The 56717-nt window shown below is 59.3% G+C and carries 52 protein-coding genes and 4 tRNA genes (2 of these 56 only partly in view); 28 read left to right on the top strand and 28 right to left on the bottom strand.

Going from position 1 to position 56717, the window contains the following annotated elements:
- From KUV52_RS03010 to amrB, 5 genes are all read right to left on the bottom strand, one after another.
- Nucleotides 1-3007, bottom strand: partial view of a PAS domain S-box protein gene (locus tag KUV52_RS03010; protein ID WP_222524436.1) — the 5' portion only. It extends 2279 nt beyond the left edge of the window; the window shows 3007 of its 5286 coding nt (coding positions 1-3007); the start codon lies at nucleotides 3005-3007; its stop codon lies off the left edge, out of view.
- Between the two features lie 97 nt (nucleotides 3008-3104).
- Nucleotides 3105-3623, bottom strand: coding sequence for a phosphatase PAP2 family protein (locus KUV52_RS03005; protein WP_222524435.1), 519 nt, complete (start codon nucleotides 3621-3623; stop codon nucleotides 3105-3107).
- Between the two features lie 61 nt (nucleotides 3624-3684).
- Complete coding sequence (locus KUV52_RS03000; RefSeq protein ID WP_222524434.1) at nucleotides 3685-5613, bottom strand: DEAD/DEAH box helicase; 1929 nt, start codon at nucleotides 5611-5613, stop codon at nucleotides 3685-3687.
- A 233-nt stretch (nucleotides 5614-5846) separates the two neighbouring features.
- The gene (amrA, locus tag KUV52_RS02995) at nucleotides 5847-6398 is read right to left on the bottom strand and encodes an AmmeMemoRadiSam system protein A (protein WP_222524433.1); all 552 of its coding nucleotides are present in this window, start codon (nucleotides 6396-6398) and stop codon (nucleotides 5847-5849) included.
- The gene (gene amrB / locus KUV52_RS02990; RefSeq protein ID WP_222524432.1) at nucleotides 6376-7149 is read right to left on the bottom strand and encodes an AmmeMemoRadiSam system protein B; all 774 of its coding nucleotides are present in this window, start codon (nucleotides 7147-7149) and stop codon (nucleotides 6376-6378) included. The genes amrA and amrB overlap by 23 nt, the downstream gene beginning before the upstream one ends.
- Nucleotides 7150-7222: 73 nt before the next feature.
- Between amrB and amrS the strand changes: the two genes are divergently transcribed.
- A complete protein-coding gene (gene amrS, locus KUV52_RS02985; protein ID WP_222524431.1) occupies nucleotides 7223-8311 on the top strand; it encodes an AmmeMemoRadiSam system radical SAM enzyme in 1089 nt (362 codons plus the stop codon).
- Here the strand turns inward: amrS and KUV52_RS02980 are convergent.
- Nucleotides 8308-8937, bottom strand: coding sequence for a glutathione S-transferase family protein (locus tag KUV52_RS02980; protein WP_222524430.1), 630 nt, complete (start codon nucleotides 8935-8937; stop codon nucleotides 8308-8310). The two genes, amrS and KUV52_RS02980, sit on opposite strands and share 4 nt — an antisense overlap.
- A 112-nt stretch (nucleotides 8938-9049) precedes the next feature.
- Here KUV52_RS02980 and KUV52_RS02975 point away from each other — a divergent pair, with 112 nt between their 5' ends.
- On the top strand, nucleotides 9050-9547 hold the full coding sequence (locus KUV52_RS02975; protein ID WP_222524429.1) for a prolyl-tRNA synthetase associated domain-containing protein: 498 nt from the start codon (nucleotides 9050-9052) through the stop codon (nucleotides 9545-9547).
- Nucleotides 9548-9678: 131 nt separating this feature from the next.
- Here KUV52_RS02975 and KUV52_RS02970 read toward each other — a convergent pair whose 3' ends face one another.
- The 5 genes from KUV52_RS02970 to KUV52_RS02950 all read right to left on the bottom strand — a co-directional run bounded on the left by KUV52_RS02970 (nucleotide 9679) and on the right by KUV52_RS02950 (nucleotide 13579).
- Nucleotides 9679-11592 carry a hypothetical protein gene (locus tag KUV52_RS02970; protein ID WP_222524428.1) on the bottom strand — a complete coding sequence of 638 codons (1914 nt, stop codon included), beginning with the start codon at nucleotides 11590-11592 and terminating at the stop codon, nucleotides 9679-9681.
- A gap of 932 nt (nucleotides 11593-12524) precedes the next feature.
- Nucleotides 12525-12600: transfer RNA gene (locus tag KUV52_RS02965), tRNA-Phe, on the bottom strand.
- A 738-nt stretch (nucleotides 12601-13338) separates the two neighbouring features.
- A tRNA-Phe gene (locus KUV52_RS02960) sits at nucleotides 13339-13414 on the bottom strand.
- Nucleotides 13415-13422: 8 nt separating this feature from the next.
- Nucleotides 13423-13498: transfer RNA gene (locus KUV52_RS02955), tRNA-Asn, on the bottom strand.
- A 5-nt stretch (nucleotides 13499-13503) separates the two neighbouring features.
- Nucleotides 13504-13579 (bottom strand) — tRNA-Phe (locus tag KUV52_RS02950).
- A gap of 254 nt (nucleotides 13580-13833) precedes the next feature.
- Between KUV52_RS02950 and KUV52_RS02945 the strand changes: the two genes are divergently transcribed.
- Entirely contained in the window at nucleotides 13834-14433 is a 600-nt protein-coding gene (locus tag KUV52_RS02945; RefSeq protein WP_222524427.1) for a GDSL-type esterase/lipase family protein, read from the top strand.
- Between the two features lie 53 nt (nucleotides 14434-14486).
- Here the strand turns inward: KUV52_RS02945 and KUV52_RS02940 are convergent, their stop codons facing one another.
- Both KUV52_RS02940 and mutY read right to left on the bottom strand, forming a co-directional pair.
- The gene (locus tag KUV52_RS02940) at nucleotides 14487-14759 is read right to left on the bottom strand and encodes an oxidative damage protection protein (protein WP_013346465.1); all 273 of its coding nucleotides are present in this window, start codon (nucleotides 14757-14759) and stop codon (nucleotides 14487-14489) included.
- A gap of 57 nt (nucleotides 14760-14816) precedes the next feature.
- Nucleotides 14817-15878: an A/G-specific adenine glycosylase gene (gene mutY / locus KUV52_RS02935; protein ID WP_222524426.1), complete on the bottom strand. Its 1062-nt coding sequence runs from the start codon at nucleotides 15876-15878 to the stop codon at nucleotides 14817-14819.
- Between the two features lie 80 nt (nucleotides 15879-15958).
- Between mutY and trmB the strand changes: the two genes are divergently transcribed.
- The 5 genes from trmB (at nucleotide 15959) to KUV52_RS02910 (ending at nucleotide 19955) form a co-directional block, all read left to right on the top strand.
- Nucleotides 15959-16675, top strand: coding sequence for a tRNA (guanosine(46)-N7)-methyltransferase TrmB (gene trmB / locus KUV52_RS02930; RefSeq protein WP_222524425.1), 717 nt, complete (start codon nucleotides 15959-15961; stop codon nucleotides 16673-16675).
- 10 nt (nucleotides 16676-16685) lie between these two features.
- Nucleotides 16686-17024, top strand: coding sequence for a YggL family protein (locus KUV52_RS02925; protein ID WP_222524424.1), 339 nt, complete (start codon nucleotides 16686-16688; stop codon nucleotides 17022-17024).
- 9 nt (nucleotides 17025-17033) lie between these two features.
- Nucleotides 17034-17948 (top strand): glutaminase B, encoded by a 915-nt coding sequence (gene glsB / locus KUV52_RS02920; protein WP_222524765.1) that lies wholly within the window; start codon nucleotides 17034-17036, stop codon nucleotides 17946-17948.
- 166 nt (nucleotides 17949-18114) lie between these two features.
- A complete protein-coding gene (locus KUV52_RS02915; protein WP_222524423.1) occupies nucleotides 18115-18927 on the top strand; it encodes a YggN family protein in 813 nt (270 codons plus the stop codon).
- An 86-nt stretch (nucleotides 18928-19013) separates the two neighbouring features.
- A complete protein-coding gene (locus KUV52_RS02910) occupies nucleotides 19014-19955 on the top strand; it encodes a LysR family transcriptional regulator (protein WP_222524422.1) in 942 nt (313 codons plus the stop codon).
- A gap of 497 nt (nucleotides 19956-20452) precedes the next feature.
- On the opposite strand, the gene KUV52_RS02905 is transcribed toward KUV52_RS02910, so the two are convergent.
- The 8 genes from KUV52_RS02905 to KUV52_RS02870 form a co-directional block, all read right to left on the bottom strand.
- Nucleotides 20453-22291 carry a DUF885 domain-containing protein gene (locus tag KUV52_RS02905; protein ID WP_222524421.1) on the bottom strand — a complete coding sequence of 613 codons (1839 nt, stop codon included), beginning with the start codon at nucleotides 22289-22291 and terminating at the stop codon, nucleotides 20453-20455.
- Nucleotides 22292-22384: 93 nt separating this feature from the next.
- Nucleotides 22385-23524 (bottom strand): radical SAM family heme chaperone HemW, encoded by a 1140-nt coding sequence (gene hemW, locus KUV52_RS02900; protein WP_222524420.1) that lies wholly within the window; start codon nucleotides 23522-23524, stop codon nucleotides 22385-22387.
- Nucleotides 23525-24130, bottom strand: a complete 606-nt coding sequence (gene rdgB / locus KUV52_RS02895) for an RdgB/HAM1 family non-canonical purine NTP pyrophosphatase (RefSeq protein ID WP_222524419.1) — start codon at nucleotides 24128-24130, stop codon at nucleotides 23525-23527.
- A gap of 97 nt (nucleotides 24131-24227) precedes the next feature.
- A complete protein-coding gene (locus KUV52_RS02890) occupies nucleotides 24228-24665 on the bottom strand; it encodes a DUF4426 domain-containing protein (RefSeq protein WP_222524418.1) in 438 nt (145 codons plus the stop codon).
- A 36-nt stretch (nucleotides 24666-24701) separates the two neighbouring features.
- A complete protein-coding gene (gene yggU / locus KUV52_RS02885; RefSeq protein ID WP_222524417.1) occupies nucleotides 24702-24992 on the bottom strand; it encodes a DUF167 family protein YggU in 291 nt (96 codons plus the stop codon).
- A 3-nt stretch (nucleotides 24993-24995) separates the two neighbouring features.
- Entirely contained in the window at nucleotides 24996-25544 is a 549-nt protein-coding gene (locus tag KUV52_RS02880) for a YggT family protein (protein WP_222524416.1), read from the bottom strand.
- A gap of 18 nt (nucleotides 25545-25562) precedes the next feature.
- Nucleotides 25563-26387 (bottom strand): pyrroline-5-carboxylate reductase, encoded by an 825-nt coding sequence (gene proC, locus KUV52_RS02875; RefSeq protein ID WP_222524415.1) that lies wholly within the window; start codon nucleotides 26385-26387, stop codon nucleotides 25563-25565.
- 5 nt (nucleotides 26388-26392) lie between these two features.
- Nucleotides 26393-27076 (bottom strand): YggS family pyridoxal phosphate-dependent enzyme, encoded by a 684-nt coding sequence (locus KUV52_RS02870; RefSeq protein ID WP_222524414.1) that lies wholly within the window; start codon nucleotides 27074-27076, stop codon nucleotides 26393-26395.
- A gap of 27 nt (nucleotides 27077-27103) precedes the next feature.
- On the opposite strand from KUV52_RS02870, the gene KUV52_RS02865 reads away from it, so the two are divergent.
- The 8 genes from KUV52_RS02865 to yciA all read left to right on the top strand — a co-directional run bounded on the left by KUV52_RS02865 (nucleotide 27104) and on the right by yciA (nucleotide 33701).
- Nucleotides 27104-28138, top strand: coding sequence for a type IV pilus twitching motility protein PilT (locus tag KUV52_RS02865; protein ID WP_222524413.1), 1035 nt, complete (start codon nucleotides 27104-27106; stop codon nucleotides 28136-28138).
- Between the two features lie 9 nt (nucleotides 28139-28147).
- Nucleotides 28148-29263: a PilT/PilU family type 4a pilus ATPase gene (locus tag KUV52_RS02860; protein ID WP_222524412.1), complete on the top strand. Its 1116-nt coding sequence runs from the start codon at nucleotides 28148-28150 to the stop codon at nucleotides 29261-29263.
- A 9-nt stretch (nucleotides 29264-29272) separates the two neighbouring features.
- The gene (locus KUV52_RS02855; RefSeq protein WP_222524411.1) at nucleotides 29273-29881 is read left to right on the top strand and encodes a DUF924 family protein; all 609 of its coding nucleotides are present in this window, start codon (nucleotides 29273-29275) and stop codon (nucleotides 29879-29881) included.
- Nucleotides 29882-29921: 40 nt separating this feature from the next.
- Nucleotides 29922-30518 carry an SOS response-associated peptidase gene (locus KUV52_RS02850; protein ID WP_222524410.1) on the top strand — a complete coding sequence of 199 codons (597 nt, stop codon included), beginning with the start codon at nucleotides 29922-29924 and terminating at the stop codon, nucleotides 30516-30518.
- Between the two features lie 41 nt (nucleotides 30519-30559).
- Complete coding sequence (locus KUV52_RS02845; RefSeq protein ID WP_222524409.1) at nucleotides 30560-31060, top strand: OmpA family protein; 501 nt, start codon at nucleotides 30560-30562, stop codon at nucleotides 31058-31060.
- Entirely contained in the window at nucleotides 31060-31890 is an 831-nt protein-coding gene (locus KUV52_RS02840; RefSeq protein ID WP_222524408.1) for a mechanosensitive ion channel family protein, read from the top strand. The genes KUV52_RS02845 and KUV52_RS02840 overlap by 1 nt, the downstream gene beginning before the upstream one ends.
- Before the next feature lie 408 nt (nucleotides 31891-32298).
- Entirely contained in the window at nucleotides 32299-33309 is a 1011-nt protein-coding gene (ltaE, locus tag KUV52_RS02835) for a low-specificity L-threonine aldolase (protein WP_222524407.1), read from the top strand.
- Complete coding sequence (yciA, locus tag KUV52_RS02830) at nucleotides 33309-33701, top strand: acyl-CoA thioester hydrolase YciA (RefSeq protein ID WP_222524406.1); 393 nt, start codon at nucleotides 33309-33311, stop codon at nucleotides 33699-33701. Before ltaE ends, yciA begins: the two co-directional genes overlap by 1 nt.
- A 46-nt stretch (nucleotides 33702-33747) precedes the next feature.
- Here yciA and KUV52_RS02825 read toward each other — a convergent pair whose 3' ends face one another.
- Together KUV52_RS02825 and KUV52_RS02820 are read right to left on the bottom strand one after the other, a co-directional pair.
- Nucleotides 33748-34317 carry a DUF4136 domain-containing protein gene (locus tag KUV52_RS02825; protein WP_222524405.1) on the bottom strand — a complete coding sequence of 190 codons (570 nt, stop codon included), beginning with the start codon at nucleotides 34315-34317 and terminating at the stop codon, nucleotides 33748-33750.
- A gap of 109 nt (nucleotides 34318-34426) precedes the next feature.
- Nucleotides 34427-35146, bottom strand: a complete 720-nt coding sequence (locus KUV52_RS02820) for a sporulation protein (RefSeq protein WP_222524404.1) — start codon at nucleotides 35144-35146, stop codon at nucleotides 34427-34429.
- Between the two features lie 70 nt (nucleotides 35147-35216).
- Between KUV52_RS02820 and yciH the strand changes: the two genes are divergently transcribed.
- Genes yciH through ruvX form a run of 3 tightly spaced genes read left to right on the top strand, consistent with a single transcriptional unit; the run spans nucleotide 35217 to nucleotide 36522 of the window.
- On the top strand, nucleotides 35217-35546 hold the full coding sequence (yciH, locus tag KUV52_RS02815) for a stress response translation initiation inhibitor YciH (protein WP_222524403.1): 330 nt from the start codon (nucleotides 35217-35219) through the stop codon (nucleotides 35544-35546).
- Between the two features lie 2 nt (nucleotides 35547-35548).
- On the top strand, nucleotides 35549-36112 hold the full coding sequence (locus KUV52_RS02810; RefSeq protein ID WP_222524402.1) for a YqgE/AlgH family protein: 564 nt from the start codon (nucleotides 35549-35551) through the stop codon (nucleotides 36110-36112).
- Complete coding sequence (ruvX, locus tag KUV52_RS02805) at nucleotides 36109-36522, top strand: Holliday junction resolvase RuvX (RefSeq protein WP_222524401.1); 414 nt, start codon at nucleotides 36109-36111, stop codon at nucleotides 36520-36522. Before KUV52_RS02810 ends, ruvX begins: the two co-directional genes overlap by 4 nt.
- A 68-nt stretch (nucleotides 36523-36590) precedes the next feature.
- Here ruvX and KUV52_RS02800 read toward each other — a convergent pair whose 3' ends face one another.
- Entirely contained in the window at nucleotides 36591-37880 is a 1290-nt protein-coding gene (locus KUV52_RS02800) for an NAD(P)/FAD-dependent oxidoreductase (RefSeq protein WP_222524400.1), read from the bottom strand.
- Between the two features lie 661 nt (nucleotides 37881-38541).
- On the opposite strand from KUV52_RS02800, the gene KUV52_RS02795 reads away from it, so the two are divergent.
- The 3 genes from KUV52_RS02795 (at nucleotide 38542) to KUV52_RS02785 (ending at nucleotide 43538) form a co-directional block, all read left to right on the top strand.
- Entirely contained in the window at nucleotides 38542-41166 is a 2625-nt protein-coding gene (locus KUV52_RS02795; RefSeq protein WP_222524399.1) for a TonB-dependent receptor, read from the top strand.
- Between the two features lie 111 nt (nucleotides 41167-41277).
- Nucleotides 41278-41976 (top strand): SapC family protein, encoded by a 699-nt coding sequence (locus KUV52_RS02790; protein WP_222524398.1) that lies wholly within the window; start codon nucleotides 41278-41280, stop codon nucleotides 41974-41976.
- Nucleotides 41977-41990: 14 nt separating this feature from the next.
- Nucleotides 41991-43538 (top strand): tryptophan halogenase family protein, encoded by a 1548-nt coding sequence (locus KUV52_RS02785; protein WP_222524397.1) that lies wholly within the window; start codon nucleotides 41991-41993, stop codon nucleotides 43536-43538.
- Between the two features lie 38 nt (nucleotides 43539-43576).
- Here KUV52_RS02785 and KUV52_RS02780 read toward each other — a convergent pair whose 3' ends face one another.
- A complete protein-coding gene (locus tag KUV52_RS02780; RefSeq protein ID WP_222524396.1) occupies nucleotides 43577-45085 on the bottom strand; it encodes a tryptophan halogenase family protein in 1509 nt (502 codons plus the stop codon).
- A gap of 23 nt (nucleotides 45086-45108) precedes the next feature.
- A complete protein-coding gene (locus KUV52_RS02775) occupies nucleotides 45109-45978 on the bottom strand; it encodes a sulfite exporter TauE/SafE family protein (RefSeq protein WP_222524395.1) in 870 nt (289 codons plus the stop codon).
- A gap of 360 nt (nucleotides 45979-46338) precedes the next feature.
- Here KUV52_RS02775 and KUV52_RS02770 point away from each other — a divergent pair, with 360 nt between their 5' ends.
- The 6 genes from KUV52_RS02770 (at nucleotide 46339) to nagX (ending at nucleotide 54617) form a co-directional block, all read left to right on the top strand.
- Nucleotides 46339-48936: a family 20 glycosylhydrolase gene (locus KUV52_RS02770; RefSeq protein ID WP_222524394.1), complete on the top strand. Its 2598-nt coding sequence runs from the start codon at nucleotides 46339-46341 to the stop codon at nucleotides 48934-48936.
- 62 nt (nucleotides 48937-48998) lie between these two features.
- The gene (gene nagK / locus KUV52_RS02765; RefSeq protein WP_222524393.1) at nucleotides 48999-49907 is read left to right on the top strand and encodes an N-acetylglucosamine kinase; all 909 of its coding nucleotides are present in this window, start codon (nucleotides 48999-49001) and stop codon (nucleotides 49905-49907) included.
- Nucleotides 49904-50899: a glucosamine-6-phosphate deaminase NagB-II gene (nagB-II, locus tag KUV52_RS02760; protein ID WP_222524764.1), complete on the top strand. Its 996-nt coding sequence runs from the start codon at nucleotides 49904-49906 to the stop codon at nucleotides 50897-50899. The genes nagK and nagB-II overlap by 4 nt, the downstream gene beginning before the upstream one ends.
- Before the next feature lie 7 nt (nucleotides 50900-50906).
- Nucleotides 50907-52037, top strand: coding sequence for an N-acetylglucosamine-6-phosphate deacetylase (gene nagA, locus KUV52_RS02755; RefSeq protein ID WP_222524392.1), 1131 nt, complete (start codon nucleotides 50907-50909; stop codon nucleotides 52035-52037).
- A gap of 120 nt (nucleotides 52038-52157) precedes the next feature.
- On the top strand, nucleotides 52158-53471 hold the full coding sequence (locus KUV52_RS02750) for a sugar MFS transporter (protein ID WP_222524391.1): 1314 nt from the start codon (nucleotides 52158-52160) through the stop codon (nucleotides 53469-53471).
- A 45-nt stretch (nucleotides 53472-53516) separates the two neighbouring features.
- Nucleotides 53517-54617 carry a transmembrane glucosamine N-acetyltransferase NagX gene (gene nagX, locus KUV52_RS02745; RefSeq protein ID WP_222524390.1) on the top strand — a complete coding sequence of 367 codons (1101 nt, stop codon included), beginning with the start codon at nucleotides 53517-53519 and terminating at the stop codon, nucleotides 54615-54617.
- A 1-nt stretch (nucleotide 54618) separates the two neighbouring features.
- Here the strand turns inward: nagX and KUV52_RS02740 are convergent, their stop codons facing one another.
- Both KUV52_RS02740 and KUV52_RS02735 read right to left on the bottom strand, forming a co-directional pair.
- Complete coding sequence (locus tag KUV52_RS02740; RefSeq protein ID WP_222524389.1) at nucleotides 54619-55635, bottom strand: LacI family DNA-binding transcriptional regulator; 1017 nt, start codon at nucleotides 55633-55635, stop codon at nucleotides 54619-54621.
- 63 nt (nucleotides 55636-55698) lie between these two features.
- Nucleotides 55699-56717 carry the 3' portion of a putative bifunctional diguanylate cyclase/phosphodiesterase gene (locus KUV52_RS02735; protein ID WP_222524388.1) on the bottom strand. Its footprint extends 1294 nt past the window's final position, so only the last 1019 of its 2313 coding nucleotides appear in the window; the start codon falls outside the window, past its right edge; the stop codon is at nucleotides 55699-55701.

Raw genomic sequence — 56717 nt, 5'->3', positions numbered from 1 at the left:
TGTCCACCAGCACCACCGCACGGAGGTCGGCCCAGCGCAGCTCCCCATCCGGTTTGCGATAGCGCATCTCCTGAGCGAGATGGCGTTGCTGGCCTGCCAGCAGAGGAGCGATCGCCTTGTTGAAGGCGTCCCGATCCTCCGCAGGCAGCAACTGACTGATGTGCTGCCCCAGCAGTTGGTCGCGCTCCAGTTCAGCAAACTGCTGGAACCGCTCGTTGGCTTCGCCGATCACCCCCTGCTTATTCAGGGTGACGATGGCGATCCCGGCGTTATCGAACAGGGCACGGAAGTGGGCTTCGGAGGCGGACAGTTGCTCCTCCATCGTTTTCCGTTCGCTGATGTTGAGCAGGAACCCGTTCCACCAGAGGGCACCAGATTCGTCGCGGCTGACTTTGGCGCCGATGGAGAACCACTTTGGTACGCCACCGATGATAAATCGAAGCTCCTTGCTCCAGTCCTCGCCCGCCAGAACCGCGTGTTTCAGGGTGCGATCCAGTGCTTTTCGGTCGTCCGGATGGACCAGTTCCAGGACGGCATTAAGGCTTTCCAGAACCCGGCTCTTACTGACCCCCAAAGCCTGACGGATCCCGCCGCTGACAAAACTGCACCCTATCCCCAGTGGCGAGTCTTCCTGTTGCAGCTGGAACACCACACCGGGGATCGATTCAGTAATGGTTTCCAACTGCGCTTTGGCCGCCACCATCTGCTCATGGTTACGGCGGGCCTCGGTGACATCGTGGATGGAACCATCCAGCCACATCGGCTTGCCTTCGTCATCGTAGTGAGCCCGCCCCTTTTCGTAGACCCAGCGAACACGGCCCTGCCGGTTGAGGATGCGGTACTCCAGCGCCCAGCTTTCACCGTTGGCCACGGCGGTGTGCACCACCTCCGACAGACGCGCGTTGTCATCGGGGTGAACCAGGCTGGCGAAGCTGCGTTTGGCGTTGTTGAGAAAATCCTTGGCGGGATAGCCTGATAGCTCCTTGATGTAGTCGGAGATAAAGGCCATGGTCCAGTCTTTATCAAGCGCACAGCGATAGACCACGCCGGGGATGTTGCCCACCAGGGTTCGGAATCGCTCTTCGGACTCCCGCAATTTGCGGTCCATGGCCCGGCGTTCACTGATGTCCCGGATGATGGCGGCGATGCGCTGTTGCTGGCCAGCACTGGCCGGCAGTTCGCTGAGGCTGATCTCCACCGCCAGCAGCGAGCCATCGGCGCGACAGAGAGTCAGGTCCAGCCCCGTGCCCATGGGGCGGGCCTGGGGATCCGTAAGAAACGCTTCCCGTAATCCGGGGTGGTTGGCGCGGCTTTCCGGAGGCACCAGACGCTCAACGGTCTGACCGATCAGCTCATCGCGGGCGTAGCCGGTCAGGGCTTCGGCCTGCTGGTTGAGGTAAACGATGGTGCCATCGGGCTCGGCCAGCAGGATTGCATCGGGAGCGGCGTCCAGCACAGACTGGTACCAGCGTCCCGCCTCCAGCTCTTCGGTCATGTCGGTCAGCAGGGCCTCAATGCCGATCAGGTTGCCCTGCACATCGGTCACCGGCTGCATGTAGGCGCTGAACTGGCGGACACTGCCGTTCTCATGACGCAGGGCCAGCGGATGGGGAGGTACCGCCTGACCGCGCAGCAACTGCTCCTGGTACTGCCAGCTGGTGTCGTTGATCTCCCCCTCAATAAAGAGTCGGGGATAGCGTCGGGCGAAGGTTTCCGGTGCATAGCCCAGTACCGCTTTGACGCTGTCGCTGGCGTGGAGCACCTTGCCTTCCGGATCCATCGCAAAGTAGAAGGCGGTGTCTCCCATCCCCTCCAGCAGTTTGGCCAGGCGACTGCCGTGGGCATCCTGCAAACGCTGTTCCCGCTCTTTCAGGGCCTCTGCCATGCTGAGTAGCCCCTGATCCAGCGCCTGGATCTCTTCGGTGCCCGGCACTTTCAGGGCGGTCAGAGTGCGGCTGCCATGCTGCAGAGCGATAACCCGGTGACGCAGTTGCTCCAGCGGCCGGGCCAGACGACGAGTGAGCCACCAGGCGATCAGGGAGAACAGCAGAGTAAAGAGCAGCAGTTGCAGAATGCTGTTGCGGATCTTGGCGAGAATGGGGGCATCCACCACGCTTGCCGGGCGGGCAATGGCCAGAAGCCAGTCGGTGCTGGGCAGCCTCTGGTAGGCCACCACAAACTCCTCCTCATCCGCCATCACAATGCGAAGAATCCCCTTGTCGGTGTCTCTCAGCACCAACAGCAGTTCGTCATTCTCATCGGTGGGGGCCAGCAGTTGGGACAGGTTGCGGTTGAGAATGAAGTCGGGGTTGGAGTGGGCAAGAAGATAACCGTCCCGGTCCAGGATCAGCAGTTCCTCCATCCCAACATCCAGCAGATCGTGCAGCCGCTCCAGCGCCAGGTCGCCGGTGACGACCCCCTGGAAACGCCCCTGGTAGAAAAACGGGGCGCTGTAGGTGGTCATCAGAATGTTGCCGGCGCTGTCATCAAAGTAGGCCGGGGTCCAGTAACTGCTGTTCTTCTTGGCGGGCACTTCCCACCAGGCCCACTCCCCGTCGGTGTAGTCATAGGCGTTGGCGGCGATGTCCATGCTCTGGGTGCCGCTGTTGTCGCGCCAGGAGTAGGGGCTGAAGGGTTTGCCCAGCAGGTTGGGGTCGAGCGCGATGGCGCTGCCGTAGAGGTAGGGGTTGTTTTGAAGGTGGAGGCGGGTGAGTCGGTAGAGCTGGGTTTCGTCGAGTTCTGGCTCCTCGCTCAGCAGGATGACGGAGCTGGTGACGGTGGTTACCACGCCGGTGAGGATCCCATCCAGACGTTCCGCCACCAGTGTGACTTCATTATCCAGATGGTGGCGGATCTCTTTTTGCCACTCACGCTGCTCAATGTAGAGGTTGAACCCCATGATGGCGATAAGCAGCAATACCATCGGCAACAGCAACTGCCAGAGAAGATGTTGGCGCAACGGCGGCGGTTTGGAAGTGGCCGCCGTGCTGGGAGAAACGTCGTTCATGTCCAGGCCGGTCCCGTCTCTAGGTTAGGAGACAGTGTAGCCCGAAACCTCTTAGGACTTTGATAAATATGTCAATTTATTGATCTTAATGAATCAATTAGAAAGTGACTACGCCGCTGATCATCAGGCCGTCGTCCAGTACCACCGGGGCGACCTGCAGTGGAGAGTGGGGGTCCACCAGCCACTGGTTGAAGGCGATGCCGATGGCGGCGCCAGCGAGGACATCGGCCCAGTGGTGATCGCCTGTGTTGACCCGGCTTACGGCGGTCCAGGAGGCGAGGGCGTAGGCGGGGGCGCCGTAGGCCCAGCCATAACGTCGCTGCATATAGGCGGCGGCAGAGAAGGCGTTGGTGGCGTGGCCACTGGGGAAACTGTCGTTGTCACTGCCATCGGGACGCTCGGCATCCACGGCGGACTTCAGAGCCAGGGTGGTGGCGCTGCTGGCGGCAAAGCTCAGGCCAAACTGCCACAGACCCTCGTAATCGGATTTCCACAGGCTGGTGCCTGCCGCTGCCACCGGCAGCGCGATGCGAAGGGCGGAAGCCAGCTCTTCGCTGTCGGCTTTAGCCGGGCTGGCGATTAGGAAAATCAGGGGGAGTAAGCGTTTAAACCACATAAAAAAAGCTGCCGTGAAAAAATCACGGCAGCTTATCAGATCCGGTGCAGTTCGCTAAGTCTTAGCGGTTACCGAAGCTGTCACCATCGCGGCGACGGCCACGGTGGCCTTCACCATCGCGGTCGCGGCGACCACGGAAGCTGTTGTCACCATCACGGTCACGACGGCCACGGAAGTTGCTGTCGCCATCACGACGGCCACGGAAGTTGCTGTCACCATCACGACGGCCACGGAAGTTGCTCTCGCCATCACGACGACGACCTTCACCGCGGAAACCACCACGACGGTCATCACGGCCACCGTCACGACCACCTTCACGGCGCGGACGCGGCTCGATCACTTCGTTGGTGCGCTCGGCAGACAGCGGACGGCTGCGAACCGTTACGCTCTTCAGCTTGGTCAGCACGTCGGCAGGCATGGCAGCCGGCAGCTGTACCAGAGAGTGTGCATCGTGCAGACGGATCTGACCGATGTAGTTGCTCTCCAGCTGGATTTCGTTAGCGATGGCGCCAACGATGTCCTTCACCTGGGTACCGTGCTCACGGCCCACTTCCAGACGGTAGGTATCCCACTGGATGTCCGGACGCGGCTTGCGCTCGCGACGCTCACCACGCTCACCACGTTCACCACGGTCACCACGCTCGCCGCGCTCGCGCTCGAAACGGGGGGCCGGATCGGCTTTCGGCTTCAGCGGTTTGCTGCGCTGACGCTGGAACAGCAGAGCGGCAGCCAGTTGCTCCATAGACAGCTCGTTCTGTTCAGCCATCTCCTGCAGCATGCCGGTCATTTCAGCCAGATCGGTCTGGGCAACGCATTCGGCCAGCTCGATGCTCAGCTTGGCAACACGGTGTTTGCCCAGCTCTTCCGCAGTCGGCATATCCATCATTTCGATGGTGCCGCCGGTGGAGCGCTCGTAGAAGCGCAGCTGACGCAGTTCACGCGGACGGGCGAACAGGATCGCTTCACCGCTGCGGCCAGCACGGCCGGTACGACCGATACGGTGTACGTAGGACTCGGAGTCCATCGGCAGATCGAAGTTCAGCACGTGAGTGATGCGCGGAACGTCCAGACCACGGGCCACAACGTCAGTGGCGATCAGGATGTTGATCTTGCCTTTGTGCAGCTGGGCAACGGTGTGCTCACGCTGCTGCTGGCTCATGTCGCCGTTCAGAGCGGCGGCCTTGAAGCCCATGTTGTTCAGGTGGTTGGCCAGCTCCATGGTGTCGTTACGGGTACGAACGAACACGATCATGGCGTCGTAGTCCAGGGTTTCGGACAGACGCTCAAGGGCGGTCAACTTGTTCAGGCCGGATACTTTCCAGGCCTTCTGCACGATGTTGGATTTCTGAGTCCGGTCGGACGCGATCTTCACGTGCTTGGGATCTTTCAGGAAACGCTCGGCAATGCGGCGGATCTGAGTCGGCATGGTCGCGGAGAACAGCGCCATTTGAGTTTGATCCGGCAGGTGCTCCAGGATCCACTCGATGTCTTCGAGGAAGCCCATGTTGAGCATCTCGTCCGCTTCGTCCAATACACAGCACTGAATGCTATCCAGCTCGATGCTGCCGCGACGGATGTGATCCATCAGACGGCCAGGGGTAGCAACAACTACCTGAGTGCCACGCTCGAGATCGCGCAGCTGAGGGCCGTAGGGCTGGCCACCGTACAGGGTGGTCACGCGCAGGCCTTTCATATTGACGGCAAACTCTTCCAGGGCAGTGGCCACCTGGATAGCCAGTTCGCGGGTCGGGGCCAGTACCAGCATCTGTGCGGCACGTTGGCGGGGGTCGATGCCAGCCAGAGCAGGCAGACCGAAGGCAGCGGTTTTACCGGTACCAGTAGCGGCTTCACCCAGGATATCGTGGCCATCCAGCATAAAGGGGATAGCTTGAGCCTGAATCGGGGTGGGGGAAGTGAAGCCCATAGCGGCAAGGGCGCTCAGCAGCGACTCGGGCAGACCGAGGCTGGAAAATTCAACACTGTTAGACATTAGGTGCTCTGTATTGGGGCAGGGGAGGGCCCTGCAAAAATAGTGAGAGGTGAGAGCCCAGAGACGGTCCCAAAATTAATGAAGTCGTCTGGCGCTGGTCACCCCCGATTCTCAAGCCCGACAGGCATGTGCGATTAGAGGTCGAACTTGAAGGCGCGCATTATACGGGGTCAGGCGTAAATCGCAAGCAGTTTGGTGGAAAATCGACCATTTGTTTTCACGAGCGGGGTCAATCAGGGTTCCAGCCCCTCCTGAACCACCAAACAATCAAAGGTCTGGGCCTGCATCCCGGGCGACCAATGGTGCCATCCGCCCTTTCGCATCAGGGCGTCCACAAACGCCGTTTTACTGCGGACCCCTTCCCACACTTGAGGCAGGAAAATCGCCTGTCGCCCGCCCTGTTTCAGGATCAGCCCCTCTCCGGGGCAAAGATCGGCTTCCAGCGCGGCTCGGTCACTGGCCGGGAGCGGCCGTTTCGGGCCCAGCGCACTGATGCTGATGTGGCTGCGTGCCAGCTCCGCTTCGGTCAGCGGCGGGAAGCGGGGATCGGCAAAGGCGCACTGACGGGCCAGGTAAGCGATGCTCTCTGCCAGTGGACGGTCGTTATTGGTGGCGCCGATGCATCCTCGTAGCTCGCCATCGGTATGGAGGGTGACGAACAGGTCCACGATCTGGTCTCCCAGCATCAACTCAGGCAAAGGTTCGGGATGCCAGACGGAGGCGATGCTGGCTCGTGCCAGAGCCAACCAGCGACGTTGCTCTTCAGCAGAGGGCGAAAGCGGCATAACCCACCACCCTGTTGTGATCACCACTGACCTGCGCCGAGTTGCCCCGAGCGACCAGATGAGGACGGATGCCGGTTCGTTTTGCCCAGCACAGCGCACCGTTGAGAGGGTAGGCGCCACAGGCTTCCTCCCCAAGAAGGTCGTCACTGAGGGAGAGGATGCGGGCGATGGTGTGCTGATCCCGCTGTTCTGCTTCGCTTTCAGTCAGGAAGTGGCTCATGTCGGTACTGACGATCAGCAGGTCGTCCGGCTGCATCAGTGCGCTCAGGCAGTCAGCCAGGGTTTCCGAACGGATCGCACCCACCACCATCGGCAGCAACAGGCACCCGGACAGACGCACCTGAATAAAGGGCAGCTGCACCTCCAGTGCGTGCTCCCGGGCGTGCGCCAGGTTGTCGATACGGGTCTCATACCGACCATCCAGCTCGCTAAGTGCGTCGGTATCCAGCGCCACTCGGCCAAGTGGGGTCTGATAGTGGGTCCAGTCGGGCAGCGCAATGCCCCTGACGGCTTTGGTATGGGCGGGTCCCATCAGAATCACCCGGCGGAACCCTTGTTCCGGCAGGGTCAGGTAGGCTCTGGCGGCGATGGCGCCCGAGTAGAGATAACCGGCATGAGGGACGATAAGGCCCCTGGGCGGGGCGGGCAGAGCCGGTTTGGGTTGGCTCAACAGCAGGTCAACTTCCCGGGCCAGTTCGCTGGCTTCCCCGGGATAGAAGTAACCGGCCACGGCAGCGGGACGGATCCTCATGGTGATGCTCCCCATCGGGCTCGTTGGCAGGCCCGACACTATGATTATAGGGTGAGCATCGAGGAGAGTCGGCATGTCAGGCAGTACGGTTTCCACCCGGTATTGGGAGGCGCTGGAGGACGGTAGAGTTCGCTGCACCCTGTGTCCCAGATTGTGCACGGTCAGAGAGGGCCATCGGGGGGTCTGTTTTGTCCGAAAAGCGGAGCAGGGCCAAATAGTGATGACCAGCTATGGTCGCTCCTCCGGCTTCTGTATCGACCCCATCGAGAAGAAACCCCTGAATCACTTTCTGCCGGGCACGCCGGTGCTGTCGTTCGGCACCGCAGGCTGCAATCTTACCTGCCAGTTCTGCCAGAACTGGGACATCAGCAAATCCCGGGAGATGGATACGCTGGCGGGCCAGGCAACCCCGCAACAGCTGGCACAGGCCGCAGAGCGGATGGGGTGTCGCAGCATCGCCTTTACCTACAACGATCCAGTGATCTTTATGGAGTACGCCCTGGATGTGGCGGAAGTCTGCCGCGACAAGGGGATAGAGAGTGTTGCCGTTACTGCCGGTTACATCAATCCGGAGCCCCGGAGCGAGTTCTTTGCCGGAATGGACGCGGCCAATGTGGATCTGAAAGGGTTCACCGAGGGATTCTATAAGCGCGTCTGCGGCGGGCACCTGGAGCCGGTCCTGGATACGCTGCGTTTCCTCCGTCGTGAAACGGAGGTCTGGTTTGAGATCACCACCTTGCTGATTCCCGACTTGAATGACTCCGACAGCGAACTTCATCAGATGGCGGCCTGGATCCGGGACGAACTCGGGCCGGATGTGCCCTTGCACTTCTCCGCCTTTCATCCCGATTTCAAGATGCTGGACCGGCCAGCCACGCCTCCGGCCACACTGACACGGGCTAGGAGCATCGCCATGGAAGAGGGGTTGCACTATGTCTACACCGGCAATGTGCATGACCCCAAGGGGGGAAGCACCTGGTGTCCGGGGTGTGGTGCGTTGGTAATAGAGCGGGACTGGTATCAGCTGGGGCAGTGGGGCGTAAAAGTCGACGCCACCGGTGCCGGCCAATGTGCCAAATGTGGCGAAGCAATACCGGGCCGGTTTGAGGCCGAACCCGGTCGCTGGGGGCGTCGTCGTGTTCCGATCAGAATGGGCGACTAGTCTGTCGGCAGAGCGGCACTCTCGATCTCCAATGCTCTTGCACGGGCGGGACGATCGGTCAGTCTGGCCCTGAACGCTTCGGCTCTGGGGCTGAGTGGCTGCTTGAAAGCGGTGGCCCAGCTCAGCGTGTGGGCCAGTAAAATATCGGCAACCGTAGGCTCATCACCCAGCAGAAAGCCCTGTTCAGGAATGCGCGCCTCGACCTCTTGTAATGCCTTGGCAAACTCCCATTGGGCGGTGGCCAGAACCGCCTCCACCCGCTGTGACGGTGGCAGGGCGAACTTGTGTTTGCCCATGGTCCAGAGCGGCTGCTCCAGTTCGGTCAGGATATAGCAGAGCCAGAAATCGTGCTGCGCGTCTTCATTGCTGCCCGGGGCCGGTAGGAAGCGGCCGTTGCCGTAGCGCTTGGCCAGGTAGAGAGCAATGGCACCGGATTCGATCAGGGTGAGATCACCATCGGTGAGCGCCGGGATTTTGCCTGCCGGATTGATGGCCAGGTATTCCGGGCTGCGATGTTCCCGTTGGTTGAAGTTCACCAGATGGTACTGCCAGGGGATGGCCAACTCCTCCAGTAACCAGCTGATCCGAAGCGAGCGAGACTTGGGAAATCCGTACAGGGTGATCATATCCATCTCCTTATGGGGTACTGCTCAGAACCTAGCAGTTTCCCGGCGGCAGCACCATTGAGCGACCGGATGAGGCGGGGTATGGTGGCGCAAACGTGAAAACCGAATTGCTATGAGCCTCGAATCCCTGCTTGCCTCTCTGGGCATTGATTACCACGAATATCACCATCCGCCCCTGCATGACTGCAGCGAGGCCGACCGCCTGGCGCTGGACCGGGATGGCCAGCGCACCAAAAACCTGTTTCTCAGAGACAACTATGGTCGCCGCCACTTCGTGCTGGTGACCCGGCATGATAAGCAGGTGGACCTGAAGGCACTGTCACGCCAGATGCAGCTGTCGCGCCTTGGCTTTGCTTCCCCTGAGCGGTTGCTGCGTTACCTTGGCATTGCCCCGGGGCGAGTGTCGCTGCTGGCGTTGATTAATGATCCGGAGCAGCAGGTAGAGCTGTGGATCGATCAGGAGATTTGGCAGGGTGAGGGATTGCATTGTCATCCGATGGACAACACCAAAACCTGGGTGTTGATGCCGGAAGCGATTGAAACCCTGCTGGCTCATTGGGGGCGGCCGCTGACGCTGTTGAGCGTGCCTGAACAGCCCTGCGACTCGTGATTCGTCGCACACTACAGTAGATACCGGTCAGAGCTATCGAAAGAGAGCCATGAATGAACCGGACACAAAAAAGCCCCGACCTTTTGATCGGGGCTTTTTGCTCTCTTCAGCTTAGAGCCGCGATGCCGGAATCAATCGGTCTGATACTCCAACTGGCTCTGGTGAGACTGGCTGAGTTGAGGCGCATCGGTGGGGGCAGCTTGAGGGGCTGCCCGGGTCTGTTCATTGACCTGGTAGATCTTGGATGCCGCTTCCAGGTCTTTCTCATTGCTGATGCTCGCAATGGTTTCGCGGTTCTTCAGGAACTGGCGAAGGTCGCCGACAATGCCCTGAAGCTCCGCATCGTCTGAGCGCATCTCCAGAATATGGCGGGCGTACTCAAGATTGCGGCTGCCGATGCCGGCAAAGGTGGAGGTAACCAGACGGGTAACGATGACCCAGGGGGTCATGGAGGAACGCACCACGGTGTTTTCCGATTGAGTTGAGTCATATACGCCGGTACCGGTAGAAACCCGGGATTCGGTAAATGTCCCCTCGCACTTGAAGTACACCAGCAGTGACTCGAACTGAATCTCTCCCCAGAACACATGGGCAAAGTTGGCCAGCAGTCGACCGAAGGCGGCAAACAGCATCAGCCCCATCAGCAGGTTGACCGCGCTGCCCAGATAGGACGCCATCAGCACGGCGTGGTCCAGGTTCGCGCCGGTTTGAGACGCTTCGCCCACGACGTCGATAAGAGCGGTAACCGGCTCAATCACCATATACAGAACGAGTGCCGCAGCAAGAAGCAGCAGTTGACCCAGCGCGGTGCTGGCTATGCGAAGCGCTTTGGCCGGTCCGGTAAGCGGTTTGGCCATGGCCACCGGTTGGGTTTCCTGAATCATCTCGCCAAAGAAGGAGCCCTTACCGTCGGCCTGCTCCTGCAGGTGCGGTTGCAGAGCCCGGTATACCCGGTTTGGCACCTCTTTGTGACGGCGATTGGCCATCACCATGGAATCGATATTGATGAAGATCTCTCGGGGGTGAACCGATTCCTGCCAGTTATCCCGCAGCTCTGCCACTTCGGTAATCGGCTTGGCCTCACCACTTCGCAGATAGGTCAGGGCAACCAGTAAGCCGCAGCTGATCAGGGCCAGCACCACCAAAACGCCCAGCCACAAACCATTGCTGTATTCGGTGCTGTAGCTCTGCCAGACGGAGTAGCCCTCCAGCGCCTTCCGGCCCATCTCCTCAACAGGACCCTGCAATTGGGCCACGGTGCGAGCAAAGCTGGAGTTGTTGTTCAGTACCTGTTGCAGGAGCCAGGAGATGCCCACTGGAGCAAGAATGGCCAGAGCCAGGGTGCGGGCCAGTTTGCCGGAACCTTCGGACTCCATGGTACGTGCCACGTTGCGGCTGATCGGGCGTCCGGCGCGGTACCACACAACGACCAGATAAAGCAGCAGTAAGGTGGTGAATACCGGCAGCATCAGCGGCCCGGTTTGGCCTGCCAGACCGGTGCTGGTGGTAAACCAAGCCAGCGCATAGCAGGCCAGGGCAAGCAAAGTCTGGGTCAGGGCGCCAGCCAGTCGCTGGGCCAGGTTACGAATCGGGTAGGGAACAAAAGTGAGACGGGGAAACAGGGTGTGAAGCAGGCGTGCTACCAGACCCAGAGGTTCTGCAAAGGTCAGGTTCTTGCGTCCCACCATCATCTGTTCGATCTGGTCGGCATCATAGGCGACATCGTGCTGTTCACGGGCAGCACTGTCGGATTCTGACTTAGCATGGTTGTATGCCAGCGAGGTGGGCACGGAGCGGCCGACAAAAAAGCGCAGGACTTGCATCATGCCACTGCCACAGGTCCAAAGCCCCATGACCAGCAGAATAAAGCCGATGGCCGCATAGGCCCAACCGGTAACCGGATCATGCTTTACCGCGTCCGCTACCTGAAGGAGCAGCACCAGGCCAAGCAGAGTCACGATAATGCCACGGGTGGTGCGGAGGGCACCCTCCAGTTTAAACGGATTGCGGATCCCGAGATCCAGCGAGCCGTGTTCGTAAGCCATGAAAAGTCCTTTCTACATGGTTGCCGACGAAGCGGTTTCGTTTCAGGTTTTCTGACTGCAACACTGCCAAGTGAATGGTTGGAAAACCCCGAATCTCCGCATGCCGAAACTATTTTTTAAGCGGCAGCATCACTGTTGCAAGAGGCGGATTCTACACAAGCCGAACAGGGTTTTTTAGGTAAATGTTTCTTTTTTGTCGATTTGTTTGGGGTGGATCGAGGATTGGAAATCGGTATGGCCGCCGAGGGAAGACAACCAGATCGGTTGGCAGCCGTAGCGAGGGCTTACAGCCCACGAAGCGATGGGGATTGGGGCAGGATGCCGTGGGCTAAAAGCCCACGCTACAAGAGGTGGAGCCCCCGATGGCGTCATAAACGAAAAAGCCCCGAACCGAAGTTCAGGGCTTGTCTGTATGGTGCCTCGTCCCGGCAATGGTAGGCAGGATGCCGGACATGACGCCGCTTGCGGCGGCCCGAAGGGTGGATGACAGGGATGTCATCCACAATCGAACCAGGGACAAGCCGTTGGAACAACGGCTTAGTCAGAAACGAAAAAGCCCCGACCTTTCGGTCAGGGCTTCGTAAGTTGGTGCCTCGTCCCGGCAATGGTAGGCAGGATGCCGGACATGACGCCGCTTGCGGCGGCCCGAAGGGTGGATGACAGGGATGTCATCCACAATCGAACCAGGGACAAGCCGTTGGAACAACGGCTTAGTCAGAAACGAAAAAGCCCCGACCTTTCGGTCAGGGCTTCGTAAGTTGGTGCCTCGTCCCGGCAATGGTAGGCAGGATGCCGGACATGACGCCGCTTGCGGCGGCCCGAAGGGTGGATGACAGGGATGTCATCCACAATCGAACCAGGGACAAGCCGTTGGAACAACGGCTTAGTCAGAAACGAAAAAGCCCCGACCTTTCGGTCAGGGCTTCGTAAGTTGGTGCCTCGTCCCGGAGTCGAACCAGGGACACGCGGATTTTCAATCCGCTGCTCTACCAACTGAGCTAACGAGGCAGCGGGCGCCATTAAACGGTCTTTGCTGAATCGAGTCAATCAATTCTAGCCTGAGTCTGTTCAACTGCTGGATATTGCGCCAATGGTGGTGTGTTAACTGCTCCGCGCGCTGCGGACTGAAACGAAAAAGGGTTGGTGGCCGTAGCGTGGGCTTACAGCCCACGGAGCGATGGGGATTGGGGCGCGATGCCGTGGGCTGTAAGCCCACGCTACAAGAGGTGGTGCCTCGTCCCGGCAATGGTAGGCAGGATGCCGGACATGACGCCGCTTGCGGCGGCCCGGAGGGTGGATGACAGGGATGTCATCCACAATCGAACCAGGGACAAGCCGTTGGAACAACGGCTTAGTCAGAAACAAAAAAGCCCCGACCTTTCGGTCAGGGCTTGTCTGTATGGTGCCTCGTCCCGGCAATGGTAGGCAGGATGCCGGACATGACGCCGCTTGCGGCGGCCCGAAGGGTGGATGACAGGGATGTCATCCACAATCGAACCAGGGACAAGCCGTTGGAACAACGGCTTAGTCAGAAACAAAAAAGCCCCGACCTTTCGGTCAGGGCTTGTCTGTATGGTGCCTCGTCCCGGCAATGGTAGGCAGGATGCCGGACATGACGCCGCTTGCGGCGGCCCGGAGGGTGGATGACAGGGATGTCATCCACAATCGAACCAGGGACAAGCCGTTGGAACAACGGCTTAGTCAGAAACAAAAAAGCCCCGAACCGAAGTTCAGGGCTTGTCTGTATGGTGCCTCGTCCCGGAGTCGAACCAGGGACACGCGGATTTTCAATCCGCTGCTCTACCAACTGAGCTAACGAGGCTAAGAAAGTGGCTCCCCCTGCTGGACTTGAACCAGCGACATACGGATTAACAGTCCGCCGTTCTACCGACTGAACTAAGGGGGAAAAGGTGGTGCCTCGTCCCGGAGTCGAACCAGGGACACGCGGATTTTCAATCCGCTGCTCTACCAACTGAGCTAACGAGGCATCTTGGTTGTCGCTTGCTTGGCGACGGAGCGCTATTAAACGGATTTTGCCGGAGCAAGTCAACTCGATTTTTATCGTTTGCTTGAAAGATGCACAGAAGTGCAATAACCAGACAGCTTTGGTGTTCTTCTTGACCAAATTGGTAGGGTTTTGGTGAGCGGGGAGCCGCTGTCGGGGAGTCATGAGGGAGGAAAACGGGGACGCGCTTCGGTAACTTAGGGGGACCTAATGGATTGGGAAAAGCCAAAAGTGTGATGAAGAAAGGGTTATGGGTCTTTGCTCTGCTGCTGGGTTTGGTGGGCTGTGGTGGACCGAGTCTGGCTCCGCTGCCATACGATGGGGTCATTCTGGCATTTGGCGACAGCCTCACTCAGGGCGTTGGGGCTGGTAAGGGTGAGGATTACCCCGCGGTGCTGGCTCAATTGTCCGGGCTGCGGGTTACCAATGCGGGGCGTTCCGGTGAGCAGACGCCTGAGGGGAGAGAGCGGTTGCCAGGGGTTCTGGCGAATGAACAGCCCGATCTGCTGCTTCTGCTGCTTGGCGGTAACGATGTGCTTCGTAATCGGCCAGCGGCCAGCATCAAATCGAATCTGGACGCGATGATCGATCTGGCCCGGGGCCAGGGAATTCAGGTGGTTTTGATTGCGGTACCGGAGAAGAAGCTGTTTTCCAGCGCAGCGCCCCTTTATCGGGAGTTGGCGGAGGAGCATGAGATTATGCTGGTGGAGGAGTTGGTGGGGGACCTGCTGCGTACACCCTCCTACAAATCCGACCCTATCCACCTCAATGCGGAAGGTTACCGGACATTGGCGATGGAGCTGGATAAGCGGCTGCGAGCGGCCGGAGCCTACTGACAGAAACAATAACGCCCCGTAAATACGGGGCGTCATGGTATCCGGACGGGCGCTCAGGCTTCCGGCGGCTTATAGCCTTCGATGTGGATCTCTTCCCCTTCGAACAGGAACTTCACCATGTTCTCTTCCAGCATCTTGCGGTGCTCGGCGTTCATCATGTTGAGCTTGTGCTCGTTGATCAGCATGGTTTGCTTCTTCTGCCACAGACCGAAGGCTTCCTTGGAGATGTTGTCAAACACCCGCTTGCCCAGTTCCCCTGGGATCAGCTGAAAATCCAGGCCCTCGGCCTCTTTGTTCAGGTATTGGCAGAATACGGTACGTGCCATGGTTTGAAATCCTCACTTGGGTGATAGCGCAGTTATACCAGAACTGACCCGCACCATCTATGCAGGGTCAGTGTGGGTATTGCGCAGTTCCGTCAACAATCGCTCAGTGGGTGCCGCCAGTCCGATGCGATTCTCCTCCTCCAGCGAGAACCACTGGCCAGGGTGTTCGGCGACCTGGCTAAGCGGACGGGCCAGCTCCACCACAACCGGCTGGATATCCAGGTGATAGTGGCTGAAGGTGTGGCGGAACGGCGTCAGCATCTGCGGCGCGGTTCGGGCTTTCAGTGGTGACAGGGCGACATCCAGTGCGGCTTTATCCTGGTACTGCGGCGGGCACCATAGCCCACCCCAGATCCCGGCACCGGGCCGCTTCTCCAGGTAGACCTCACCCTGATGGCGAAGCAGCAGCAAAAAGCAGCGTTTTACCGGCTTTTCCTTCTTGGGCTTTTTGCCGGGGAACTCGCTCTGGCGTCCCATGGCGAAGGCTTTACAGTCATCGCTAACCGGACAGCTCGGGCAGTTGGGTTTACTGCGACTGCAGTGGCTGGCACCCAGATCCATCATCGCCTGATTGTAAGGCTGGACCTGCTCCGATGGGGTCAGCCGGTGGGTAAGATCCCAAAGCCGGTTTTCTACCGCTTTATTGCCTGGCCACCCTTCAATCGCCTGATGGCGGGCCAGCACCCGTTTGACGTTGCCGTCCAGGATGGGGTGGGGCTGATCCAGAGAAAGGCTCAGGATGGCGCCAGCGGTAGAGCGACCAATCCCCGGCAGCGCCATCACCTGTTCGATGTCGGTGGGGAACTCGCCGCCAAACTGGTCTCGAACGGTACGGGCCGCTTTCAGAAGATTGCGGGCCCGGGCGTAGTAGCCCAATCCGGTCCACAGGTGCATCACCTCGTCATCTTCGGCGTTGGCCAGATCAACCAGAGTGGGGAAACGCTCGGTAAATTTGAGGTAGTAGGGGATCACCGTGGTGACCTGAGTTTGCTGCAGCATGATCTCAGACAGCCATACTCGATAGGGGGTACGGTTTTGCTGCCAGGGCAGGTCCTTGCGTCCGTGCTGGTGATACCAATCCAGCATCCGCTTAGCAAAGCTTCCGGTGTTCGCTTCCATCAGTGAGCAACCTAAAATACAATCACGCGTTTTTCGGGGCGCCCAGTGTAGCGTCCGGTCCACAGAGCGAGAAGATCCAGATGAGTGACGAGCAAAAGCCGACGCAGCCGGTCGAGGAGCTGCGCCAGCGCAAGATCCGCTCCTTCGTCAAGCGCGAAGGGCGCATGACCAAAGGCCAGACACGCGCTATGGAGCTGTTTTGGCCCACCATGGGACTGACCCACGAACGCGGCCTCATCGATCTGGCCGAAGTGTTTGGCCGGGAAGCCCCGGTGGTACTCGAAATCGGTTTTGGCATGGGCAAATCCCTGGTGGAGATGGCCAAGGCGGAGCCGGAGAAGAACTTTATCGGTATTGAAGTACACGGCCCGGGCGTTGGCGCCTGCCTGATGTACGCCGAAGAGCTGGGTGTGACCAACCTGCGCCTGTATCAGCATGATGCGGTGGAGATCCTGGCTGACTGCATCCCGGATGAAAGCCTGGATCGCGTCCAGCTCTACTTCCCGGATCCGTGGCACAAGAAGCGTCACCACAAGCGTCGCATCGTGAAGGAGGAGTTCATCGCCTCCGTTCGCCAGAAACTTAAGATCGGCGGCCTGTACCATATGGCCACCGATTGGGAGCACTATGCCGAGCATATGGTGGAAGAGATGAGCGCCGCACCGGGCTTTGAAAACACCGCCACCGAGGGACAATTTGTTCCCCGGCCCGATTTCCGTCCCCTGACCAAGTTCGAGGCCCGCGGTCACCGCCTGGGCCACGGGGTTTGGGACATGATTTACCGTCGTGTGAACTAAGGAGTGCCTGATGGCCATTAAGCTTGAAGCCAAACGCAATACCCGTCTGCGCAAGAAGCTGCGTACTGGTGAGTTCCAGGAGCTGGGTTTTGATGTGGCTTGGGTATTCAACCCGGAAGTGAGCGAAGAGCAGATCGACGCCATTGTTGACCAGTTCATCAATGACGTGATCGAGCCGAATAAGCTGGGTTTTTCCGGTGAAGGTCACAAGGCCTGGGAAGGTCTGGTGTGCACCCAGCAGCTGGGTAAGTGCACTGACGAGCATCGCGAAGCGGTTCAGACCTTCTTTGCCAAGCAGCCGGTTTCCGATCTGCAGGTCAGCGAGCTGTTCGACCTCTGGTGGGGCTGATCCCGCGTGTTGCCGGATAAAGCGCTTCTGGAGAGTGTGCTGGCTGAGGTTCAGCCGCTGCTCGGAGAGGGCAAGGTGGCCGATTACATCCCCGCGCTTGCTCAGGTGCCCAGCGATAAGCTGGGCATCGCCGTTTGCAGTGCTGAAACGGGAGTGATCGGCGCCGGTGACTGGCACGAGCCCTTCTCCATCCAGAGCATCACCAAGGTGTTTGCCCTGGTGCAGGCGATGATGCTGTACAGTGAGGAGGAGCTGTGGGAGCGGGTGGGCAAAGAGCCTTCCGGCAACCCCTTCAACTCTCTGGTGCAGTTGGAGTTTGAGAAAGGGGTGCCGAGAAACCCCTTTATCAACGCCGGTGCCCTGGTGATCACCGATATGCTCGAAAGCCGGCTCAGCGCCCCCCGTCAGCGCCTGTTGGAACTGATGCGGGACCTTTCAGGCAACGCCCATCTTATTTCCGATAAGGTGGTGGCGGCATCGGAGTACCAGCACTCCGCCCGCAATGCGGCAATCGCCTATCTGATGAAGTCGTTTGGCAACTTCCACAATGATGTGGATGAGGTGCTGCAGACCTATTTCGCGCACTGTGCCATCCGTATGAGCTGCGCCGATTTGGCGAAGGCGGCGTTCTTCCTGTCGAACCAGGGAGTGACTCTGGGCGGGCGCCGTCTGGTGTCCGAGCGACAGACCCGACAGATCAATGCGCTGCTGGCGACTTCTGGCCTCTACGATGGGGCGGGTGAGTTTGCCTACCGGGTTGGTATGCCGGGCAAGTCCGGTGTCGGTGGCGGTATTATTGCTGTGGTTCCAGGCGAGATGAGTGTCTGTGTCTGGTCGCCTGCGCTGGATGAGAGTGGCAACTCCTGTGCGGGAACCGCCGCACTGGAGTTACTGGCCAAACGATTGGGTCGCTCCATTTTTTAGTGAATTTCACTAACTTTAATCCGCATGCAAAAAAGCCAGCCATTGAGCTGGCTTTTTTATTGTCTTTAATTTCATTGACTTATGAATTGCCCTTTCCTTGTGTTTGGGATTGGCCCAATCTTGGCATAAGCAAAACGGACAAAGTGATTGGATAAGGACACCAAAGATGATTGCACGTTGGCTTATGTTGGGCGCGGCCCTGTTCAGCTTTGCGGTATCGGCTGAGAACTCCCACTACCAGTTTGGTGATGAGTGTGAGCTCTCCCTGAACTACGACGTTGAACTGGAGCGTAATCTGTTGCGGGTCAGTGATGAGGGCGAACTGCTCTATCGCATCGAGGGAGACCGCCTCTGGGTACGAGGCAAAGAGGTTGAACTCAACCGTGAACAGCAGGCGATGGTGCAGGATTACTATGCCGAAATGGAGCGCCAGCTTCCCAAGGTGGTTGATCTGGCCAATGACGCCCTGAAGCTGGCTGGCAGTGCTCTGGACGCGGTGTTTAACGAGCTGTCCGAATTTGGTGTCAGCCCGGATCAAGGCAGCGACATCATGGGCACCATTCAGGACAAAGTGAATGCCAGCATGCGCACCGATAACGGTGGCTACCGTTTGGGTGCCAACTCTCTGGACTCCCTGAGTGATGAGCTGGACCAGGCGCTGGAGAGTGAGATTGAAGAGGTGGTGTCCAAGTCCGTAGGCGGCATTCTGATGGCACTTGGTCAGGCGATGAGCGAAGGGGAGAACGGCGACTTCGAGCAGCGTATGGAGGACTTTGGCCAGCGTATGGAGCGCATGGGTGAGCGCATCGAAGCGGAGATGGAGGTTCAGGCCGAGGCGTTGGAACAGCAGGCCAACGCGTTGTGCGAAGAGTGGCTGGTTCTGGATGAGATGGAGCAGCAGCTGCAGCGCAATATCCCGGAGATGGCCGAGTTTGACCTGGTGGTTCACGGCGATCCGGACCTGGCTATGTTGCGCTGAACCAAGGCAAAAGCGCTACAATAGCGACGATGGCGACATCGTCGCTTTTTTTGTGTTCTGAACACGCCGCTGTAAGGAGAGCGCGAATGCGCGAACTGCTCGAACCTATCGTGATTTTCACCCATGTGGTGCGGGCTCAGGGCTTCTCAGCCGCCGCTCGAAAGCTTGGGATATCCAAGTCCAAGGTCAGCAGTCACATCAGTTTTCTGGAGCAGCAGCTTGGGGTTCAGCTGGTTCAGCGTACTACCCGCTCGCTGAGTCTGACCGAGAGCGGTGAACTGCTCTATGAACACGGTGAAGGGATTTTGAAGGATCTGGACCAGGCGGTTGCCGGCGTCCAGGCGCTTCAGCAGGAGATCCGAGGCGTGTTGCGGGTGGGCATCACTCAGGCCTTTGGCTCCATGCACCTGATGCCACTGATCCCCGCTTTTATGGAGCAGAACCCGGAGCTCGAACTGGAGCTGAGCTTTCTGGATCACAAGGTGGACGTGGTGGCTGAAGGGCTGGATCTGCTGTTGACCATGTCTGAACAGCTTCCCCTGGGCATGGTGGCCCGTCCCCTGATGAACTGCCGCTTTATCCTGGTGGCCTCTCCCGATTACCTGAGCCGTCGAGGCGTCCCCTATCACCCCGCTTCGCTGGCGGAGCACAACTGCCTGGTTTACAAGAGCGAATGGTATGAGCACGGCGTCTGGGAGTTTGCCAAGGGTGAGGAGACCTGCGAAATCCGGGTTAAGGGCAACTACCGGGTGGATGACGCGCCGGCCCTGAAGGACGCCGCCAAAAGAGGGCTGGGGGTGGTTTACCTGGCCACCTACCTGCTGGAGGAGGAGCTGGCGAAAGGGGAGCTTATCCAACTGATGCCGGATTGGCAGCTCACTCACCCGCTGGCGCTTCAGGCGGTGTATCCCCGCCGCAAGAACCTGGCGCCCAAAGTGCGCGCCTTTATCGACTTTGTCCGCAGCCACTTTCGCGATCCGACCCCCTGGGATCGAGCCCTGATCGCGCATGAGCATAATCGTGAGTGAGAGAAATCATTGTTCTGTCATTTGAACAATGCCTGTATAAAATGTGCGCTGTATCGCCTTACCTGTTGATTTAAAGGACTAATTTCGGACTTCTGGGCGCACTTTGAATATGATTTTTAGTTATGAGTATGTTGCGCTGGCGACTTTGTGCCCTTGTCAGCCTCAAATTTGTCCCTACAATGGCCCCCATCAAACGGACCTGGAGATTCTCTGGAATGACCCCTCCGGAAAGTTCGAGTAGTCAGTGACGTTTGATCTGAGGCATTGCACCTCGCGCGATGCCTTTGACGGATTGTTAGGATCCATCATCTGGACTTTTAGCCCCGGTCGGATCCGGGGCGTTTTTTAAAAGCAAGGATCACACTCCGTACCCTACAAAAAAAGCAGCATAGCTTTGGAGTGGTAGCTGGCGATGGGCCGCGGCAAAAAAACAAATACGCCCAACAAAATAAAAAAATAGGAGGCCCTGGTGGCCTCCTTTTTCTTTGTGTGGAAGGTTATAGCTGAACCTTCTCGCTCTCCACCCACTGACTGACCTGTTCGCCAAGTACGTTGAGCGGAAGGGGGCCATTCGCCAGCACCACATCGTGGAAGCCTCGCAGATCAAACTGCTCACCCAATTCGGCTTTGGCCTGGGCACGAAGCTCCAGCAGTTGCATCATCCCTACCTTGTAGGCGGTGGCCTGGGACGGCATCACGATGTAACGCTCAATCGCCTTCACCACATCACCCTGGGGATTGGGGGTGTTCTGCGCCAAGTAATCGATTGCCTGCTCACGGGTCCAGCCTTTGGCGTGGATACCGGTGTCCACCACCAAGCGGCAGGCGCGCCACAGCTCCATGGCCAGTCGGCCAAAGTCGCTGTAGGGGTCCTGATAGAAGCCCATCTCTTTGGGAAGGTACTCGGAGTAGAGACCCCAGCCTTCCACATAAGCGGTGTACCCACCGAAGCGGCGGAACTTGGGCAGCCCCTCCAGCTCCTGAGCGATGGCGATCTGCATATGGTGTCCCGGGATCCCCTCATGGAAAGCCAGCGCTTCCAGCTGATAGGTGGGCATGTTCTGCATATCGTAGAGGTTGGCGTAGAAGAAGCCCGGGCGGCTGCCATCCGGAGCAGGCTGCTGGTAGAAGGCTTTGCCTGCAGATTTCTCGCGGAACGCTTCCACCTTTTTCACCACCAGCGGCGCTTTGGGCTTCACACCAAACACCTCGTCCAGGCGTTGATTCATGTCGCCGATATAGCGCTCCGCCTGGCCCAGGTAGGCGGCACGGCCCGCCTCATCGTTATCCAGGTAAAACTGGCTGTCGGTGCGCATAAAGGCAAAGAACGCCTGCAGGTCACCCTCAAAGCCCACTTTGTCGCGGATGGCACGCATCTCGTCGTGGATTCGGGCCACGTCATCGAGTCCCAGCTGGTGGATCTCAGCGGCGGTGAATCCGGTGGTGGTGGTGCGGCTCAGCGCGTTGTTGTAGAAGCGCTCGCCATCGGGAAACTTCCACACCCCCGCGTCCTCACTGGCTCGCTCATGTTGTCCTTCAAGGAAGGCGATCAGCTTACCGTAACCGTTGGCGACCGGCCCCTTCAGCGCATCCTGCGCTTGCTGGACCAAGGCGGCTTTCTCGTCGTCGCTGATGGGCAGGGCAGTCACTTTGGCTTTGAAGTCCGCAAACAGGGTGCTGTCTGCGCCCGCCTCGAAAGGCGCGCCGGAGAGAATGTTACGGCTGTCGCTGATGGCGTAGGGGAAAACAAAGCGCGGTGCGACGATGCCTTTCGCTTCACGGATGCTGAGCTGCTCAATCAGCTGGTCAAATCGCTTCTCAATGCCATTAAGGCGGCTGATGTATGCCTGGGCATCCGCCACATCGTTGATGCGGTGCTGGTTGATCAGAAACGATGCGGTGGTGGACTGGTAACCATACATCTGGTTGATCGGGTAGCTGTGGTGGCGCCACTGGTGATCCTCAATGCTCTGCTCCAGGCGCTGCTTCATCAGGCGGTAACTCAGTTGGGTCTGAGGGTCGAGCTGGCTGTCATCAATGCCATTCAACTGGGCCAGGTGTCGCTGATTGCGCGCCAGAGTGTTCGCGTAGGCGGCTTCAGTGAAGTCGTCCCATTTATCCTGATCCTGCTTGATGCCCAGGTAGGTCTGACTGATGGGGGACGCCATGACGTTTTCCATAAAGATGGACTCGAACAGGGCGTTGGCTTTCTCAGACTCAGATTGCTTGGCTTGCTCCGTCTGGGGAGCGCTGGCGACTGGGGATTGTTGGGCACAGCCGCCCAGGGTCAGGGCGGCGCATACCGACAGGGCGGCAAAGGTCAATTTTGAGGTCACGTGGCTCTCCTTGCGTTCAATTTTGAACGGAAGTGTTGCACGTGGCTTCCCGCGCCCCAAAGTGGAAACTGTTAGCAGATCTTAACGGTTTGGTTAATCCGGCAGGAACTGCGCCAAAAGCTCGTTCAAAAAGCGATGGCCCTGCTCCGTCAATTGCATCTGCTTGTCGTCACAGCGGATAAGGTGGCGCTGGCTGGCCCAGTCCAGCGGTGCGGCAACGTCATCCTGGGTCAGTTGCGTACGCTCAGAGAGTTCGCTCAGGGGCATCGCCTCCATTAGACGCAGCCGGTTCATGTAGTACTCCAACGCCTGATCTTCCTTGGCCACTTCAAACTGCTCCGCCATCGGGTCCCGCCCCGGCTCCAGGTAGCCTTTGGGGTGCTTGACCTTAACGGTGCGCAGCAGGCTGCCGTCCGCGCGGGTGATCTTACCGTGGGCACCGCAGCCGATGCCGAGGTAGTCACCAAAGCGCCAGTAGTTGAGGTTGTGCTCGCACTGGTAGCCGGGCTGGGCCCAGGCTGAGATCTCGTACTGACGGTAACCGGCGGCCTCCAGCATCGCTTTGCCCTGCTCGAAGATGGCCCATTGGGTGTCGTCGTCGGGCAACTGGGGGGGCTTGGAGGCGAACTGGGTATTGGGCTCAATGGTGAGCTGGTACCAGGAAAGGTGGGGCGGGGCCAGCGCGATGGCCTGCTCCAGGTCATACAGGGCGTCGTGAACGCTCTGACCGGGCAGGGTGTGCATCAGGTCCAGGTTAAAGCGCTCAAACCCCGCTTTGCGGGCTTCCTGCGCGGCACGACGAGCCTCGTCAGCGCCATGGATCCGCCCAAGGATCAGCAATTTGTCCTGCTGAAAGCTCTGTACACCGACGGAGAGACGGTTCACCCCCGCCTCCCGATAGGGGCGGAAACGGTCCGCCTCCAGGGTACCGGGGTTGGCTTCCATGGTGACCTCGCAGGAGGGGGCCAGCGGAAGCCGTTGCGCCACGCCCTGAAGCAGGGTGGCAATCCCGGCGGGGGAGATCAGCGAAGGGGTGCCACCGCCGATAAAGATGCTGACCAGCTCCCGCCCCTGGGCCAGGGGCAGGTCCCGATCCAGGTCGGCCAGCAGGGCCGCGATGTACTCCTGCTCCGGGATCGCCCCTTTGCGGGCGTGGGAGTTGAAGTCGCAGTAGGGGCACTTCTGCTCGCACCAGGGGATATGGATATAGAGCGACAGCGGTGGCAAGGACACTTACAGGATCCCCTTGGCTTTCAGCTGAGTCAGCAGCTCGGCCATCGCTTTGCCACGGTGACTCAGGGCGTTTTTCTCATCGGCGCTGAGTTCCGCTGCGGTACGATGGTCGTTGTTGACCAGGAAAATCGGGTCATAGCCGTGTCCCTCTTCACCACGAGGAGCATCGGCAATGCTGCCCTCCCAGCTGGCCTGGGCAACCACCGGAGAGGGGTCTTCGGCGTGGCGCATATACACCAATACACACTGGAAGCGTGCGCTGCGCTGGGACTGGCCGGACATTTCGGTCAGCAGTTTCTGCCAGTTGTCAGTGGCGCTGGCGCCTTCCCCGGCAAAGCGGGCGGAGTAGATGCCGGGACGACCGTTAAGCGCGTCCACTTCAATGCCGGAGTCATCTGCGATGGCGGGCAGGCCGGTGGCACGGGCCGCGTTGCGCGCCTTGATGATGGCGTTCTCGATAAAAGTGGTGCCGTCCTCGACCGCTTCTTGGACATCAAACTGGCTTTGCGGTAGCACTTCCAGCGGGTAATCCGCCAGAAGCTGAGCAAATTCACGAACCTTGCCGGCATTGCCGGTGGCCAGAACAATGGATTGGGTGGGGGACATGCGCACTCCGGTCATTGGGTTATATGAGGGCCTGAAAACGGCGCCGGGGCGCCGATTTTACAAGGGCGCCCCGGTGTTGAACAGCGTCAGATCCGCGTCAGTCGACGAAGAACTTCTGTTTGAAGGTGAGCTCGGTGCTGAGGTCCTGGCCGTTACTCACTTCGATGTCGAAGGTGAAGGTTTCCTCGTTGCGGTGACCCACCTCCGCGATGTAGTAGATGGCGGTGCCTTCCCGGATCTCCTTAAAGCTGAGGTTTTTGACGTTGCCCAGCAGGTTACGGGCGGTGCCCTGGATCTTCACGGCGACTGCATGGGTTTCATCCCCGGGCAGAGAGGTGTCGATCACCGTGATGTTCACCAGCCCGACGTAGCGGCTGCGGGTGATGTCGTAGGTGCGGGCAATCTCCGGTGTCAGGAACGTGCTGCCAAACGCAACATGGTGCACGGCGTACTTACCCACTTTCTGCACCTGCTCAGCTGCAGCCGGGAGGGCAACCGTCAGGGAAAGCAGCAGTGCAATGGCGTACCTCAACATGGCGGACTCCTTAATCTGATGTGGTCCTTAACTTCACTATAGTAGCTGCGCCAGCGGATCCGGGATCACTGTGGGTGCCTGAATCTTCAACTGTTTGTGTCGACCCAGCTCCCCTTTGACGATGCTGATCTGGCCTTTGGCCACTTTGAACTGCTTGGCCAGGTATTTGATCAGATGCGCGTTGGCCTTGCCATCCACCGGTGGCGCAGTGATCGCCACCTTGAACTCCTCGCCGTGCAGGCCAACCAGCTGATCCCGGCTGGCCTTTGGCTGGATGTAGAGCTTCAGCAGCAGGTCGTCGCCCTGGCGCTCAATGGCGGTGCTCACGGATCAGACCAGACGCCAGAGCGGGATCAGATCGCCAATGAGCAGATTGATAAAGTTCATGCCCAACAGCAGAACCAGCATCGACAGATCCAGGCCACCCATGGGCGGAATCACCCTGCGGATGGGGGCCAGCAGCGGCTCGGTCAGCTGGTGGAGTACCGCTTCAAAGGGGTTGTAACCCTGGGATACCCAGCTCAGGATGGCGCGGATCAGCAGAATCCAGAACAGCAGCACACCCGCTTCTTTCAGTACGGTCAGGCCGCCAAGCAGCAGAATGTCCATCGGGTTGAGGGGCTGGTTGTTCAGCGCCAGAACCGCAATCCACTTGCCACAGCCCACCAGCAGAGCCAGCACCAGGGTCGACAGGTCGAGCCGCCCAACGCTGGGGATAAGCCGACGCATCGGGGCCAGGATGGGGTGGGTGGCCTTGACCACGAATTGACTGAAGGGGTTGTAGAAGTCCGCTCGCACCAGTTGCAGGGCAAAGCGCAGCAGCACCACCATCAGGTAGAGGTTGAACAGGACGGTTACCAGGTAGGTCATCGCATTCATGGTGTATTGGTTCCCAAATTAAAACTCTTTGGCCATTTCCTGGGCTCGCCGTACGGCGGCCTGCATGGCGTCATTTACCGAATCGCGCAATCCCTGCTGTTCCAAGGTCTGCACCGCTTCATGAGTGGTGCCCCCTTTGGAGGTAACCTGGGCTCTCAGCTCGGCCAGGCTCAATTGAGGATTGTGCCTTACCATTTCGGCAGCGCCAATGGCTGCTTGCTGAATCATCAGTCGGGCGTCTTCCGGTTTGACGCCCAATGCGGCGGCTCCTTGCTCCATCGCTTCCATAAACAGGAAGAAGTAGGCAGGAGAGCTGCCGGCGCAGGCGATAACCTGATCGATGCCCGCTTCCTGTTCCAGCCAGAGGATCTCGCCTACCGCGGCCATCAGACGGCCAGCAAAGGCCCGGTCGTTGTCACCAACGGCTTCATCGGCATAGAGGCCGGTCATACCCAACCCCAGCATGGAAGGTGTATTGGGCATGGTACGCACCAGCGCCCGGTGGCCACCCAGATAGCCGCTTAAACGCTCGCAGGTGACACCGGCGGCGATGGAGATCACCAGCTTGCCGGAGAGGTCCAGCTGGGCGATGGGCGCACACACCTGGGCCATCAGCTGGGGTTTCACCGCCATCACCACAACGTCCGCTTCCTGAACCGCCGCGAGGTTATCGTTGGTGGTACGGATGCCGTACTCCTGAGCCAGTGCATCGAGTTTGCCCTGGCTGGGGTTGCTGGCGATAAGGCGCTCGGCGGGATAGCCGTCCGCCACCAGCCCAGCAATGATGCTGCGGCTCATATTGCCGGCGCCGATAAAGGCGACAGTTCGAATGTCTTGGGTCACGTTATTCACTTCCTAGTGCCAAAAATGGCGGTACCGATGCGCACCATGGTGCTGCCTTCGGCCACTGCCGCTTCCAGATCATCACTCATACCCATAGAGAGGGTATCCAGGCTGGGGTAGCCCACCCTGAGTGTGTCGAAGAGGTGTTTCATCCGGGCCAACGCCTGACGCTGGCGGTCTGGGTCCGACTCCGGTGCCGGGATCGCCATCAGACCACGAAGACGCAGGCCGGGCAGGGCGGCGATCTGAGCAGCCAGTTCAGGGAGCTGGTCGGGCGTCACGCCGGATTTGCTCTGTTCCGCGGAGATGTTGACCTGAATGCAGACGTTCAGAGGCGCCATGTTGTCGGGCCTCTGCTCACTCAACCGCTGAGCAATCTTGAGCCGGTCCACGGAGTGGATCCAGTCAAAGTGTTCCGCGACCGGGCGTGTTTTGTTGGACTGAAGTGGCCCGATAAAGTGCCAGGTGATATCGAGATGCTTAAGCGCCTCGATCTTATCAACCCCTTCCTGAAGGTAGTTTTCGCCGAAATCACGTGCACCAGCGAGGTAAGCCTCACGGATCATTTCCGCCGGTTTTGTCTTGCTCACCGCCAGCAAGGTGATGGATTCGCCAACTCGTCCCGCCAGGGCGGCGGCTGCGTCAATTCGAGCTTGGGCTTCATTCAGACGCTCTGTTATGGTGGACATATCTTACGGGGAGCCTAAGAAAACAATATGGAAATTACTGAACTACTGGCCTTTAGTGTAAAACACAACGCTTCGGATCTGCACCTCTCCGCTGGCGTGCAGCCAATGATTCGGGTGGATGGCGAGGTTCGACGGATCAACCTCCCGCAGCTGGACCATAAGCAGGTTCATGCGCTGATTTACGACATTATGAATGATCGCCAGCGCAAAGAGTTTGAAGAACACCTTGAGGTGGATTTCTCCTTTGAGGTGCCCGGGTTGGCTCGTTTCCGTGTTAACGCGTTTAACCAGAATCGCGGCGCAGGCGCGGTATTCCGTACCATTCCCAGTCAGGTGATGTCCCTTGAGGAACTGGGCGCCCCGGAAATTTTCCAGGACATCGCGTCCTATCCCAAAGGCCTGGTGCTGGTAACCGGCCCTACCGGCTCCGGTAAAAGTACCACTCTGGCAGCGATGGTGGATTACGTGAATGAACACCGTCACGACCACATCCTCACCATCGAGGACCCCATCGAATTTGTTCATGACAACAAGAGTTGCCTGATCAACCAGCGGGAAGTGCACAAGGACACCCACAGTTTCTCCAACGCTTTGCGCAGCGCGCTGCGTGAGGATCCGGATGTGATTCTGGTGGGGGAGATGCGGGACTTGGAAACCATCCGTCTGGCACTGACTGCCGCCGAAACCGGTCACCTGGTGTTCGGCACCCTCCACACCACTTCAGCCGCCAAAACCATCGACCGTATCGTTGATGTATTCCCTGCCGGGGAGAAAGACATGGTGCGCACCATGTTGTCGGAATCCCTGCAGGCGGTGATCTCCCAGACTCTGGTGAAGAAAGTGGGCGGTGGTCGTGTGGCGGCCCATGAGATCATGATCGGCACCCCGGCGATCCGGAACCTGATCCGTGAAGACAAGGTGGCGCAGATGTACTCCGCCATTCAAACCGGTATGGCCCACGGCATGCAGACCCTGGAGCAAAGCCTCTCCTACCTGGTAAATCAGGGGCTGATCACCCGTGCCGAAGCGATGACCAAAACCGCCAACAAGAACGCCTTGTAAGGAGCTCTCATGGCGATCAAATCCCTGCTTGAAACCATGCTGGCGCGTAAGGCGTCAGACCTGTTTATCACCGTGGGTTTTCCGCCCAGCGCCAAGATTGACGGCGAACTGCGCCAGCTCTCCGAGGAGCCGCTGGATCGGTCCCAGGCGCTGGCCCTGGTGGAAAGCGTGATGAACGAGGAGAACCGGCGTCAGTTCCATGAACAGAAGGAGGCGAACTTCGCCTACAGCGACCCGGACATGGAGGGACGTTTCCGTGTTTCGGCCTTCTGGCAACGGGATAATCCGGGCATGGTGATGCGTTCCATTGAGACCCGCATCCCCACCATGGAGGAGCTGTACCTGCCGGACATCATGAAGAATGTCTGTATGGCCAAGCGGGGATTGGTGATCCTGGTGGGGGCAACCGGCACCGGTAAGTCCACGTCGCTGGCGGCCATGGTGGGTTATCGCAACCAGCACCAGAAAGGCCATATCCTCACTATTGAGGATCCCATCGAGTTTGTTCATGAGCACAGGCAGAGCATCGTTACCCAGCGGGAAGTGGGCATCGATACCGAGTCTTTTGATGCGGCGCTGAAAAGTGCCCTGCGTCAGGCTCCGGACGTGATTCTGCTGGGGGAGATCCGGTCCCAGGAAACCATGGAGTTTGCCCTCTCCTTTGCGGAAACCGGCCACCTCTGCATGGCCACTCTGCACGCCAACAACGCCAACCAGGCGTTGGATCGCATTCTTCACCTGGTCCCGAAGGAGAAGCATCAACAGCTGCTGTTTGATCTCTCACTGAACCTTAAGGCGATCATGGCTCAGCAGTTGGTGCCCCATCGTGATGGCCAAGGGCGTCGTGCCGCCATTGAGGTGCTGCTCAACACGCCGAGGGTGTCCGATCTTATCGCCCGTAACCAGTTGTTTGAGCTGAAGGAAACCATGACCAAAAGCCGGGAGCAGGGGATGCAGACCTTTGACCAGGCGCTGTTTGATCTCTACATGGCTGATGAGATCACCATGGTGGATGCCCTGCACTATGCGGACAGCCCCAATGATTTGCGCCTGATGATTAAGCTTAAACAGTCTAATCACACCGGTTCCGGCTACATGGATGGCGTGACCATCGATCTGGATTGAGGACAGATTATGGAGAGGGAGATCCAACAGGTTCTGGATTTCTGGTTTGGCAGGCTGGACCCGGATGGGCTGCCGCTGGAGCCAATGGACAAGCTCTGGTTTGGCGCCAGCGCTCTGACCGACAGCGCCATCGCTCAACGGTTTGGCGGCATGCATCAGCGTGCGGTCAGTGGCGAGCTGGCGTCGTGGTGTGATACGCCATCCGGTCGGCTGGCCCTGATCATCCTTATCGATCAGTTCAGTCGTAACCTGTACCGGGGACAGGCAGACGCTTTTGCCTGGGATCCCATCGCCCTCTCTCTGTGCAAAGGGGGCATTGAGCAGCAGATGGATCGTTCGCTGCCCCTGACTTACAAGCTGTTTTTCTATATGCCCCTGCAGCACTCCGAGTCCCTCGACGACCAGCGTCTGGGGGAAGCGATGCTGGAGCGGATGTTGGTGAACCTCGAGGGGGAAGCGCGGAAAAAGGTGGCGGACACGCTGCGGTTTCAGCGCCTTCATCTTGAGATCATCGCGCAGTTTGGCCGCTTCCCCCATCGCAATGGGGTACTAGGCCGGGAAAACACACCGGAAGAGTCTGAGTATTTGGCCCAAGGCGCTCCCCGGTTCGGCCAGTAGTGCCACACTGGGGTATCCCCTGAACTGAGTCGACCTGGTTATGTGTGGCCATTTTGCTCTGGATCCCATCGCTTATGACAGCCATGAGCAGCTTGGCATGGATGGGGAAACCCTGGCTCTCCGCACCGCCTCGCGGATCCGTCCGACCGAGTCTATCTCCATTCTTACCGCAGATCACAATCGCCTCAGCGTGGCGACGCGACGCTGGGGCATCAACACTCCCCAATCATCCCGACCCGTCATCAACGCCCGCCTGGAGTCCCTGGCAGAGCGGCCCCTGTTTCGACCCGCTCTGGGTCACCGTCAATGCCTGATCCCGGCGACCGCCTGGTATGAGTGGCGTAAAGAGGGCAGGGACAAAGTGGGTTATCGGTTTGCACCGGAACAGAGCGGTTTCTGGCACTTTGCTGGGCTATGGTGGCCGCCATCGGACTCCCTGCCAGAGGGGGCGGCGGTGATCGTGACTGCCGAAGCGACCGGAGCCATCACCGAGTATCACCACCGCATGCCCCTTTGCCTGAGTGGGCAGAACGCCCGGGCCTGGCTGGAGGGGAAAGCGGGACACCCCGAGCCGATGTGGGCAGGCCATATCTGCCCGATGGATCGCCATCGCCCTGTCCAACCAAGGCTTTTCTGACAGATTCGACTATCTTTTCACCGTTAACGGGAGAAGACGTTATGAAGTCCTGTTTGCTGTTCATCGGACTGATGGTGCCCCTGTCGTGGGCGGCAGATTCCGATAACGACGGTGTCCCGGATGCCAAGGACGCCTGTCCGCAGAGCCCCAGTTGGACCGTGCAGGCCAACGGCTGTGCTCAACAGGCGGCGGGTCCGCTTGTGCTTCACTTTGATACCGATTCCGCCCGGCTCAGGCCGGAACATTTCGGCATGCTGGAGGCGTTTGTGGCCGCTGGCATTGAGGGGCGAGTGATGGTGGTAGGGCACGCGGACAGCCGCGGCTCCGAGGCACACAATCAAAGATTGGGCTCTCAGCGCTCTATATCGGTTTCCAAAGCTTTATCAGAGCGTTATGGTGTGGATCCAGCACAAATTCAGCACTGGAGCATGGGAGAAATCCTGCCCTGGCGCGATAACCAGACCGAAACCGGTCAGACCCTCAACCGCCGTGTAGAACTGTGGCTTGAGACAGGATTACGCGTAACCAACGGAGAACAATAATGGGTTCTATCGAAAGCATTATGGAACAGGCGCCGGACCTGCTGATGGTCTACGGGACTCGGGTCCTTCTGGCCCTGGTCATCTTTATCATCGGTCGCTGGTTGGCCAAGGCGGTGGCCGGGGCCGTCAGCAAGGTGCTGACCAAGCGCGATATGGACATGACCGTAGTGGGCTTTGTGGCCAATATGGTCAGTGCGGTGATCACCGCCTTCACCTTCATTGCGGTATTGGGGCAACTCGGGGTCCAGACCGCATCGCTGGTGGCGGTTCTTGGTGCCGCCGGTCTGGCGGTTGGCCTGGCACTGCAAGGCTCCCTGTCCAACTTTGCGTCAGGGGTGCTGCTGGTGGTATTCCGTCCCTGTAAAGCGGGGGATTACGTGGAAGCGGCTGGCGTCGCGGGTACCGTAGAGGAGATCTCCATCTTCTCCACTACCCTGGTCACGCCGGATAACAAACGCATCGTGGCGCCAAACTCCTCGGTGATGAATGGCGTGATCGTGAACTACAGTGCCAAGGAACAGCGGCGCATCGATATGGTGATTGGCGTGTCCTACAATGCGGACCTGCGCCAGGCGCAGCAGGTGATTCGGGATGTGGTGACCAGTCATGAACTGGTGCTTCAGGACCCGGAGCCGACCATCGAGGTCTCCAATCTTGGCGCGTCCTCGGTAGACTTTGTGGTGCGTCCCTGGGTGAAAACGGCAGATTTCTGGCCGGTGCGGTTTGATCTGATTCGGGATATTAAGCTGAGGCTGGATCAGGAAGGGATTGGGATTCCCTATCCGCAGATGGACGTACACGTCAAAGCCCTGCCGGAACGACAGGGCTAAGCGGTCTCTTACAGGGTAGCGGAGATTTTCGGCTGCAACTTAAAGTGACGACGAAAACCTTCGGCGGCCAGGGGAGACAGAACCACAAGAACAGTACTCAGCATAACCACTCCATTTTTTGACCAGAGGCGGCGCCCACGCGAGTGTGCGCCGCTTTTGTTATTCGATGGCCAGGTAAAGGTGCTAACTCGAACCAGGCAATCAGAGAAATTTTTTCAATGCGGAAGGGGGCTCCCCTTTCGATGACGCCATTATTACCCCCTTCATTGGGGGAATACAGCGATAAGAAATGACAGTTGCATGAATTGAGGTAATCTGAAGGCGGTCAGTGATCCAACTCTCAGACCTTTTTCACCAGTCTGTTACCCTATTGGGCCGATTCTCATTCATCCATAGTGGCACTTCAGCATGTTCGATTTCCGATCTGACACCGTCACCCAGCCCACTGACGCGATGCGCCGGGCGATGGCTCAGGCCGACGTCGGGGACGACGTCTACGGCGATGACCCTACCGTTAATGCACTTGAGGAGCAGGCTGCCGAGATGGCCGGCTTCGAAGCTGCACTGTTTACCTCCTCAGGCACCCAGGCCAACCTGCTTGCCCTGATGGCGCACTGTGAGCGTGGCGACGAGTATCTCTGCGGTCAGCAGGCTCACAACTACAAGTTCGAGGGGGGCGGTGCTGCGGTGCTGGGCTCCATTCAACCTCAGCCCATCGAGAATGAAGTGGATGGCTCCCTCTGTCTGGAGCGGGTGGCTGCGGCAATTAAGCCGGACGATATCCATTTTGCCCGAACCCGACTACTGAGTCTGGAGAACACCATTGGTGGAAAGGTGCTGCCGATGGCCTACCTGGCCCAGGCTCAGGCCTTCGCTTTCGAGAAGGGGTTGAAACTCCACCTTGATGGGGCCCGGGTGTTCAATGCGGCCGTCGATCAGAGTGTCCAACTCTCCACCATCGCTCAGCACTTTGACTCTCTGACTATCTGTCTGTCCAAAGGCCTGGCGGCGCCGGTGGGCTCGCTGCTGGTGGGCGACGAAGCGTTGATCAAAAAAGCACGGCGCTGGCGCAAAGTGCTGGGTGGCGGCATGCGTCAGGCGGGGATCCTGGCGGCAGCAGGCCAGCTGGCGCTTAATGAGATGGTGGAGCGACTGGCGGACGACCACGACAATGCCCGCTATCTGGCGGAGCAACTTGCAGCCCTCCATTCTGTAGAGGTGGATGACTGTGCCACCAATATGGTGTTTGCCCGCTTTACCCATAGCGACCTGAAAGCGCTCAATGCGCATCTGTTAGCGGATGGGTGCAAGCTTTCCCTGGGCCCGAAAACCCGCCTGGTGTTGCATAAAGACGTCAACCGGCAGGCCGCAGATGCACTGGTGGCGAGCCTCCACCGTTATGAGAAGGGGGTAGCCTGATGAACGAGCAGAATAAACCTCAAGGTGAACTGTTGCTGCGTACTCTGGCGATGCCGGCAGACACCAACGCCAACGGTGACATCTTTGGTGGTTGGATCATGTCGCAGATGGATATGGCTGGCGGGCTGATGGCCAAAGCGTTGAGCCGGGGCCGGATCTGCACCGTCGCCGTGAACGGCATGAGCTTCTACCGCCCTGTGGCGGTTGGCGATGCAGTGTGCGTGTATGGCCAGGCGCGTCGACTGGGAAACTCCTCCATGGAGATCGGTCTGGAGGTTTGGGTGCGTCCCATCGCCAAGGGAACGGATGAGCACTATCGGGTGACCGAAGCGGTGTTTACCTATGTGGCGATCGACGGAGAGGGGCGGCCACGGCCTTTGCCCAAGTCCTGAATAGCACAACGCCCGGCTTAGCCGGGCGTTGTTCGTTTGAGCGGGATTATTTATCCGGCTTGGGCGGATACTGCACCATGATGGCACCCACCGCTTCGTTGATCTTGGCGGTGCGCTCCTCCGGAGTTTTGTACTCACGAACCGTATCGGAGGCGCTGCCACGCCATACCAACTGTCGGCTCTCCGCATCCACAAAATCCACCAGCAGGGTGCCTACCTTGTATTCGCGAACCCGGGTGTCAGCATGAACACTCGCGCTGCCGTAGTAGGGGTAACGCCCGTAGGAGTAGGGGTGGTAACCGTAGCTGGTGTAGAAGGTGTCCACGTTAACCTTCTTCTCGGTCTGGGTCAGGTAGTTGACCAGCAGGTCTGCTTCATCGGCAGGGACTTCCGCAAAACCCAGTTCCAGCATCTTGCGACTGATCGCGGTGCGAATGCGCTGATCCGTCAGGCCATCAACATGGTACTGCTGGTTACCTGGTGTACTGCTGGGCGTCACCCAGCTCCAGGTTTTGTACTGACTGAAGTCAGTTTCCGGATTGAAGTCGGAGTCAGTAGTGATGGTGGCACAGCCGGTGAGCCACAGCGCCAAAGCAAGGGAAAACAGCTTCTTCATTGGTTTTTCACTTTTGTGTCGACGTCATTAACACTGACACTAACACAGTTTGATTGGTTCCGGCAGCGACTGCCTGAGCCGAAGCTGAACCGAACAGAAATTACCGAACTCAGCTGCTGATTTCGTGGCTGGACAACAGGTTGCGCAACTGGGCTTTGACCCGGCTGGGCTGGTCCTCCTGCACCATCAGGGTCTGGTTGAAATCCTGGCCGCTGGGACTCTGATGGTCCAGCAACAGCTCAAGGCCAGCCATTTTGGGGTGCCAGGCCATGCTGAGGGAAGCCACCGCATTCAGCGCGCAATCGGTGCCCGGCCGGTAATGCCAACGCTGCAGAAAGGGAAGGCCGAGGCGGCTTTGAATAGGAAGCGGTTCAATCTCCACACCTGAGTGCTCGAATCCGAGTTCCTCGAAGGCATCGAGAACGGCCTGTTGGGCGGCAGTGGGGACGATGCGGATCGTGTCCCGGTCGGTGGGATCGATCGCCTTGGGTATGTCCAGGCCGGTGTTGAGCCAGCTCTGGATGGGGCCCATACTGATGGGGGTAAACTCGGGAAGGGCCAGTTTAACCGGCAGCTCTACCACCGAGTGGGCTTTTAGCAGCATCCCTTCCGCCAGAGTGCAGTGAGCGATTTCAGCCTGCTCCTTGGCGTTGATTTTGCTGTGCACGGAGAAATGGATGCCATCAATGCGTTGATCCACCCGTCCGGCATAGAGCATCACCTTGGCATCAATGGTCTCGCCCGGCTGATACTCCTCTTTGCCCAGCAGCGTATCCACCCGCGCCGCGCCAATGCCCGCTGAAGAGAGCAGCCGTCCCATCCAAGTCATGTTTCCCCCTGTGTCCCAAGTGGGGGATTCTGGTAAACTGAACCCCCTCGTAAAAACGATCCTGCACTTTATGATCTCCAATAGCGACTCGCAACTGGTCTACAGTACCGACAAAGGCCGTATTCAGGCTGAGCCCGCCGCCGAAGTGGTGCCTCAGGGTGATGGCATCGTCCGCATCCAAATGGAGCGCAAGGGCCGAAAAGGCAAAGGCGCCATGGTCATCACCGGGCTTGGGCTGGACAGCAAGGCGCTGAAAGCCCTGGCGGGAGAGCTCAAGAAGAAGATGGGCTGCGGTGGCGCCGTCAAAGGCTTCGATATTGAGATCCAGGGCGATAACCGCGAAGCGGTGAAAGCGCTGCTGGAAAGCCGGGGTTACAAGGTCAAACTGGCCGGAGGGTAACCATGGAAAGTCTGAGTCATCATCTGCTGATTGCCATGCCTTCGCTGAAGGATCCCTTCTTTCAACGCTCCGTCACCTATCTGTGCAAACACGATGACGAAGGGGCGATGGGGCTGGTGATCAACCAGCCTATCGAACTGGAACTGGATGACCTGCTGCGCCAGATGAAGATCAAGGAGGAGGATTTTGTCCTGCCTGCGGGCTTCTGCAACCGGGTGATGGTGGGTGGTCCTGTGCTGCCGGATCGTGGCTTTGTGCTGCATTCTCCACTGCACGGTATGGCCTCCAGCCAGGTGCTTACCTCTGACCTGATGATCACCACTTCCAAGGATATCCTGTCGACTCTGGGCAGCCACGCTGGCCCGGCACAGTATATGGTGGCGTTGGGCTATGCGGGTTGGGACGCCGGACAACTGGAGCAGGAGCTGGCCAAAAACTCCTGGTTGACCATTCCGGCAGAGCTGGACCTGCTGTTTGATGTGCCGGTGGAGGAGCGCTGGAGCGAAGCGACCCGTCGCCTGGGTATCGATATCTGGCAGCTCTCCTCTGAGGTGGGCCACGCATGAGCACCATCATGGCCTTCGACTTCGGCAGCAAGAGTATCGGTGTGGCAGTGGGACAAACCATCACCGGGACTGCCAGCCCGCTGATGGGCATCAAAGCCCGTGACGGCATCCCCAACTGGGATGAGATTGCGGCGCTGATTAAGGAGTGGCAGCCGGATAAGCTGGTGGTGGGATTGCCCATCAATATGGATGGCACCGATCAGCACGTGACCCGTGCCGCCCGCAAGTTCGCCAATCGACTGTTTGGTCGTTTCGGGATCGAGACCCTGACCCAGGATGAGCGTCTCACCACGGTGGATGCACGAGCCCGTCTGTTTGAGGATGGTGGCTATCGGGCGCTGAAGAAGGATCAGGTGGATGCCCTGGCCGCGGCGCTGATCCTGGAGAGCTATTTCGAATCGCAGTACTGAAGCCGCGCTTCAGACAGCCATTAAAAAAAGGAAGCCGATTGGCTTCCTTTTCTTTTACCGGTTTACGCTCAGTGCAGTTTCAGCTCAGGACGCATCAGGCGTTGCAGGCCGTTCAGACCCATCAGGAACAGACCTTTCACCGGACCGTGCAGCGCAATCATATGGCGACGGTACAACGAGGTGTACACCAGACGCGCGACCTTACCCTCAACCGCAATGCCGCCGCCCATAAAGGACATCAGGTTGCCTACGGTGTGGAACTTGGACAGGTTCACCAGAGAGCCCAGGTCTTTGTACACATACTCTTTCAGCTCCGCATTCGGGTCGGCCATCAGACGCTGAATGTTGTCGCCAATCATCAGGGCCATCTGGCGGGCGGTCTGACCGCGGGGCGGGGTAAAACTGCCATCCGGTTGCGGGCAGGCGGCGCAGTCGCCAAAGGCGAAGATGCGGTCGTTGCTCGGCACCTGACAGTTGGGCTTCACCAGGATCTGGTTGGCCTTGTTGGTCTCCAGACCCAGGGTGGTCAGGAAGGGGTGGCCCATAACACCGGCGGACCAGATCATCAGATCGGAGGGCAGGAACTCTCCGTCGGCGGTTTGCATGCCACGCTCGGTCACTTCGGTGATGCGGGTGTGGGTTTTGACCACGACACCCAGCTTCTCCAGCTCCTCGGCAACCGCATTACAAATGCGGGGCTTCTCTACCCGGGGCAGAACGCGGTCAGCGGCCTCCACCAGAGTGACACGGAGCAGGTCTTCACTGATCTCGTAGCCGTAACCGCGCAAAGTGTCGGCGGCGTGGTGCATCTCTGCCGCCATCTCCACACCGGTGGCACCGGCGCCCACAATGGTGATTTCGAAGTGCTTGTGATCGTGGTTTTTGGCGTAGCGAAGGAAGCGGTTCAGGATCTTCTTACGCAGTCCCATGGCCTGTTCGGTCAGGTCGAGGAAGTCACAGTGCTCCTTCACGCCCGGAATGCCAAAATCATTGGTGATCGCGCCGACGCCCAACACCAGGTAGTCGTAATCGATGCGACGCTCCGGCAGCACCTCGATGCCTTTGTTGTCATAGATGGGCGCCAGGACGATCTGGTGATTCACCTGATCCAGTCCATGCAGGGTGCCTTGCTCAAAGCGATAGCCGTTCTGGGAAGCGTGAACCCGGTAATCCAGCGCATTCAGGCCTTCATCCAGACTGCCGGTTGCCAGTTCGTGGAGCAGGGGTTTCCAGATGTGGTGATCGGATTGATCCACCAGAGTGATCTGGGCTTTCCCCTTGCGCCCGAGCTTACGGCCCAGCTTGGTCACAATCTCCATACCGCCGGCACCGCCGCCGACGATCACGATGTTGGTCATAAGTTGACTCCAGGTATTTGAGACTGAAACGGCAATGCGCACCCTAACCATAGGCCGAAAGGCCCTGGGAGCCGAAATGGCGTCATCCTTGGGTTGGTGTGGCGTAATAGCAGCAGTCTAGCAATTGTGTAGTTTTCTTTCAAAATGACTTAATTGATATTGAGGCTATGAATTGGGGGTCTATCGCTTATTTGTAGGGGTTTTGTATTACTTTGTGTGATCGCCATTGTGAAATGGGGGCGATAAAATGAAATCTATTTTTGAAAGTTAATTACATTGTGTGATCGTGATGGTGGGTTCGCCGCCCGGGACCGACAAGAAATTTACGCGGATAATTTGAAAATGCCGCGCTAAAGCGCAAACCCTAAAAGAGTCGACGCCAGATCCAATCTTACGGCTCCCACTAATTGACAGCCTTGTCATTTCAAGCCGAAAAAATCTCAAATTTTCCTGTATAGCCAGCCTTCCAAATCCCCTAAAAATAGCCAGTCTGATGCGATTTTTGTGCGCAAGTGTATGATTTGCAACGGTTAAAAAAATATGGCTCAGATGTGGTGATCTGGCATTAATTTGTGTAAGTTAAGTTACATCCATGACAACGCTGTCATATGACATGGAAATCCAAGCGACAGAGATAACAAGAGCACGGAAGGGGATTCTGATGGGATCGGTTAAGTTCGAAAAACATCTGCTGGCGACGTCCATCGCCATGGTCTTGGGGGCGGGCACCTTGATGCCGGCTACCGCAATGGCCGAAGAAGCTGAAGCCAATGTTGAGCGTATTGAAGTGCGCGGTATTCGCGCCTCTCAACAGGCAAGCTTGAATGAAAAACGCTTTTCTAACAGCGTTGTGGATGCCATTACGGCAGAAGACATCGGGAAATTTCCCGATAAGAACGTAGCGGAATCCCTTCAGCGGATCCCCGGTGTCACCATTCAGCGCCAGTTTGGTGAGGGCGCTTCTGTGTCCATCCGTGGTGCTGGTGATGACCTGACTCTGACCACACTGAACGGTCAGAATGTTGCCTCCACGGGCTGGTTCGTACTTGAGCCCGCCAAGCGAAGCTTCAACTACGAGCTGCTGCCCTCCGAAATCGTGGGCGACCTGAAAGTCTACAAGAGCTCCCAGGCCGACCTGCTGGAAGGTGGCGTGGGTGGTACCGTTGAGGTGAACACCCGCAAGCCGCTGGACCTCGACAGCCTCAGCTTCTTCGCCTCCGCCGCGTCTCAGTACCAGTCCGACTCCGACACCTGGGATCCGCTGCTGTCCGCCCTGGGCAGCTGGAAGAACGATTCCGAAACCTTTGGTGTGATGGTGTCCGGCGTGATGCAGGATCGTAGCCTGCAGCGTCAGGGCAACGAAGCGTTCTGGGAGTGGGGCGCTGGCCCGGTCGCTTTCGAGCAGGAGCGTGAGCGCACTGCGCTGACCGCAACCTTCCAGTGGGCCCCGACCGATCGTCTGAACATCGTGGTGAACGCCATCGATATGGAGATGAAGGCCAACAACACCAACTACGCCCTGTGGCTGACCCAGGGTGACACCTCCTGGGCCGGTGCACCAGGTTCCGGTGCCTGGGATGATACCAGCTGGATCGGTGGCTGCGGTCTGTGTGGCGGCGATGCTCCCGGTGCCGGTTCCGGTACTCAGATCGCCGGTCCGCTGAATGTGGCCTACTACCAGGCGCGTCCCCGTGAGGCGACCATGAGCTCCGAGGTGTACGACCTGCAACTGGAGTACGCGGGCGACGGTTACCTGTTCGAGTTCCAGGTGGGTGATACCTCCTCCACCGGCGGTACTGACTTCGAGATGGTGGTTGACGACGGTACCGGCGGCACGCCGATCCCGGGTGGCAGCTACGACTTTACCGGTGGCAAGCAGACCTGGGACCTGAACGGGTTTGACACTGCGGCCTATGATCCGGGTTCCCTCAACATGGGCACCGGCTCCAACTTTAACCGCACCCCCAAGACGGATGACGAAACCTACGTTCAGGCCGACTTTGCCTTTGAGGTGGAACTGGGTGTGATCAACGAACTGAAGTTTGGTGCCCGTTATGCCAGCCATAACACCACGAGCCGTCGCTTCGACTACATCCAGGATCCGAACTTCAGCCCCTCCATCAGCACCGCTGACGTGAACGGTGGCCTGATTGATGTGGGTGTGGACAACTACCAGATTCTGCGTGTCAACGATGACGCTCTGAAGGCCTGGGCCCGCTCCAGCATCATCGGTCAAACCGAAGACCTGGGTTCCTACAGCGAGATTGATGAAGACAACTACGCCTTCTACGGTATGGCCAGCTACGATGCGGATGGCCTGCGTGGTAACTTCGGTCTCCGCTTTGTGGGTACTGATGCCACCTCCACCTACTATGTGGACGACGTGAAAGGTGAGACCAGCGCGGACTACACCGAAGTGCTGCCCAGCTTTAACGCGGCCTACGACCTAGCCGATGACATGATTCTGCGTTTCAGCGCGGCTCGCGTGATGGCGCGTCCTCAGTACGTTGATATGTACGTTAACCCGGACGTTCGTGGCGCCAACGATGATGTGCCGAATAACCAGTACTGGATTGTGGGTAATGTGGGTCTGAAGCCCTTTATCGCCAACCAGTATGATTTGGGTGTGGAGTGGTACTTTAACAGTGCCTCCATGGTGTCTGCGGCATACTTCCGTAAGGACGTTTCCAACTTCGTGACCATTCAGGAAAGCGGCCCCTACATGAACGGCGAAGCCGGCATCGACTTTGGCGGCGAACTGCGTCCTGATGAGCTGGAGTGGACCAAGCAGGAGAAGAGCAACGGCGAGTCTGCCACCATCGAAGGTCTGGAACTGCAATACCAGCAGGACTTCGATAACGGTCTGGGTGCCATCATTAACTACACCTACACCGATACCGATACCTCTCCGGAGACCTTTACCGACGGCAACCCGTTCCTGAGCAACAGCTCCAAGCACAGCTACAACGCAACCGGTTACTACGAGAACGACTGGCTGGAGGTTCGTCTCTCCTACGCCTGGCGTGACGAGTACATGATCCGTGAAACCGGTGCCTACGGTAACCGTCTGCACGATGCCTACGGCTCCTTGGATCTGTCTGCCCGCTGGCACGTAACCGACTACCTGGACATCACTCTGGATGCGGTCAACCTGACCGAAGAGAACTCCAAGCAGTTCGGTAACAACGCCTTCCAGACCGATCGCAGTGCCTTCACCAACGGCTTCCCGGCGTTCGAGTACCAGATGGCTCGCACCGTGGCCGTGGGCGCGGCGTTGCGCTTCTGATGAACTCGTGACAAGGTAGTGAACGGAAACAAAAGGGGAGTCTGACTCCCCTTTTTTATACCTCTAGAACAGTGGCTCACCACTGCATCGTCGTAATAAGGAAGTATTCACATGGAAGCCCAAATCGTACCGCTGCAAAAAGAGAAGCACGCCAACACCAAAATCAAGGACGATCCCGGCTTTGCCCACGTAAAGGACCAGCACATCGTGCCGGTTGTGGTGCACGAGTTTGTTCGCGCCAGCAATGATTTCCCCATCGTTTTTGTTAAGAACAACGAATCCGGGCAGTTCCGCGCCGTGGTGATGCTTGGATTCAAGCAGGGTGAAAACTACTTTGCCGGTTCGGCCTGGAAAGGGGTCTACATCCCTGCCGCCATCACCCACTACCCACTGGCTCTGGTGCCGGATATGCAGAACCCCGGTCAGTTGATGGTGGCGGTTAACGAAGCCAGTGATCGCGTCGGTGACGAGGAGGGTCATGCCCTGTTTGAAGCTGGTGAGCCTTCCGCTTTCCTTGAGCGCAAGAAGGAGAGCCTGGGACGCTTTATCGAATCGGACCAGATCACCCAGGCGTTCGTCACCAAACTGAACGAACTGGAGCTGTTGGAGAACCGTACCCTCAACCTGAAACTGCAGGGTGATGAGTACAACATCGGCGGCATCTACATGGTGAATGAGAAAGCGCTGAATGAGCTCTCGGATGAAGCGTTCGGCGAACTGCGTAAGCGTGGTTTCCTGCCGCTGGTTTACGCTCACCTGGCGTCTCTGCACCAGGTAAACCGTCTGGCTGACAAGAAGATCAACGGCTGACGGAGGGCGGCACTATGGCGCAGCAAGGGATCCGCCGCCTGATTGTGGTGGGTGGAGGAACCGCAGGCTGGCTGACGGCCAGCCATCTGGCCCGAAAGCATCGGGCCTGGGAAAACCCCGCCATCACAGTGACCCTGGTGGAGTCACCCAACATCCCCACCATCGGTGTGGGGGAGGGCACGGTGCCCACCATGCGCCAGACATTGCACTGGCTGGGGATCCGGGAAACCGACTTTATCCGCCAGTGCGATGTGACCTTTAAACAGAGCATCAAGTTTATCGACTGGCTGCGGGCACCGTCCGGCGGCCAGTCCCACGCCTATCACCACCTGTTTGATTACCCCGCCATTCAGGGGCTGGACCCGACCCCCTACTGGTGCCTCGACCCGGGTGAGCGCAGTTATGCCGATTCGGTATCGGTTCAGGCCCACCTTTGTGAGCAGGGTCTGGGCCCCAAGACCATGGTGCACCCGGAGTTTGGTGGTGTCACGGCGTACGCCTACCACCTGGATGCGGCCAAGTTTTCCGCCCTGCTGACCCGTCATGCCGTCGATAACCTAGGCGTCCAGCACTGTCTGGCGGAAGTCACCAAAGTGATTCCGGATGGCCATGGTGGGATTGCCGCTATCGAGACTGACGAGGCAGGCCGTCTGGAGGGTGACCTCTTTGTCGATTGCACCGGCTTCTCTGCCCTGCTGGCGGAGCAGACGCTTGGGGTGCCCTTTGTGGATAAGAGCGACGTGCTGTTTGTGGATTCGGCCCTGGCGATTCAGGTGCCCTACGAGCAACCTGATGCGCCCATCCCCTGCCATACCCTCTCCACGGCAACGGGATCCGGTTGGATCTGGGATATCGGGCTGACTCAGCGTCGGGGCGTTGGCCACGTCTACTCCAGTCGTCACTGCAGTGATGAAGAGGCGGAGCAGACGCTACGGGACTATCTGGGACCAGTCGCCGAGGGCCTGCCCTGTCGGAAGATCCCGATGCGGGTGGGGTACCGTGAGCGGGCCTGGAGTGGAAACTGTGTGGCGATCGGCCTCTCCGGAGGCTTTGTTGAGCCACTGGAAGCCACCGGCTTGCTGGTGTTTGATCTGACCGCCCGGATGTTGGCGGAACTGCTGCCGGCCGATAGGGAGGCAATGCCCGCGGTTGCTGAACGCTTTAACCAGCGGGTGCGTCACAGCTGGGACCGGGTGATCGACTTTATCAAGCTGCACTATGTGCTGTCGGAGCGGGATGATACGCCGTTCTGGCGGGATAACCGGGCGCCGGAGTCCATTCCGCAATCGCTGAAGGAGAACCTCGCCTATTGGCGTCAGCAACTGCCCAGCGCGTACGACTTCGCCAGCACCCTGTCGATCTTCAACCTGGAGAACTACCTCTACGTGCTTTACGGCATGGAGTTCGATACCCGCATCAGCCCGGAACGTCATCAGGATGGTGAAGCGGCCAGAGCGAAAATGGACAGATTGCAGCAGGAAGCGACCCGTTTGGCCGAGCAATTGATGCCGCATCGCCAACTGATAGAGCGGATACGGCAACACGGTTTGCAGAAGGTGTAAAAAAAGGCCCCCAACAGATGGGGGCCTTTTTGTTGTGCTCAGTTCAAAGCGCGAAGCGCGGCGGGATGAGGCAGGGTCTGCTCCAGCGCCATTTTGGCGCGGGCCTGGCACTGTTGCCGTACCGCCTGATGCTGCGCTTGCGAGCCCAGGGGTGGGAACTGCGGCCAGTGGCCCATGCCATACAGGACGAACCGGTAATTCTCGTCGGTGAACACGGTGGCGTAGCTGCCCGCCTGGTCCATAAACTCGCACACCTTGTGTTGCCACAGGGCCAGATCCTGCTCCAGCCGTGGACTGTGTTTGGCGCTCTGCGCCACCTGACGCCAGAACTCGGTGTCGTCGCGGTCGGTCAGGCAGTAATGCAGGATGATAAAGCGCTTGAGGTCATCGTAGATGCCGTTCATCAGGCGGCTGTAGGAGTCTTTAACGGGCTGCGCCACGTCGGCCCCATTCAGGTGGGTCGCCAGCAAGCGGACACTCAGATTGATCAGGTGCAGGCCGGTGGACTCCAGAGGTTCAATAAAGCCGCCGGAGAGGCCGATGGCGATGCAGTTACCGACCCAAAACGATTTCAGGCACCCAATCTTCATCTCAAGGTGGAGGGCCTTGCCCATATCCGCTGGCACACCCAGGTGTTGGCGCAACTCCGCTTCAGCCTGCGACCGGGTCAGGCGCTTACCATCATAGACATAGCCATTGCCGCGGCGCTCCTGCAGGTCAATCTCCCAAACCCAGCCATGGGGCAGAGCGGTGGCCTGGGTATAGGGGCGGGGTGTTGCATCACCTGGGTAGGGCAGCTGCAGCGCAACGGCTTTATTGCAGGGCAGGGCGTCTTCGAAGCTTTGCCAATTGTCAGTTTTCAGCTGACGCATCAACAGACTGCGGAATCCGGTACAGTCGATAAAAATGTCCGATTCAAAACGGGCACCGCCGCAGTGGATTGCCTGGATGCGTTCGCCATCCAGCTCAATCTTATCGACGGTACCTAGCCGGTGCTCCACACCCGCTTCCACCGCCTTGCGACGCAGGTAGCGCCCCAGCCGAACCGCATCGAGATGGTAGCCGTAAGGCACGATCCCCTGATAGGGGCCAGATGTGGGGCTCTTGGGACTGTGGCCCGCGTTCGCCAGCGTGGTGGAGAGGCAGCCCAATTCGTCATAGCGCTCCCCTTGTGGACGATCACTGCTGAACCAGCTGGTGGCCATATCAAAGGGGCCGGGTGAGCGTTGCTCCTCAAAGGGGTGGAAGTACTCGTGCATCTTGCCATCCACCGGCTTCTTCCAGTTGCGGAAGCGGATGCCGGTTTTGTAGGTGGCCCCGGTTTCCCGCATCAGCTCTGCCTCATCAAGCCCCATGGCGGCGAAGAAGAAGCGGATGCTGTGGACCGTCGCTTCGCCCACGCCGATGGTGCCGATGTCCTCACTCTCAATCAGGGTGATGGCGGTGCGTTTCTCACCGCTGTTGTAATAGCGGTTGAGGTAGAGTGCGGTCATCCAGCCTGCGCTGCCACCGCCAACAATGGTGATCCGGGAAAGAGGAGTTTTCATGGTGCCATCCTTGCGTTTTCAGGTCAGCCAATCAGGCCGACAAAGAGGATCCAACAGGCAAAAAATCGCTTCAGCTGTACTGGTGACATCAGCGTGGCCAGGCGGCGGGCCAGCACCCCACCAACAACGGCAGCCGGGCCCGCAAACAGCACAATCTGCCAGATGATGGGGGCGCCTTGGATCAGGTTGAGCCCGGTGGCAAACCAGACCGTAGCGGCAGACACCATCACACCGGCTGCCACCGCCAGAGCACTGTGACAACCCAGCAAAATCAGCAGAATCACCAGCAACTCGCCGACGCCCACTGAGAGCCAGGCGGTAATGACGCCGCCTACGATCCCCAGCAACACCAGTGCGCCATACCAGCCCCGGCCAAGATGTTGCCGTGGCTCCGAGGTGACCGTACGGAAGGAGAGCAGCAGGATCACAGCGCCCAGAGTCATGGAGAAGTGGCTGAACAGGGTGTGCAGTTCCGCCGGAGGGGGCAGGGCTCTTCCCAGCAGGATGCCCGGCAGGGTGCCGAGCAGTGTGAATCCAAGGACCGGTTTTAAGGGCCGCCAGATGCCGCGTTCAGCACTCCCTCCGTCCCGCCGGGAAAATCGGTGCCAGGCCAGCGCGCCCGCAGTCATGCCGAAGCACTGGATGCCGAACGAGGACGCGACCGCTTGCTCCGGAGTCAGTCCAAGCTTTGCGAACGCCGGGATAAACACCACCCCTCCGCCTGCGCCGGTACTGTTGGCCACGATCGCCCCCAGTAACCCCAGCAGACTGAAATGACCGTAATCCGTCACCAGAGGCACCGCGTTGGCCAGGAGCACCACAGCAGCACCGACCAGCAGAATCGAACTGGGCCACAAAATCGGTCTGACTGGAGAGAGGCTGCGGGTCTTCATGTGTCGGGATTGTGCTTGCATCGTAATGTGGGTGTTATTGCCGTAAGCTACCACCGATTGACAGCGTTGTCAGGCTATTGGCCAGGCTTCCCCTGCCACACCGGGAAAAAAAGTGAATCTCGCTATGGACAGAGAATGACAGCGTTGTCATGATGTAATGAATTTGTAGTTTTGCATTTGGGTTCTCCCAATGTTTGGCCTGCCGGGCAGTGGCGATCTCCCCCTAAAAGGTGCCGTTGAATTTTTGCCTTGCCACTCCCTCGGTCCAGGCGTCCGCTGGTCGCTCTTTCGTCTCGACGACCAGTGTTTTTTATTCTGACAGGCCGCGCCAAGTGGCCGAGCATCGACAAGGAAGGGAGTATGCGAGCAGCCTTGCCTCTGGCGTTGATGGTGCTGGCGGGATGCCAGCAGGGGGGCGCAGCCCCGAACGCCGCACTGGATCAGGACACCCTGAATCAACTGGCCAACGAACTGAAGGTCACGCACCGGGTGGTGGACAACCGTCCTGGGCCTCATTGCCGTGAGGACAAAGGTGACGGTTCCTGTTACCGGGCTGAGATTGTGCTGCAGACCGGCGAAACCCCACTGCCCGCCAGTGGCTGGGAACTGCGCTTCAGTCAGGTTTCCTATGTTCAGGGCAGCACCGGCCCGCTGGCCATCGAGCACATCAATGGCGACCTCCACCGCATGGTGCCGCAGGAGGCGTTTGCCGGAGTGGGCCCGCAGCAAACTCAGGTGGTGCCCTATACCGCCAATTTTTGGAGCGTCTCCAACTCCGACCCCATGCCCAACTACTACCTGGTGGCAGAGGGGCTGGAGCCGGTAGTTATCAACAGCACCCGCGAAGTTCGTGACCCGGAAACCGGGCTGTGGACCCTGCCTTTTGTCGAGCCTCTGACCGACCTTGAAAGCCAACTGAAACGCACCGCGGACGACAATACCCCTCAGGCGACCCCCGGCCAACTCTTTACCGATAACGCCGCATTGGCGGCTGCCGAGTCCGCGCTGCCGGAGGCGGGCCTGATCCCGACCCCCCGCTCCCTGACACTGACGGAAGAAGCGCCGCTGAACTGGTCTGTGGGTTACACCCTGGGCGGTCAGGCCTTCGATGGGCTGGACAGCGCATGGGAGCGGTTGGCGAGCCTGGGCTTTCTGGTGGCCCGTGACGGGGTTGAGCTCACTCTGAAGCGGGTGGATGGTCTGCCTGATGAGGGCTACCGTCTGAATGTCAGCGGCAACGGCATCCTGGTGGAAGCCAGCACCGACAGTGGCGCCTTCTACGGGCTGCAATCCCTGGCTGGACTGATCCGCTTTGGTGAGGAGACCCTGCCCGCACTGACCATCGAAGATGCCCCCCGATACGACTACCGTGGCATGCACCTGGACCTCTCCCGTAACTTCCCGGGTGAAGCGGTGGTGTACAAAATCGTTGATCAGATGGCGGCGTATAAGCTCAACAAGCTGCATCTGCATCTGGCGGATGATGAGGGGTGGCGACTGGCGATCCCCGGTCTGCCGGAGCTGACCGAGATCGGCTCCCGCCGCTGTGCCGAAGCCGACGAGCGGGACTGTTTGCTGCCACAGTTGGGCTCTGGCGTTGACTCCAGTGCAGAAGTAAATGGTTACTTCAGCCGCGACGAATACATTGACCTGCTGCGTTATGCCGCTGCCCGCCACATTGAAGTGATCCCCTCGCTGGATATGCCCGGCCACAGTCGTGCTGCAGTGCGCGCCATGGCAGAGCGTCATCGTCGTCTGATGGCAGAGGGGCGCACCGAGGAAGCTGGAAAGTACCTGCTGTCCGATCTGGAGGATGCACCGGAATACCTGTCGGTGCAGTACTACACCGACAACACCATCAACCCCTGTCTCGACTCCAGCTACACCTTCCTGGGCAAGGTGCTGGATGAGGTGCAGGCGATGCATCAGGAGGCGGGCACACCACTGAACCTGTATCACATCGGTGCAGACGAAACCGCCGGTGCCTGGGAGCACTCGCCGCGCTGCGAGGCGTTGATCGCCTCCGAAGTGGACCTGCACGATACCGAAGACCTGTTGGGTTACTTTATCCGCCGGGTCGTGGACATGCTGGCTCAGCGCGGTATCCGTGCCGGTGGCTGGAGCGATGGTCTGCTGGAGTCCAAGGAGCAACTCTCCGTTCCTGTCACCTCCTACAGCTGGGATCTGCTGGCCTGGGGTGGGCACAACAAAACTCATGAACAGCTCAGCCGTGGCTGGGATGTGGTGCTCTCCAGCCCGGATGCCCTCTACTTCGATTTCCCCTACGAGGCTGACGCCAACGAAGGGGGCTACTACTGGGGCGCCCGCGCCATCAATACCCACAAGATCTTCACCCTGATGCCGGACAACCTGCCCGCCCATGCGGAGATCTGGCGCGACCGTCAGGGCAACCCTTATGAGGCAGTGGATACCGAATTCCCTCTCAAAGGGGAGCGGATCCGGGGTATTCAGGGGCAGTTCTGGAGTGAGACCGTACGCCACGCGGATGTGGTGGAGTACAAGCTGTTCCCCCGCCTGCTGGCACTGGCGGAGCGGGCCTGGCACCGGGCGGACTGGGAACTGGCCTATGTCCCCGGTCGCACCTTCAATCCCCAGAGCGACTTCTTCCAGGCGGAAGCGGAGCGTCTGGCAGACTGGCAGCGATTTGCCGCACTGGTAGGGCAGCAGGAGCTGGCCAAGCTGGACAAAGCCGGCATCGGCTATCGTATTCCCACTGCGGGTGGCCAGATTGAAGATGGCACTCTGAACCTGAATCTTATCTATCCCGGCCTGGCTCTGGAGTACCGAATGGCGGAGGGCGATTGGCAGCCCTACCTGCAACCGGTTGATGTCAAAGGGCAAGTGGAGATCCGTGCCCGTTCCGCCAATGGTGAGCGCCCGGGTCGCAGTCTCTGGCTCGGTGCCGGGATTGAGGAAAATGGGGTGGACAACAAATGACAGCGTTGTCATTATCGGACAATTACGAGCCATCGACCGGCCAAAGCGAACAGGAGAACCCGATGTTGGCGAGCTTGGACAGTCCCCTGCTGCTGGGGATCGATGGTGGTGGCAGCAAGTGCCGCGCCATTCTCTTCCACCCCAGCAAAGGGGTGATGGGCACCGGTTTGTCCGGTGCCGCCAACCCGGTGAACGGGATGGAAGCCGCCCGCGAGGCGATCGTGGATGCCTGCGTCCAGGCCCTGGAAGCAGCGGGCCTGAGTGCCGAACAGTTGGGCGAGTGTGTGGCGGGCGCCGGTCTTGCCGGTGTCAATCTGCCCTCCTGCTTCGCGGCGATGAACGCCTGGCAGCACCCCTTTGCGGCGCTGCATCTGACCACCGATCTTCATATTGCCTGCCTGGGGGCGCATGGTCGCCAGGATGGCGCCATCATGATTACCGGAACCGGTTCCTGCGGCTTTCTCGACCTGGCTGGCAAACAGACCATCGTCGGTGGCCACGGCTTCCCCCAAGGGGACAAGGGCAGCGGTGCCTGGTATGGGCTGATGGCCGTCCAGCATGCACTGGAAGCCAGCGATGGGCTGGCTCCCGCCACCGCAATGGGCGCCGGACTGGCCCGGGCGCTGGGTTCTCAGGAGCCTCTGTCCTGGGTGGAGCAACTGGCTGGCCAGCGTTCCACCGCCTACGCCCGTTTGGCTGCGGTCGTGTTTGAAGCGGCAGAGCAGGGCGACCCGGAAGCCCTGGCCATTCGCGCCGAGGGTGCCGACTACATCAACCGTCTGGCGCGTCAGCTGCTGGACGCCGGGGCGCCGCGCCTCTCCCTGCTGGGGGGACTGGGCCCTCTGGTGATTCCCCACCTGAGTCCGGAGGTGCAGGAGGCGCTGTCTCCCGCCCAGGCGACGCCCGAGATGGGCGCGGTATTTTTCGCCCAGGATCAGCGCCGCGCCGGCGCACGTAAGGAGCAAGGATAATGAGCAGCATTATGGAGCGTGAGGCGCTGGAAGCCTCCGCACGAGTACAAGATCAACTGGGCCATAATGGCGCCGTACTGCAGCAGCTTGGCGCGCAACTGCGTGCCACGCCCCCCAAGTTTGTGATGTGGGTGGGACGGGGCAGCTCCGATCACGCCGGTGTGTTCGCCAAGTACCTGATTGAGATTGAGATGGGGATCCCCACCTTTGCCTCTGCCCCCTCCATCGCCAGCATCTATGGCCGTCCTTTGCAGCTGGAAGGGGCACTGGTTCTGGTTATCTCCCAGTCTGGCCGCAGCCCGGACATCCTGGCCCAGGCCCGCATGGCCAAAGCGAACGGCGCCCGGGTTGTGGCGCTGGTCAACGACGAGCAATCCCCTCTGGCGGCGCTGGCGGATTTTGTTCTGCCGCTGCGCGCCGGTGAAGAGAAGGCGGTGGCCGCCACCAAGAGCTATCTGGCGACCCTGAGCGCCCTGCTGCATCTGGTTGCGGCCTGGGGTGGCCGTCGTGAGCTGGCCGAAGCGATGGACCATCTGCCCGCATCACTCGACGCTGCTGCTCAGGCACCGGTTCAGCTGACTGCCGAACCGCTGGCACAGGTGAAAAACCTGGTGGTGTTGGGCCGCGGCCTGGGTTACGCCATCGCCAAAGAGATCGCCCTGAAGCTGAAAGAGGTGTGTGGGATCCACGCCGAGGCGTTCTCCAGCGCAGAGTTCCTGCATGGGCCGGTGACTCTGGTGGAGCAGGAGTTGACCATCCTGGAGCTGGATATCGATGATGAATCCGCTGCGGCGCACCGTGAGCAGATGGCGGAGATTGCCAGCCGTGGCGCCAACGTGATTAAGATGCACCAGGTGGGCCAGCCCCATCCCCGTCTGGCGCCCCTGACCCTGATGCAGCGTTTCTACCTGGACGTAGAAAAAGTGGCTCTGGCCCGAGGCATCGATCCGGATAACCCGAAGGGACTGAAAAAAGTCACTCAAACCCTGTGAGGCAATCATGAGGCAGACCTATCAGATCAGCCGACTGTTCAATGGTGAACGCTTTCACCAGGATGCCTGGCTGACCATCGACAACGGCAAAGTGGTCGCATTGGGCCACGGCCAGCCGCCCAGTGATGCCCGGAAGCTTGAGGGCACTCTGGTACCGGGTTTTGTTGATGTGCAGGTAAATGGCGGGGGCGGCGCCCTGTTTAACGGGGATCCCTCGGTAAACAGTATCGCCACCATTGGCGCGGCCCATGCCCGCTTTGGTACCACCGGGTATCTGCCGACTCTGATTACCGACAGCCTTGAGGTATTGCAGCAGGGCGCGGATGCGGTAGCGGCTGCGCTGCGAGAAGGCTGTGCCGGTGTTCTCGGTGTGCACTTTGAAGGGCCACACCTGAGTGTGGCCAAAAAAGGGGTGCACAGTGCCGAGCATATCCGTCCGCTGACCGACGCCGAAATGGCGGTGTACACCCGCAAGGATCTGGGCACCGTTGTGGTCACCCTGGCCCCTGAAAACGTGCCGGCGGAGCAGATCGCCGAACTGACGGCGGCGGGCGTAAAGGTGTGTCTGGGGCACTCCGATGCGGACTATGCCACGGCACAGGCCGCACTGGCCGCAGGGGCTTGCGGGTTTACCCATCTGTTCAACGCCATGTCCGCTTTCACCTCACGGGAGCCGGGCATGGTAGGAGCCGCGCTGCTGGATCAACACAGCTGGTGCGGCCTGATTGTCGACGGTCACCATGTCCATGACGCCAGTCTGCAACTGGCGATTCAGTCGAAGGCGGCCGAGAAGATGATGCTGGTCACCGACGCCATGCCGCCGGTTGGGATGGAGGGCGACACTTTCACGCTGTTGGGGCGCACCATTCGGCGTGAGGGTGACAAGTTGACCGCCCCCACCGGCGAGCTGGCGGGCTCGGTACTGGATATGGCGACGGCGGTACGAAACAGCGTGCGCCAACTGGGCCTGTCGGAGGCTGAGGCGTTCAAGATGGCCAGCCGCTACCCGGCGGAGTTCCTTGGGTTGGAAAACCCGGGGCGCCTTCGGGTCGGGGCCAGCGCCGATATGGTGCTGCTGGACGATGACTACCGGGTGATCCAGTGCTGGATCGGTGGTCACGCCAAACTGAATTCATAACGATAAACACAGGCCGGATCCCATTGGGAGCCGGCCATTGTGCATTTGGTGGGGGCGAGAGCAGGGATGCCGATCAGTCTCTCCCGCCCGATTAAAGCCAACGGAAGAGAAGCGATAACTATGATAGAAGCCAAGCAATCGGTCGCTCAGAGCAAGAGCAGCCTGATGCCGATGTTCATCATCGGTACCATGTTTTTCATTTTTGGATTTGTCACCTGGCTCAACGGCTCGTTGATCCCTTTCCTGCAGATCATCTGCGATCTTAACGAGTTCCAGGCGCTGTTTGTGACCTTCGCCTTCTACATCGCCTACACGGTGATGGCGTTGCCGATGTCCAGCATTCTGAAGCGAACCGGCTACAAAAACGGGATGGCCGTTGGTCTGGCGCTGATGGCCGTCGGTGCGCTGGTGTTTATCGGTGCGGCGCAAAGTGCCAACTACGCGCTGTTCCTCGCTGCCCTGTTTGTGCTCGGTACCGGCCTCACCATCCTGCAAACCGCCTCCAACCCCTACGTGGTTATGATTGGCCCGCGAGAGACCGCCGCCGTTCGCATCAGCATCATGGGGCTGATCAACAAAGGCGCGGGTGTGATTGTGCCGGTGGTGTTTACCGCACTCGTGCTGTCCGGCTTTGAAGGCTTTACCGCGGACCATCTGGCCCAGTTGCCCGAGGCGGAGCGTACGGCGCAGGTTGAGGAGCTCTCCAACCGCCTGGTAGAACCCTATCTCTATATGGCTGCGGTTCTGGCGGCGCTGATTGGTCTGGTGAAGTTTTCCAGCCTGCCTGAGTTGGAGTTTGAAGAGGAAGCGGAGCACGCTGACAAAGGCAGCATCACCCACTTCCCGCAGGTGGTGCTGGGTGCCATCGCCCTGTTCTTCTATGTGGGCATCGAAGTGATTGCGGCGGACACCATCGGTCTCTACGGCAGTCAGTTGGACGTGCCCAATTTTGCGGCGCTGACCTCCTACACCATGGTGTTTATGGTGATTGGTTACCTGGTGGGCGTAACCTGCATTCCCCGCTTCCTGTCCCAACAGAAAGCGCTGCTGCTTTCCGCCGTTGCCGGACTGCTTTGTGTTATCGGCGTGACCACCGCCTCCGAGCAGAGCACCGCCATTGCGGACCTGCTGTGGGGCTGGAGTGGGGTGCCAGTGGTGCCGGATGCCATCACCTTTGTGGCTCTGATGGGGCTGGCTCACGCCCTGGTGTGGCCCGCCATCTGGCCGCTGGCTCTGGATGGTCTGGGCAAGTTCACCGCACAGGGCTCCGCCCTGCTGATCATGGGGATCTCCGGTGGCGCCATTCTGCCGCTGGTGTTCGGCAAGATCGCCCACCTGACCGGTGACATCCAGCTGGCCTATTGGCTGGGCCTGCCCTGTTACCTGTTTATCTTCTTCTACGCCGTGAAGGGGCATAAGCTCCGCAGCTGGTAAGGCATCACACCGGGGCTTCGGCCCCGGTTTTCACAGGAAGTGGTAATGTCGACTCCCAAATCTCGCCTCCAGGCACTGGATGCCCTGCGAGGCTTTGACATGTTCTGGATCATCGGTGGGGAGAAGCTGTTCGCCGCGCTGCTCCTGCTGACCGGCTGGCCCCTGTGGCAACTTGCGGCCAATGAGATGCTGCACAGCAACTGGCACGGCTTCACCTTCTACGACCTGATCTTCCCGCTCTTTATCTTCCTCTCCGGCGTCACCATCGGGCTGCAGCGCCAGTCTCTCGCGGGTCTGCCCTGGGCTGAACGCCAACCCCATTACCGCAAGGCACTGAAGCGACTGTTGCTGCTCTGCGTGCTGGGGGTGCTCTACAACCATGGCTGGGGCACGGGGATGCCGATGGCCCTTGATGAGGTGCGCTACGCCAGCGTATTGGGGCGTATCGGCATGGCCTGGTTCCTGGCGGCGATGATCGCCTGGCATCTGCCGTGGCGTGGCCAACTGCTGGTTGGGGCAGGGGTGGCATTGGTTTATGGGCTGGCGCAGGGGCTGTGGGGTACCGCCCCTTACAGTGCGGAAGCCTCTCTCAATACCTGGGTAGATCAGCACCTGCTGCCGGGCATCACCTACCGCAATGCGCCGCTGGACCCGGAGGGACTGCTGTCCCATCTGAGTGCCGCACTGAACGCATTGATTGGCGTCTGGGCAGGCTACTGGTTGCGTCAGCCCCACTCGGTGTGGCGACGGGCTCTGGTTCTGGCCGGGGCCGGTGCGCTTGCCATCGGCATTGGCTGGTCACTGCACGGCGTTATTCCGGTCAACAAGACCCTCTGGACCCTCACCTTTGTGGCTGTCACCGTCGGCTGGAGTGCGCTGTTTCTGGCGCTGTTCCTGGTGTTGGTCGATGGGTTGCAGTGGCGGCGTATGGGCCACCTGTTCGCCCTGATTGGGGTGAATTCCATCTTTATCTACCTGGCCAGCGCCTGGTTTGACTGGGGTTATACCGTCGACAGCCTGATTGGCGGCGTCATTTCGGCACTGCCCGAGCCAGCACAGGCGCTGGCCGCCGTGATTGGCCTACTGGCGCTGCAATGGGCAGTGCTGGCCATCATGGCCAGACGGGGGATCTTTCTGAAGGTCTGAATCAGCGGGGATGAGGCCCGGAGGAGTCACGGATGACCGGCTGTGGCACAAAGGTCTGGGCCTCACCATCACTCTGGCGGCGGATCTGCCGGATAAGCTGCTCGGTCGCCTGATGGGCGATACCAACAATGGGCTGATCCACCGTGGTCAGCTTGGGCCAGGTCTGGCGGGAGAAGGGGCTGTTCTCGAAGCCAACGATGGAGAGTTGGTCCGGAATCGCCACCCCGGACAGCCGGGCGGCAAACAGCGCCCCTGCGGCAATCTCATCGTTACAGGCAAACATCGCGGTGGGCGGGTTGCTCTGGCCCAGCAGCGTTTGCGCATTCTCCACCCCGGATTCAAAGGCGTAACGCCCCTCCAGAATCAGCTGGGGATCCACTTTCAACTGGTGGTCAGCCAGGGCCTGTTTAAACCCTTTCAGACGCTCATAGCTGGAGTGGTGCTCGCTATCACCGCAGAGGAAGCCGATGCGCTGGTGCCCCAACTGAATCAGGTGCTCGGTAATGGCATAGGCGCCCTGACGGTCGTCGATGTAGAGGCAGTTTGGATCCGCATCCCCTTCGCCAGAGCCGGACACAATGCGGACAAAGGCGACATCGAGTTGCTCCAGCGTATTCACGATAGCGGGAGACTCGGAGAAGGGAGGGGTTAACACCAGACCGGCAACCCGGGAGCGCTTCACCATGGCGGAAAGTTGCTGGCAGATGTTCTCCGCCTTGGCGTCACAAGGGTGGATCAGCAGCTCGTAGCCCTGACTGCGGCAGGCATCCAGGATGCCGTTCTGCATGTCGATAACGTAGTAGGCGTTGGGGTTGTCGTAGATAAAGCCGATGGCGTAAGCCTTGGTGCCTGCCAGATTTCGCGCCGCCGCATTGGGCTGGTAGTTGAGCTCATCAATGGCGGCCTGCACCCTCTCAAAGGTGTGGGACTTTACTGATGGCTCGTTATTGATCACCCGGGAGACGGTTTTAATGCTGACGCCGGCTTTGGCGGCAACGTCTTTAATGGTGATCTTCATGCAGGCTCCTGTACGGGCCCGGCCTGAGGGAAACGGGGCCGGGTAGACCCCTGAGTCTAAAGGTTAACTCTTTGTTAGGCAACGCATTGACTCATCCTCAAAGGCGGCCTTTAAGGGCAGAGTGTTCACCATATTGGCCCAATCGCTGTAGGCCAGTGGGCGACTGTACCAGAACCCCTGCAGGACGTTGCATCCCGCCTGCTGCAGCCAATCATGCTGGGCCTGGGTTTCCACTCCCTCCGCCACCACTTTCAGACCCAGATGATGGGCCAGCTCCAGCACGGCCCGGATGATGGCGCTGTCCTGGGGATCATCCGGGATATTGGCCACAAAGCTGCGATCAATCTTCAGTGTATCTACCGGTAGACGCTTCAGGTAAGCCAGGGAGGAGTAGCCGGTGCCGAAGTCGTCAATCGCCAGCTGAAGACCAAGAGTCTTGAGCTGACAGAGGGTGTCGTGAGCCCGGTCCAGATCGGTCATCAGCATGCTCTCGGTCAGCTCCAGCTCCACACGGTGTGGCGGTGCCCCGGTGATTCGGAGTATCTCTGCAACTTTGTCGACAAAGCTGGGGTGTTGCAGCTGGCGCGCCGACAGGTTGACGGAGATAACCAGGTTGTAGCCTTGGTCCATCCATTGACGGGCCTGAATGCAGGCCTGAGTGAGTACCCACTCGCCAATACTGACAATCAGGCCGGTCTGCTCAGCAAGCGGGATGAAGTCTGCGGGCGCCAACAGGCCGCGCTCCGGGTGCTGCCAGCGCAGCAGCGCTTCCGCCCCGGTCAGGCCATCATCATTGAGTCGCTGCTGGGGCTGGAAGTAGAGCTGAAACTGATGCTTCTGTATCGCCTCCCTCAGCTCGTTTTCCAGGGCGATCATCCGATTCTCCTCCTCCCGCATGCTGGGGGTGAAGGGGATGTAGCTTCGACTCGGACTGCGGGCAGCCTCCCGCACGGCGGCATCGGCACAGCGCAGCAGCTCCTGACAGTTGGCCGCGTGCTGGGGGTACTGGGCGTAGCCCTGATCAAACTCAAGATGGAAGCTGGCTGGCGTGTTGTCGGCGTAGATCGGGGCGTCAAACCCCT

The organism is Ferrimonas balearica (assembly GCF_019802055.1).
GTDB lineage: Bacteria > Pseudomonadota > Gammaproteobacteria > Enterobacterales > Shewanellaceae > Ferrimonas > Ferrimonas balearica_A.
The sequence above is the reverse complement of the archived record's forward strand: the minus strand, read 5'-3'. Positions and strand labels throughout refer to the sequence as shown.

Excerpts from the sequence above, each read along its gene's own strand:
- KUV52_RS03005 (WP_222524435.1), bottom strand. The coding sequence starts at position 3,623 with ATGTGGTTTAAACGCTTACTCCCCCTGATTTTCCTAATCGCCAGCCCG.
- KUV52_RS03000 (WP_222524434.1), bottom strand. The coding sequence starts at position 5,613 with ATGTCTAACAGTGTTGAATTTTCCAGCCTCGGTCTGCCCGAGTCGCTG.
- amrA (WP_222524433.1), bottom strand. The coding sequence starts at position 6,398 with ATGCCGCTTTCGCCCTCTGCTGAAGAGCAACGTCGCTGGTTGGCTCTG.
- amrB (WP_222524432.1), bottom strand. The coding sequence starts at position 7,149 with ATGAGGATCCGTCCCGCTGCCGTGGCCGGTTACTTCTATCCCGGGGAA.
- amrS (WP_222524431.1), top strand. The coding sequence starts at position 7,223 with ATGTCAGGCAGTACGGTTTCCACCCGGTATTGGGAGGCGCTGGAGGAC.
- KUV52_RS02980 (WP_222524430.1), bottom strand. The coding sequence starts at position 8,937 with ATGATCACCCTGTACGGATTTCCCAAGTCTCGCTCGCTTCGGATCAGC.
- KUV52_RS02975 (WP_222524429.1), top strand. The coding sequence starts at position 9,050 with ATGAGCCTCGAATCCCTGCTTGCCTCTCTGGGCATTGATTACCACGAA.
- KUV52_RS02970 (WP_222524428.1), bottom strand. The coding sequence starts at position 11,592 with ATGGCTTACGAACACGGCTCGCTGGATCTCGGGATCCGCAATCCGTTT.
- KUV52_RS02945 (WP_222524427.1), top strand. The coding sequence starts at position 13,834 with ATGAAGAAAGGGTTATGGGTCTTTGCTCTGCTGCTGGGTTTGGTGGGC.
- KUV52_RS02940 (WP_013346465.1), bottom strand. The coding sequence starts at position 14,759 with ATGGCACGTACCGTATTCTGCCAATACCTGAACAAAGAGGCCGAGGGC.
- mutY (WP_222524426.1), bottom strand. The coding sequence starts at position 15,878 with ATGGAAGCGAACACCGGAAGCTTTGCTAAGCGGATGCTGGATTGGTAT.
- trmB (WP_222524425.1), top strand. The coding sequence starts at position 15,959 with ATGAGTGACGAGCAAAAGCCGACGCAGCCGGTCGAGGAGCTGCGCCAG.
- KUV52_RS02925 (WP_222524424.1), top strand. The coding sequence starts at position 16,686 with ATGGCCATTAAGCTTGAAGCCAAACGCAATACCCGTCTGCGCAAGAAG.
- KUV52_RS02915 (WP_222524423.1), top strand. The coding sequence starts at position 18,115 with ATGATTGCACGTTGGCTTATGTTGGGCGCGGCCCTGTTCAGCTTTGCG.
- KUV52_RS02910 (WP_222524422.1), top strand. The coding sequence starts at position 19,014 with ATGCGCGAACTGCTCGAACCTATCGTGATTTTCACCCATGTGGTGCGG.
- rdgB (WP_222524419.1), bottom strand. The coding sequence starts at position 24,130 with ATGTCCCCCACCCAATCCATTGTTCTGGCCACCGGCAATGCCGGCAAG.
- KUV52_RS02890 (WP_222524418.1), bottom strand. The coding sequence starts at position 24,665 with ATGTTGAGGTACGCCATTGCACTGCTGCTTTCCCTGACGGTTGCCCTC.
- KUV52_RS02880 (WP_222524416.1), bottom strand. The coding sequence starts at position 25,544 with ATGAATGCGATGACCTACCTGGTAACCGTCCTGTTCAACCTCTACCTG.
- KUV52_RS02870 (WP_222524414.1), bottom strand. The coding sequence starts at position 27,076 with ATGTCCACCATAACAGAGCGTCTGAATGAAGCCCAAGCTCGAATTGAC.
- KUV52_RS02865 (WP_222524413.1), top strand. The coding sequence starts at position 27,104 with ATGGAAATTACTGAACTACTGGCCTTTAGTGTAAAACACAACGCTTCG.
- KUV52_RS02860 (WP_222524412.1), top strand. The coding sequence starts at position 28,148 with ATGGCGATCAAATCCCTGCTTGAAACCATGCTGGCGCGTAAGGCGTCA.
- KUV52_RS02855 (WP_222524411.1), top strand. The coding sequence starts at position 29,273 with ATGGAGAGGGAGATCCAACAGGTTCTGGATTTCTGGTTTGGCAGGCTG.
- KUV52_RS02850 (WP_222524410.1), top strand. The coding sequence starts at position 29,922 with ATGTGTGGCCATTTTGCTCTGGATCCCATCGCTTATGACAGCCATGAG.
- KUV52_RS02845 (WP_222524409.1), top strand. The coding sequence starts at position 30,560 with ATGAAGTCCTGTTTGCTGTTCATCGGACTGATGGTGCCCCTGTCGTGG.
- KUV52_RS02840 (WP_222524408.1), top strand. The coding sequence starts at position 31,060 with ATGGGTTCTATCGAAAGCATTATGGAACAGGCGCCGGACCTGCTGATG.
- ltaE (WP_222524407.1), top strand. The coding sequence starts at position 32,299 with ATGTTCGATTTCCGATCTGACACCGTCACCCAGCCCACTGACGCGATG.
- yciA (WP_222524406.1), top strand. The coding sequence starts at position 33,309 with ATGAACGAGCAGAATAAACCTCAAGGTGAACTGTTGCTGCGTACTCTG.
- KUV52_RS02825 (WP_222524405.1), bottom strand. The coding sequence starts at position 34,317 with ATGAAGAAGCTGTTTTCCCTTGCTTTGGCGCTGTGGCTCACCGGCTGT.
- KUV52_RS02820 (WP_222524404.1), bottom strand. The coding sequence starts at position 35,146 with ATGACTTGGATGGGACGGCTGCTCTCTTCAGCGGGCATTGGCGCGGCG.
- yciH (WP_222524403.1), top strand. The coding sequence starts at position 35,217 with ATGATCTCCAATAGCGACTCGCAACTGGTCTACAGTACCGACAAAGGC.
- KUV52_RS02810 (WP_222524402.1), top strand. The coding sequence starts at position 35,549 with ATGGAAAGTCTGAGTCATCATCTGCTGATTGCCATGCCTTCGCTGAAG.
- ruvX (WP_222524401.1), top strand. The coding sequence starts at position 36,109 with ATGAGCACCATCATGGCCTTCGACTTCGGCAGCAAGAGTATCGGTGTG.
- KUV52_RS02800 (WP_222524400.1), bottom strand. The coding sequence starts at position 37,880 with ATGACCAACATCGTGATCGTCGGCGGCGGTGCCGGCGGTATGGAGATT.
- KUV52_RS02795 (WP_222524399.1), top strand. The coding sequence starts at position 38,542 with ATGGGATCGGTTAAGTTCGAAAAACATCTGCTGGCGACGTCCATCGCC.
- KUV52_RS02790 (WP_222524398.1), top strand. The coding sequence starts at position 41,278 with ATGGAAGCCCAAATCGTACCGCTGCAAAAAGAGAAGCACGCCAACACC.
- KUV52_RS02785 (WP_222524397.1), top strand. The coding sequence starts at position 41,991 with ATGGCGCAGCAAGGGATCCGCCGCCTGATTGTGGTGGGTGGAGGAACC.
- KUV52_RS02780 (WP_222524396.1), bottom strand. The coding sequence starts at position 45,085 with ATGAAAACTCCTCTTTCCCGGATCACCATTGTTGGCGGTGGCAGCGCA.
- KUV52_RS02775 (WP_222524395.1), bottom strand. The coding sequence starts at position 45,978 with ATGAAGACCCGCAGCCTCTCTCCAGTCAGACCGATTTTGTGGCCCAGT.
- KUV52_RS02770 (WP_222524394.1), top strand. The coding sequence starts at position 46,339 with ATGCGAGCAGCCTTGCCTCTGGCGTTGATGGTGCTGGCGGGATGCCAG.
- nagK (WP_222524393.1), top strand. The coding sequence starts at position 48,999 with ATGTTGGCGAGCTTGGACAGTCCCCTGCTGCTGGGGATCGATGGTGGT.
- nagA (WP_222524392.1), top strand. The coding sequence starts at position 50,907 with ATGAGGCAGACCTATCAGATCAGCCGACTGTTCAATGGTGAACGCTTT.
- KUV52_RS02750 (WP_222524391.1), top strand. The coding sequence starts at position 52,158 with ATGATAGAAGCCAAGCAATCGGTCGCTCAGAGCAAGAGCAGCCTGATG.
- nagX (WP_222524390.1), top strand. The coding sequence starts at position 53,517 with ATGTCGACTCCCAAATCTCGCCTCCAGGCACTGGATGCCCTGCGAGGC.
- KUV52_RS02740 (WP_222524389.1), bottom strand. The coding sequence starts at position 55,635 with ATGAAGATCACCATTAAAGACGTTGCCGCCAAAGCCGGCGTCAGCATT.